This is a genomic window from Planococcus sp. VCh962, from assembly GCF_057748275.1.
This window is the reverse complement of record NZ_JBYLHS010000001.1, coordinates 287281-344951: the sequence shown is the minus strand read 5'-3', so window position 1 is coordinate 344951 and position 57671 is coordinate 287281. Positions and strand designations below refer to the sequence as shown.

Here is a 57671-nt window from a genome sequence, read left to right as displayed (position 1 = left end):
TCGGTTGTTAACGGCCAGCAGATCTTCTGTTCAAATAAGAGGAAGGCTTGAATTTCCCTGAAAACGAAAAAAACCAGCAGGAGCAAGCTCCTGCTGACAAGGCAATTATTCCTGATGTTCAATCGGTACGGATTTGGCGGGCGAAAAAGTGGAAATTGCATGTTTGTAGATCAATTGCTGTTTACCGTCTGTTTCAACCAGCACCGTAAAATTATCATAAGATTTTATGGTCCCTTTCAATTGGAATCCATTAAGTAAAAAGACCGTAACAAAAATATTATTTTTACGCAGCTGATTCAAATAAACGTCTTGAATATTTACTGGCTTCATGAATATCCCCCTCATAACCTCTAATCTAAATTTTGTTCTTCTATAATCCCAATTCGACGCTGCCGGTCTTTTTCCTGCATAAAGACTTCTATTTTCTGAATGTTTTTTTCCAATTCCGTAAGCGCATTAATCCAGAAAATTGGCAGCTTGTTTCTAAAATAGGTAAATTGGCGTTTGGCGTATTTCCGGGAATTTTGCTTGAGAAGACTGATTGCTTCTTCCCACTCTAATTTGCCCTCCAAATAGGCATAAATCTCTCGATAGCCGATTGCCTGAATCGACTGAACATCCTGGATTCCCCGCTTTCGAAGCGATCGGACTTCATCCAGCAAGCCCCTTGCCACCATATCGTCAACGCGCCGGTTGATGCGGTCGTATAAAACATCACGCTGCATATCAAGTCCGACGATCACTTCATTGTACATCGGCGACAGGGCTAGATTCCGGTCAGTTTTTTCATGGTCGCTTTTTATGATTTCAATCGCCCGGATTACACGGCGTGTATTGTTCGGGTGAATCTCCGCTTCCGGATCGAGCGCCATCAGTTTTTTGTGCATATGGAGCGGACCGAATTCTTCCAGTTCCGCATATAATTCAGCACGCAGCTGTTCATCTACTTGTTCTTCTGTAAAGCGGTAGTCGAACAGGACAGCCTGGACATACAAGCCGGAACCTCCAACGATAATCGGCAATTTGCCGCGAGAGTTAATTTCCGCAATTTTTTCCCGCACCATTTTTTGGTACTCCGCAACCGAGAATGGCTCATCCGGTTCTTTGATGTCCAAAAGATGATGCGGAATCCCCCGCATTTCTTCCGGTTCGATTTTCGCAGTCCCAATCGACATACCCTTGTAAACCTGCATCGAGTCCCCATTAATAATTTCACCGTTCAGCCGCAAAGCCAACTCCAGGCTTAAAGCTGTTTTTCCTGAAGCCGTCGGGCCAACGATGGCTAATACATCAATCATCTGCTAACATCCATTCTAAAATTGTTTCAAAATGCTGCTCTTTATCAATTTCATGCAGCAGTTCGTGCCGTGCATCTTCTGCCAAATACACTTTTACATTTGTCATTCCCGCATCTTCATACTGCTTGGCTGCTTTAAAAATCCCTTGTCCATTGCCTCCAACTGGATCATTTGAACCGCTGATCAACAGTACAGGCAAGTCCTTGCGAATTTTCGCGACTTCCCCTTTTTTGTGGATCAAACCCAAGCCGGTGAACAAATCCACATAAAATTGGTTCGTGGACGGAAAGCCGCACATGGGATCCGCTTCATACTTCGCCACTTCAGAAGCGTCCCGGCTCAGCCAGGCAAATGCGGAATCTTCTCCCTTAAACTGTTTCATGAAACTTCCAAACGTCAACTTCCCCAATAAGGCACTTGGCTGATTTTTGCCTATTCGCTTTGAAGCCATCAATGCCGTAACGAGCCCCGCCTTGCCAGCAGCCCCTGGGTCACCGCCGCTTCCCGACAGCACGACGCGGCTGATCTCCCCACTATATAATTGCATATAACGCCGGACGACAAACGATCCCATACTATGACCAAATATAATCACAGGCAAGTCCCCAACCTGCCTTTGGACAGTTTCAATAACTTCGTGAACATCATCAACGACGCGTTCAAAGCCATTATGTTCTCCGAAAAAACCGGGAATGCCATTGCGTTCTGCTGTTTTTCCGTGTCCGCGCTGATCATGCCCGGATACCGCAAAACCGTTGGAAGCAAGGAACCGGGAAAATTCTTCATATCGGGCAATGTGTTCCGCCATGCCATGGACAATGTGGACATGAGCAATCGGCGCTTTCGGTTCGTATTTTTCGTAATACACTTCATGGCCATCTGAAGCACGAATAAAGTCCTTGTCTACGTTCAATGGAATACACCCTTTCCAAACTGGGAGGCTTTGTCTAGTTCCTTCAGCAGCTCTTTGCGGTATTCGTTCTGCTGTATTCCGCTATAATTCAATAGGCGGTTCAAATAGCGGAAAACAGCGTCCTGATAACGAACCACATCATCAATATGAAAATACAAATCACCGGTTCTTCTGATAAAGAAATCCGCCGGGGTCAAAGCCAACTCTTCCTCAACTGTATATTCAATCACAGCCGCCAAGGTTTTAGGGATGCCTTCTGGAATCACATCCGGCAGCTTTTGAAAATGGTCAAATACCTTATAAGCATTGGTACCGAAAAACTGAGCGAACATTCTTCCTTGCTCAGGCGTCAGACCGTATTGCTCAGAAACTTCTGCCGCTTGCCGCACAAATTTCGCGAAATTTTTGGATCCGCCAAAATCTCCGCCAGACAATGGCAAATTTTTCGTGACGCTTTTGCTGAACTTCTTGCCTGTTTCTTTTTTTAAAAGTTTCGCAACGAGGTCGACTATCGTTTCGGCCATGATCCGGTATCCGGTAAGCTTGCCTCCAGCGATGGATACCAAACCGTTTTCCGACTCCCATATTTCATCTTTGCGGGATATTTCAGAAGGATCTTTTCCTTCTTCGAAAATAAGCGGCCGAAGCCCCGCCCATGTCGATTCAATATCTTGCCGGGACAACTTAACACTTGGAAACATCGAGTCCACTGCACGAATCAAATAATCCACGTCTTCTTGTGTCGCTGCAGGTCCACTTGGGTCTTCTTCATAAAAAGTATCCGTTGTGCCGATATATGTTTTCGTGTCCCGGGGAATCGCAAATATCATCCGCTTATCCGGCGCATCAAAATAAACCGCTTGTCGAATTGGGAATTTGCTGCGATCCACTACTATATGAACCCCTTTGGTCAAACGCAACTGCTTTTCTTTGCTTTCAGTATCGAAGCTTCTGACTTCATCTACCCATGGTCCAGTAGCATTGACCACTTTTTCCGCTTGGATCTGGAATGTTTCTCCCGTTACGGCATCCACTGCTTGAACGCCTGAAATGCGCCCTTCTTGATAAAGAAAGCCAGCAGCTCGAACATAATTGAGGCACACCGCTCCAAGCTCTGCCGCTTTTTTCAACACTTCAAGCGTCAGCCTGGCATCGTCGGTCCGATATTCTACATAAGAGCCGCCGCCTCTTAAGCCCTCCTTTTTAATCAAAGGCTCTCTCCGAAGAATTTCTTCTGCAGAAAGCATGACGCGGCGCTCGTTTTTCTTAACACCCGCTAAAAAATCATAAAACCGCAGGCCAAGCGAAGTCATCAACGGGCCGAACGTACCGCCTTCATGGAACGGCAGCAGCATTTGTTGGGGTTCGGTTACATGTACGGCATTTTCATAAACGATTTCACGTTCCTTGCCAACTTCAGCAACCATTTTCACTTCAAATTGCTTTAAATAACGCAATCCGCCGTGGACAAGTTTGGTCGATCGGCTCGAAGTGCCCGCAGCGAAATCCTGCATCTCAATCAAAGCCACGGACATGCCGCGTGAAATCGCATCAAGTGCAATCCCAGCACCCGTAATGCCGCCTCCAATTACAACTAAATCGAAATGGCGGGTTGATAATAAGTTCATTTGCATCGGCCGCTGTTTTGTAGAGAACATTCCGCTTCCCCCTTTTGCAGTTGGAAAACTCCGGTTTTCAATTAATCAGGCTATCTTTCCCCATGCTAATCTCTTTCCCCTGTTACATCACGCGCTTAAACATTTTCTCTACATCATAAGTTTTGAAATGGATGATGACAGGACGTCCATGAGGGCAGGTAAACGGTTGTTCCGCCTGTTTTAAATCCGCCAGCAAACGCTCCATTTCATGCTTCTGCAAATAATGGTTCGCTTTGATCGAACGTTTGCAGCTCATCATGATTGCCGCATCCTCACGCAGCTTTTTCACATCTATTTTGCGCTCATTCAGCACTTGTTCAATCAAATCTTCGACAATTTCCTGTTCAAACCCTGCCGGAAACCACGTTGGATGTTCACGAACGATAAAGGACGTGTCTCCGAATTCCTCCAGAAAAACCCCGCTTTCTGCTAAGACATCGAGAGCTTCTTTTAAACGCATGGCCTCGTCACGGCTGTAGTGAAAAGTCAAAGGCAATAAAAGCGCCTGCCGTTCGCTGACATCGATTTCCCCGACTTTTTCCCGGAAAAATTCATACTTAATGCGTTCCTGAGCTGCATGCTGGTCAATCAAGTAGAAACCGTCGGTGCTCTGTGCCACGATATAAGTGCCATGGATTTGGCCGACTACTTCCAGCTCCGGAAATTGCGGACCATCCTCTTCTTGCGGTTCATCAAATGAAAAATTCACGGTTTGTTGTTCCACATCCCGCTCTTCCTTATCGACGAACTGGCCGACAGGAGGCGCTTCTTCTTTGATGATTGGTTTAAAGGGATCCACAACTGCAGTTGGATGAACTTCTCTTACCTGAAGCGATTCCGCAAAAGAATCAGCCGTTTGCTGCTCTACAGGTTCTTTCATCGTATAAGAAGTTTTCCATATATCAAGCTGCTTGCTTGGCACTTGTTTTGGGGCTTTCGGCTTTTCAATAATCGGTGCCCGCACTGCTGCACTGACGGTCTGCCGAATCGTGTCATGAATCAGTTCCATCAGTTCTTTTTCTTTGCTTAACCGGATTTGCTGTTTGGCCGGATGAACGTTTACATCCGTTAAATATGGATCGCCTTCAATGTTCAAGATGGTGATAGGCTGCCGCTCAAGAGGCAAGAATGTGTGATAGGCCCTATGCACCGTATTGGCTATCGCATAATGTTTCACCCAGCGCCCATTAACGAATAAAGAAATATAGTTCTTATTGGCACGGGTCACTTCAGGAAGGGAAGTAAAACCCGATACTTTATAATCATGCGACTCCGCTTCAAACGGGATCATTTTTTTCGCAATGGAGACACCGTAGATATCCGAAATCACACGCTTGATTTCTCCGCTGCCGGATGTCTGCAAAATAGTTTTGCCGTCATGAACCAGCTTGAAAGATATAGATGGATAACTCAGTGCAAGCCGGTTCATCAGATCTATGGAATGGCCAAGTTCAGTTTGCAAGGTCTTCAAATACTTCAGCCGTGCCGGCGTGTTGAAGAACAACTGGTCGATTTTGATATCGGTGCCTTTTCGCAGCGAACCCGCCCGGTGCTCAATCAGCCGGCCGCCTTCAAGTTGGACAAATGTGCCGCTTTCCCCATTCGATGTGTGGAGTGTCACTTTTGAAACCGAAGCAATACTGGCAAGGGCTTCTCCTCGGAAACCAAGCGTCCGGATCCGGAACAAGTCGTGTTCGTTGGAAATCTTGCTTGTCGCATGCCGTGAAAATGACAACAGCGCATCCTCTGAATCCATGCCTGCTCCGTTATCGACAATCTGAATCGATGTAAGCCCAGCTTCAATCAGCAAGACTTCGATGGCAGTGCTTCCCGCATCAATGGCGTTTTCCACTAATTCCTTGACGACAGAAGTTGGACGTTCGACCACTTCTCCCGCCGCTATTTTATTGGATAACGGTTCATCCATCAATCGAATGACTCCCATAACCTCACTCCTTTTTGCTTAACTTGACTTGCAGATCGTTCAATAATTGCAGTGACTGCAAAGGCGTCATCGCAGCAATATTAATATCTGCGATTGCTTGCAATACTTCTTCACTTTCAGTATCCCGGTCATCAAAAAATGACAATTGCTCTACTTGGCTGACATGTTTTTTATTTTCCGCTTCAAAACTGGTCAGCAATTCACGTGCCCGTTCTAAAATCGGCTGCGGCAGTTCCGCAAGTTCAGCGACATGAATGCCGTAGCTCTTATCAGCCGGCCCTTTTTTCACTTTATGCAAAAATACCACTTTGCCGGATTGCTCCATCGCTGCAACATGGACGTTGCTCAATTTATCAAGCGATTGGTCAAGAGCCGTCAGTTCATGATAATGCGTGGAAAACAGGGTATTTGCGCCGATATGTTCATGAATGTACTCAATCATCGACTGAGCGAGCGCCATGCCGTCGTAAGTTGATGTGCCCCGCCCGATTTCATCGAATAATAACAAACTGCGCTCGGTTGCATGCGTAATGGCGTATTGCGATTCAAGCATTTCCACCATGAATGTACTCTGGCCAGATACGAGGTCATCGGCCGCCCCGATACGCGTAAAGATTTGATCGACTATAGGCAAGTTGGCCGATTCCGCCGGTACATAGCTTCCGATTTGGGCCAGTACGATGGTCAAAGCGACTTGCCTCATATACGTACTTTTACCGGACATATTGGGACCGGTAATCAACAGCATGTTTTGACTGTTTGTTAACACACAGTCATTCGGTACATAAAGCTGTTTATTGAGCATTTTTTCAACGACTGGATGGCGGCCTTCAATTATCGATATTTCACGGGAATCATTAAATGCCGGTTTAACAAAGCGGTATTTCTCTGCGACATTGGCAAAACTCATCAATACATCCAGTTCACTGAGTGTGGACGCAAGCTGTTGGATGCGTCCGATATATTGCTTCACTTCTTCACGGATCTTAACGAATAATTCGTATTCCAGATTCAAGCTTTCTTCTTCTGCAGTCAAAATCAGTGTTTCTTTTTCTTTCAGTTCTGGTGTAATGTAGCGTTCAGCATTGGCAAGCGTCTGTTTTCGCTCATAGCGGTCCAGATCGGCCAAATGCATATTGGCTTTGGATATTTCAATGAAGTAGCCAAAAATGCGGTTATAGCCGATTTTCAACGATTTAATGCCAGTCTTCACACGCTCTTCTTGTTCCAGCTGAGCAATCCAGTCTTTGCCGTTGCGGGAAGCATAACGGTATTCATCTAATTTCTCGTGGAATCCATCCCGGATCACTCCACCTTCTTTTGAAGACAGTGGCGGATTTTCACTGATAGCCTCCAATAGCTCGCATACTTCCCCACAGCGGTCGAGCTTATCGCTGAAATTAGCGAGTGTGCCATGTCCGGAATTTGCCAGCTCCGCAATAATGTTCGGCACTTTTTCAAGCGAGCTTCTCAACTGCGCTAAATCCCGTCCGCTGGCGCTGCCAAACGCGATGCGTCCGCTCAACCGTTCCAAATCATAAACTTCTTTTAATAATTCCTGTAATTCTACCCGAACAAAATACTGATCGATCAGCACTTCAACCATTTGCTGCCGCTTTTCAATCAGATGGCGGTTCGCAAGGGGCTGATGCAGCCATTGTTTCAATTTGCGGCTTCCCATCGCAGTGACGGTTTCATCCAGCAGCCAAAGAAGCGTTCCTTTTGTTTCGCCACCTCGAATCGACTGCAGCAATTCCAGATTGCGCTTTGAATGGAAATCAATCGACAGCAATTGCCCATTTTCATTGAAAATAAAAGGCTGGATATGTTCGAGCGATTGCTTTTGGGTACGTGAAATATACGTTAAAAGGCGTTGGATGCTTAGCTTCAAATCTTCCGGGCAAGCGGACATCAAGCGTTCTTCCGCCTGATAGATAAAGTCCATCGGCTCAATTGACAGCACCAGGTCCTGGGACTCTTCGTTCAGCAATAAGAATAATTGCTCTGAAACAACCAGCTCTTTGATATTCAGCGACTGCAGTTCCTGCAGCAGCGCTTTTTCTGTTCCTGCTATGTACATGGCGCTTGCTTCACCTGTGCTGATGTCGACATACGATAAAGCAAAGCCATCCGCCAGCTGTTCAGCTGCTGCCAAAAACATATTCGACTTGGAATCAATGCTTTTGCCTTCAGTATGGGTGCCTGGTGTAATCAACCGAACCACTTCACGCTTGACCATACCTTTGGTCGTTTTCGGATCTTCCACTTGCTCGCAAAGCGCTACTTTATGGCCTTTTGAGATCAATTGATCGATATAGTTTTGCGCCGCGTGATGCGGAACGCCGCACATCGGAATGCGGTCATCGCCGGTGCCTCCGCGGCTGGTTAATGTAATTTCAAGAATCTGAGATGCTTGTAAGGCATCGTCATAGAACATTTCATAAAAATCGCCCAGGCGGAAAAATAGGAATGCGTCCTGGTAATCTGATTTTACTTGCATATATTGTTGCATCATTGGTGTAGGTGCCATTTTTTTACCTCTTTCGCGAACTTTTCGTTGTCCTTCCATTATAACAAAAACAATGGGAGAAAAGAAAAAACTGAAAGAGCCAGAGCTCTTTCAGTTTTGTAGGCTGTCGATAAACTCTTATTCTCTTTTTCATTTCGCTCCAGGGCGGGCGCTTTTCGCGGGGGGCGGCCTGAGCCTCCTCGCTCGCTGGCGCTCCCTGCGGGGTCTCAGGACTCGCCCTATTCCCGCAGAAGTCGCCGCCTTCCGCTGCATTCAGCGTTGTTTGGTCATCTTTTGTGATTCTCTAAAAGAATGACTTGTTTGAGCAAGTTCTCTCTTATTGCTTCCTGCTCTCCCGATATGGAGCCAACCAGTGGAGACGCCTGCGGGAAAGCGAGACAGCCGAGACCCTGCAGGAGCGAAGCGACGAAGCGGCTTGGCGCTCGCCCGCGGCAAGCGCAGCTGGTTGGCGGAATATCGGAAAAGGAAAGATCACTAATAGAAACTTTAACTTCCTCAACAAGCTGAAAAACTGAAAGAGCCAGAGCTCTTTCAGTTTTAGTTTCATTTATTTTTCTAACTGGATAGCTGCAACGGCCAACTCCTCTGGTCATGAGCCGTCTTGGCTGTGCGGCAAAGAGCACCGCTTCGCCAATCCGTCTAAACCCTTATTGCTCCTGTCTCTGCATTGCTACGCTAGCTTCGAGACATGAAAGTGCGTTGCAGCACTTTGTGCTTCGTCGCAAAGAGATGGACCAAATATGTTTGGTCCATCTCTTGCCTGTCGGAGCTGAACGGCCGTTTTCGCTTTTCTTAAGAGCAGCTGCCTGGTGAATCGTTTCTTACTTTTGATCCCGTTTCGCCGCGCAGCAAGTCGCCGCCAGTGGAGATGATGATTTTGTTTGTCACTTGGTTGGCGATTGCAGTTGAAACCATTTGAAGAAGGGCATTCACGTCGCTCTGTGATTGTTTGAATTCCTGGACAATCGGCACCGCGTCAATTTCTTCTTCGATTTTTTGAATTTTTCCTTCGATCAATCCTAACGCACGTTCTTTTCCGTATGCCTGGAAGTTGACCGCTTGTTTTTGAAGGCTCTTCATGCTGGCAATTTTCTCACGGATTTTTTGGTTTTCATTTATTTGAGCTTCCGCACGTTTGAAGAATTCCACTTCTTCTGTTTCAGCGATCATGTCCGCCACTTCGCGTGCTTTTGCAATAATTTCTTCTTTTGAATACGTCATGTAATTAGACACCCATTTCTTGGCCTGCTCCGGTTTCTACTAGCTCACCGTTTAAAGACCATGTTTTTGTTGTTGTAATCTTTACTTTTACCAATTGGCCGACAATCGACTTGGGACCGACAAAATTGACGAGTTTGTTTTTCGCTGTATAACCGGACAATACATCGGGGTTTTTCTTACTTTCACCTTCAACAAGCACTTCAACAATCTGCCCTTCATATGCAGCCATTGCATTCAAGGCATATTCGTTTACAACAGCATTTAAACGCTGCAAACGCTCTTTTTTCACTTCCATCGGAACGTTGTCGGCCATCTTCGCAGCTGGCGTTCCTTCACGTGGAGAATAAATATACGTAAAGGCCATTTCAAAACCGACTTCTTTGAACAAAGACAAAGTTTCTTCAAACTGTTCGTCTGTTTCATTCGGGAATCCGACAATGATGTCTGTTGTCAGCGATGCAGTTGGAATGGCTTCACGAATTTTTTGGACCAGTTCCAAATAATGTTCACGCGAATACTTACGGGCCATGATTTTCAACATGCTTGTTGAACCTGATTGTACAGGTAAATGGATGTGGTCGACAAGGTTTCCGCCTTTTGCGAGCACTTGGATCAAATGATCATCGAAATCGCGCGGGTGGCTGGTGGTAAAACGGATGCGCGGCAAATCGATCATACGAAGTTCATCCATCAAATCACCAAGCCCATATTTTATATCGGAAAAGTCCTTGCCGTATGCGTTGACGTTCTGCCCGAGCAGGGTGACTTCCTTATATCCTTGTGCCGCCAGATGGCGCACTTCCTGGATTATGTCTTCAGGACGGCGTGAACGCTCTTTTCCGCGTGTATACGGAACGATGCAATACGTACAAAATTTATCGCAGCCATACATGATGTTCACCCAAGCCTTGATTTTGCCTTTGCGGACTTTCGGCAAGTTTTCAATGACATCGCCTTCTTTAGACCAGACGTCGATGACCATTTCTTTCGATAAGTACGCTTCGTTCAAAATTTCAGGCAGCCGGTGGATATTATGCGTGCCAAAAATCATATCTACTTGATCGTAGGTTTTCAGGATTTTATTGACCACGGATTCTTCTTGCGACATACAGCCGCAAACTCCGATCAGCAAATCCGGTTTTTCCAATTTCAAAGGCTTCAAATGTCCCAGTTCCCCGAACACTTTGTTTTCAGCATTTTCACGAATGGCACATGTATTTAATAGGATAACATCTGCATCGTGGACCGAATCCGTGAGGCAAAAGCCCAATTGCATAAATATGCCGGCCATTACTTCGGTGTCATGCTCGTTCATCTGACATCCATAAGTGCGGATATAGAACTTGCGGCCTTCTCCCATCTTTTCAAAGCGGGGATCGATTTTGAAATTATCGAAATAGGAGACTTGTTCTTTTCCTCGTTTTTTTGCTTCCTTTAATGAAGGCGGTGTATAAACACTCTGAAAGTACTGGCTATAGTCCTTTTCGGACTTTTTTTCTGCTGAAGCAGCCGGTACCTGAGTTGTTTGTAAACGCTGTTCCTCATTCATGAAAAAACCCCTTTCAATCATCACTTTATTATACTGAATTCACCTGCTTTACTACAAGGCAGGTGAATCAATTGTCGGAGAATCGACAAGAACAAGGATTAACTTAGTTCTGGAACGGATAATCGTCATTGATGTAAACGCGTTCGAACGAAACAGCTTTTCCAGTGTCGTCATCCACTTCTGTGAAAAAGCCGCTAACGACAGAACGGCCGCGTTTCGGCACTTCAAAACGTGTCGGCATATTCGTTTTGAACCGGTATAGCACCGATTCTTTCGTCATGCCCAGTATTTCATCGTAAGGACCAGTCATCCCGACATCCGAGATATAGGCAGTTCCATTCGGCAAAATGCGTGCATCCGCGGTTTGGACATGGGTATGGGTTCCTACTACAACTGAAGCGCGGCCATCCAAATGCCAGCCCATTGCAATCTTTTCACTGGTTGCTTCTGCATGGAAATCGACAAAGACCAGAGGGGAAATGGCTTTCGCTTCCGCTAACAGCTCATCCGCTTTTTGGAAAGGATCGTCATGCGGCGGCAAAAAGACGCGCCCATGCAAGTTAATCACCGATAGGGTCTTGCCATTTTTCGTGACCGTAGCCATTCCGCGTCCTGGAGCTTCTGGAGAAAAGTTAGCAGGCCGGATCAAGTAATCGACATCATCGATAAAATCGAAAATCTCTTTCTGATCCCACGTATGGTTGCCCATCGTGATGACGTCGACTCCCATGAATAATAAATCTTGATAAATCGATTTGGTGATGCCGCGCCCTGCTGCTGCATTCTCGCCATTAGCGATGACTACATCAGGGGAGTACTTCCGTTTTAGTCTTGGTAAATATGACTCCAATGCTTCCCTGCCGATAGAACCGACAATATCTCCAATAAATAAAATCTTCAACTTAATTCACCTTTTCCCATAAGAAAAAGGCTTCTTTGAATAGACATTCATCGAAGCCTTACTCTTATTATTTTGCATATTCAACTGCTCGTGTTTCTCTTATGACCGTCACTTTGATATGGCCAGGATAATCAAGCTCTTCTTCAATCCGTTTCCGGATATCGCGTGCCAGACGATGCGCTGTCATATCATCAATTTGTTCCGGCCGGACCATGATCCGGATTTCACGCCCCGCTTGAATGGCGAATGATTTCTCAACGCCTTCATACGATTCGGAAATTTCTTCGAGTTTTTCGAGTCTGCGAATATAATTTTCGAGAGTCTCGCTTCGCGCGCCCGGGCGTGCTGCGGATAAAGCATCCGCTGCTGCGACAATCACTGAAATGATCGATGTCGCTTCTGTATCCCCGTGGTGGGAAGCTATACTATTGATAACAACAGGATGTTCTTTATATTTTGTACCAAGTTCTACGCCGATTTCAACGTGGCTGCCTTCAACTTCATGATCGATGGCTTTTCCGATATCATGCAGTAAACCGGCCCGTCTTGCCAAGGTTACGTCTTCGCCAAGTTCCGCGGCCATCAATCCGGATAGGAAAGCGACTTCCACGGAATGCTTTAAGACATTCTGTCCATAGCTTGTGCGGTATCGAAGGCGGCCTAGAATCTTGATCAAATCTGGATGCAGGTTATGGACGCCAACGTCAAATGTGGTTTGCTCACCAATTTCACGGATTTGCTCATCCACTTCCCGTCTTGACTTCTCAACCATTTCTTCGATGCGCGCTGGATGGATTCGGCCATCAGACACCAATTTCTCTAGAGCCAATCTGGCTGTTTCACGTCTAATCGGATCGAATCCAGATAGAATAACCGCTTCCGGTGTATCATCGATAATTAAATCAATTCCGGTCAAGGTTTCCAATGTACGGATGTTGCGTCCTTCACGTCCAATTATACGGCCTTTCATCTCATCATTTGGCAAGTTGACTACTGAGACAGTTGTTTCCGCCACATGGTCTGCTGCAAAACGCTGCATGGCCAAGGATAAGATGTTCTTCGCTTTTTTGTCCGATTCTTCTTTCGCACGAGCTTCTGTTTCTTTGATCATCGCGGCAATGTCAGAGGAAAGTTCATTTTCCACTTGCTGCAAAATAATCGATCTTGCTTCTTCGCGTGTCAAAGATGAAATTCGTTCCATTTCGGCTTGTTGCTGTTGGACTAATTCCTCAGCTTTGCTCTCCATCTGTACAATATGCTGTTGTTTTTCTGCGAGCGCTTCGTCTTTGCGTTCCAGACTAGCTTCTCTTTTGTTTAATGCATCATCCTTGCGATCCAAATTTTCTTCTCTCTGCAACAACCGATTTTCTTGTCTTTGTAGTTCCAATCGGCGTTCCCGAATTTCAGATTCTGTTTCAGTACGCAATTTATGATTTTCGTCTTTCGCTTCCAATAGTGCTTCTTTTTTCAGGGCTTCTGCTTCTCTTTTCGCATCTTCAACTATTTGCTCCGCAGAATTTTTAGCGCCTGCTATATTGGAATCGTTTGCTTTTTTTAACGCATAATACCCAACAACTACACCGACGATGATACCAAGCAAAGCGAAGATGATCTCGTTAATACCCATTCGGACACCTCCTCTTGCTATTCTTTTAACATTTTCAAAAATGAAATAATAAAACCATTGTTCTACATCAATCGTTGTAAAAATAGTAAATTATACAATTTTAATTGTATAGATGGACTTATGTCATGTCAACCCATTGAGAAGCTAGAAAACCTATACAATCAAGCATTGGCGATAGTTCCACAGCTTAAATCTGCTCCTTGCCTTACCGGTTTTCACAAAAATGAATATGCTGAAAAGCCGCTCAGCAAGGGCTGTGCGGCTTTTCATAAGAAGCTTTATCAAATGGCTTCTCTCTTATTCTTCTTCATCAATAAGCAAGCTAAACTCTTCCGGTTCTTCGTCACGCGCAGCAATCGTATATGTGGCTGCTGCCATGCCGAATGATTCCCGGATTTTGTTCGAGATTTCGTTGCGTATTTCCGGATTACTAAGCAAGAATTGCTTAGCATTTTCACGGCCTTGGCCAATTCGTTCCTCGTTATATGAATACCAAGATCCGCTCTTCTGGATAATATCCAGTTCTGAACCGATATCTACGATTTCACCTTCACGGGAAATCCCTTTTCCGTACATGATATCCACTTCAGCTGTACGGAACGGTGGAGCTACCTTGTTTTTAACAATCTTGATTTTTGTTCTGTTCCCGATGATATCCGTACCGGATTTCAATGCTTCCGCACGTCTTACTTCCAAACGGACAGAAGAATAGAATTTCAATGCACGGCCGCCTGGAGTCGTTTCCGGGTTACCGAACATAACGCCGATTTTTTCACGGATTTGGTTGATGAAAATCACGATTGTGTTTGATTTGTTGATTACGCCTGAAAGTTTGCGAAGCGCTTGGGACATCAAACGTGCTTGCAGACCCATATGCGAGTCGCCCATTTCGCCTTCAATTTCCGCTTTTGGCACTAATGCTGCTACCGAGTCGACTACAACGATATCAATAGCACCGCTTCGTACCAAAGCTTCTGCAATTTCAAGTGCCTGCTCGCCTGTATCCGGCTGAGACAGGAGCAATTCATCGATATTAACACCCAGCGCTTTAGCATACATCGGATCTAATGCGTGCTCCGCATCGATAAATGCTGCTGTTCCGCCTATAGCCTGTACTTCGGCAATGGCATGAAGTGAAACAGTCGTTTTACCAGAGCTTTCAGGGCCATATATTTCAATCACCCGGCCGCGTGGATATCCGCCTATTCCTAAAGCTGTATCAAGTGCCAATGAACCACTGGAAACTGATGATACATTTCGGTCGCTTTTTTCTCCTAATTTCATGACCGAACCTTTACCGAACTGCTTTTCTATACTCTTTAACGCCATGTCTAATGCCGCTTTACGATCGCTCAAAAGAAATCCTCCTCTAATTAAAACCAATTTTTCTACCTGTCTCTATTATACTAGGTTATTGAGAAATACACAAGAAAAAAGCGAACGTTTATTCGTGTTCGTATTTTCAAATCTGTGTTTTATCCGCCCTATAAGAGGCAAATTCCCTTTTTGAGAACAAAAAAACACGCAAAATTAAATTTTGCGTGCATTTCCTTCAGTCAGTGTTCGTATGATATAGGAAAGCGCTAATTTTACCGCTCTTAGACGGTTGGTGTTGCGCATTCCTGACAATTGAAGGCGGTAAGCTTTGGTGTCTTCTGCTGTTGCAATGCCGATCCATACCGTTCCAGCTGGCTGATTACCATGGGCATCCGGGCCAGCTGCTCCAGTTAAGCCAACACTGATATCCGTGTTGAACTTCTGACGCACGGCTTCAGCCATCGCGATGGCGATTTCTTCACTCACTACTCCATACTTAGTCAGGAGTTCTGGAGATAAACCGAGCTGAGTGATTTTCATTTCTTCATTATAGGCGATGACTCCACCGGACAGGACAGCACTCGCTCCCGCTACTGCAGCCAGTTCCGATTGGAAAAGGCCTGCTGTTAGACTTTCAGCAGCTGAAATCGTTTTCGATTGCTCTTTCAATAATTCAATCGTTTTGGAAGCAAGGGAATCGTCGTCATAGCCATAAAGATATTCTCCTACATCATCCAAAATCTCTTTTTTCGTTCCCTTGATCAATTCCCAAGCTTCTTCTTCTGTGGCCGTTTTCGCGGTAATGCGAAGCGTCACTTCTCCATCAGAAGCAAGCGGTGCAATGGTCGGATTGGTTTGACGATCCAGCAATTCCTGCAGGCGGTCTTCCAGTTCCGCTTCCCCGATGCCATAAAAGCGCAAGACATGTGATAAAATGACATCCGCTTGATTTAGCAAGCGGGCCAATTTCGGTTTGCCTTCAAACTGGAACATTGGTTCCATTTCTTTTGGAGGTCCTGGCAAAAGGATATAAACACGGCCGTCTTTTTTATACAGCATTCCCGGAGCCATGCCGTGATTATTGACAAGCACTTCACTGTCTTTTAAAACCAGTGCCTGCTTTTTATTGTTTTCTGTCATCACCCGCCCGGCACGTTCAAAAAATGCCACTATAGATTCCAGGGCGTACTCGTCCATTTCAAGTGTGGTATCTAAGTGACGGGCAATCGTTTCTTTCGTTAAGTCATCTTTCGTTGGCCCAAGCCCCCCGGTAAAGATGATCAAATCAGCACGCTCTTCCGCAATCCTAATGACATCCTGCAAACGGCCGGCATTGTCCCCAACTACGGTATGATAATACACATTGATGCCGAGTTCTGCTAAATGGCTGGATAAAAAGCGTGCATTCGTATTTGTAATTTGGCCTAATAATAGCTCCGATCCCACTGCAATAATTTCCGCATTCATCTGACCCCACCCCTTCTTAAATTGCGATTATTATTTAGAAGCCATCAATCCCCGGCGGTTGGCATAGAAATAATCCCAGCCGGACCAAACCGTGAAAATCAGCGCTATGTAAAGCATAATTTCTCCGAACGGAATATTAACCAAAGTAAAAATTGTGTTATGGAGCAATAGGGCCGCAATGGCCAGAATCTGTGCAGTTGTTTTGATTTTCCCTAAGCTGCCAGCCGCTACAACTTCCCCTTCTCCTGCCAATACTAGGCGCAGTCCCGTAACCGCGAATTCCCGGCTGATAATGATGATAACAATCCATGAAGCGGCAAAATCAAGCTCCACCAAAATGATCAAAGCTGCCGAAACAAGCAATTTATCAGCGAGCGGATCTAAAAATTTCCCGAAAGTAGTGACGAGATTGTATTTGCGGGCATAATAACCGTCAACCCAGTCTGTCAGTGAGGCAATGATAAAAATCAACCCGCCAATAAAGTGGGAAACTGGCATTTCCGCTCCAAAAAGCGTCATATCTCCCCAGCCGAAATCGACAAGCATAATCACCATAAAAATTGGAATCAATAAAATTCTGGAAATGGTGATGCGGTTTGGAATATTCATAGTGTTTCTCCTTTCATCCTATCAAGAAAAATAGCCATCAAAAGATGGCTATTCCGCGTCTTTAAATTGAATAACGATATTTTGAGTAATAAGATCCTGTGTGTATGTAACCGGTTCTCCGTTAAGTGTCAATGTGACATTGGGGCTGGCCCCGAGTCGTACACGGATTTGTGAAAGGCCTGATACATCGATGTTTTCAGTATCATCTTTAGCCATCGTGCGTGCCGGCATCAAATCTTTCTGATCTGCTCCGGTCGCCTGAACCCAAGAAGGTCCGCCATTTGCTTTAATGACCAGTTCCCTTTTAGCAGGCCCTGACCATGCATAAGTTGTTGTTTCTCCTTGACTCCCTTGCACTTCGATACTTGCTTTAGGCTCTGCAGGTTCTTCCTCTACCGGTTCTTCTGCTGCCGGCTCTTCTTCAGCAGGCTCTTCTGCCGGCTCGGCTGGAGCTTCTTCTTCAGGAGATTCCTCATACTGTACTCCGCCTTCAGTTTCGGTTCCTTCTTCAATCGGATCATTGGTGTCAAGTTTTGAATAAAAGAAAACGACCACAGCCAATATAACAACGATAAATAAAGCCACAATCACTTTCGGCATTATCTCCCCTGTCCGATTTGATGAATGCTTCGCGAAAGTTTGGCGACGCGATGGCGTTGGCGGCGCAATCGGTGCTCTTGCATCGTCTTTAGCTGCCACCGGCACTTCCGACTTATATTGTTCCAGCAGCTCATCCGGTTGGATTCCTACTGCTTCCGCGTATTGCTTGATAAAAGCCCGCGCATAAAACGGACCAGGCATCATGCTGTAATTTCCTTCTTCGATGCCGGCCAAATAACGTTTTTGAATCTTAGTTACCTCTTGTAAATCCTCTAAACTATACCCTTTTGCGATTCTCGCTTCTTTCAAACGAGTACCTAATTCACTCAATACACTCACCTGCCTGCTTAAAAGTTAAAACCGCCGAACATATCTGCTTGATTTCGATCGTCCATGAAGTTGTTTCTCTCTAAAACTTCATATGTAATCTTTTCATCTGGATGATGGCGCAATTCGATAATATAATCGAAATCTTCAATGTTGTATTCAGATTGCTGGACAAACAGGTCGGGATGTTCCACCACTTTAATCGTAGGCATGCGCATCATTTCCCGTACCAGTTGCTGATGGCGCTCATCAGCGGAACGGCGTGTTACAATGCCATCCAATATAAAGATATTATTGGAATTGTGTTCATCACCCATTAAACTGTTTCGCACTGTTTGTTTGATCATTGTAGAAGATAAGAAAATCCATTTTCTATTGGCACTGACACTGGCGGCAACAACTGATTCTGTCTTGCCTACCCTTGGCATTCCGCGAATCCCCACCAATTTATGGCCTTCCTGCTTAAAGATTTCAGCCATAAAATCAACCAATAGACCAAGTTCATCCCGGACGAATCGGAAAGTCTTCCGGTCATCTGCATCACGCTGTATATATCTTCCATGCCGCACAGCCAGAATATCCCGCAATTTGGGTTCACGGAATTTCTTCACTGCAATCGTTTCAATCGTTGAAACGATTTGCTCAAAACGTTCCAGCTGCACATAGTGTTCAGCACGCAAAAGCATTCCTCGCCGGCCTTGGTCCACGCCGTTAATCGTGACGATATTAACGCGCAACATCCCAAGAAGTGAAGCTATATCCCCTAATAAACCCGGACGATTCACTTGAATTTCGTATTCAAAATACCATTCGATCATTCATCATCCGACCTTTCATATCAATATAAAGCGTTCAAAGTTCCTATCTCTTATGATAGCTGATTTGCCACTGCAAGAAAAGGGGCAATAAAAAAGGAGTTGGCATGAGAACTAAGGCCGGCCAACCCCTTCATTACTATTTACCCACACATTGAACAGAAGAACTTAGACAAAAGACCCTTTTTTGTTATTTTAAAGCTTTCCTACATATGCCATCCTCCATTTATATGCAAGGTTTGCCCTGTAATATAGTCGGCTTTGCCGCTCACCAAAAAATTGACAGCATCTGCTACATCTTGCGAAGTGCCCAGCCCCAGCGGTATTTCTTCTGCTATGGATAAAAGCTCTTCATCACTAAAAGAATTATTCATTTTCGTTTGGATAAAGCCCGGCGCAATTGCATTGACCCGTGTGCCTGATGTCGACATTTCTTTGGCATAGGCTTTGACAAAGGAGATTTGTGCTCCTTTGACCGACGAGTACATCGTCTCAAGTGCCGCTCCGGTTTGTCCCCATATCGATGTGATAAAGACGACGTACGTTTTCTGATAGCGATGAAAATAAGGTGAAATCAATTTGATGGCAGAGACGGGATTGCGGACATGGACGCGCCATAACATGTCCATTTCCTCTTCAGATGTGTCTATGAGCATTTTCATGAGTGCATGGCCGCTTGCCACTACGATGCAGGATGCATCAAAGACATTTTCAGCTAATTTCCGGGCGCCATCGGGTTGAGCAAAATCTGCCTGGATTCCTATGAATTCCTGCAGTGAATATTTCGCTGCTAACTTTTCTGTTAGCTCCGACACCGAATTTGTATTCCAATGAAGATAAAGCGACCAGCCGCTTTCAGCCAGCTGATGAGCAATTGCTTCACCAATTTCTCCTGAAGCGCCTAAAATCACAGCAAAACGTTTCACACAGTTTCCTTCTTCGGAGGCACGATGGTAAAGACCGAGCGTTGGCTGTCCAGACTAACCGTAGCAAAAGCCGCCTGTAAATCAGGCACTTCTAGCGCTTCAAGGAACGGCACAACGTCAAAAAGGTTCATTTGGTTAAATGTGTAGCGTGTAAACTGATTGGCAATATATTCTGGTGAATTCAAAGCTCTTAAGAAAAACCCGATTTTCTTCCGGCGTACCCGGTCCAAATCCGCCTGTCCAAATGGCCATTTTTCCATTGCTTTATCAAGCGTATGTTGGATTTCTTTGGCTAGAACTTCAGGCTCGGACGTATCGGATCCAATCAATGCATAGCCGAATCCGTTTTCCAGAGAGTAGTCAAACGAATATGATTCGTCAATCCAGCCGCTTTCATAAGCAGTATGATAAAAGTCGGAAGTGCGGCCGAATAATAATTCAAACGCCAATTGGGAAGCCAATTCATGTTTCAGCATCTGAGAGCCTGATAAGTTCAGGACTTCCGGTTTAATCCCCACAAAGACTTTCGGTTTTTGGACGCTCATTTCCAAGGTCCGCTCTTTGATTGCTGCTTCCACAGGTTCATCAGGATAAATCCGGACAATCTCTTTTGGTTCTTCGAATGTCTTTTGGCTTTGGTTTGTTCTGATAAAGTCCATCATGCTTTCGGGTTCAACAGCACCGACGATGAACAACACCATATTCGATGGATGATAAAACGTGTTATAGCACGTATATAAATGTTCTGCCGTAATATCCTGGATCGATTCGACAGTTCCGGCAATATCAATTTTCACTGGATGATTTTTATACAAGTTCTCGATAATGCCAAAATACAATCGCCAGTCCGGCTGATCGTCGTACATCGTAATTTCTTGTGCGATAATGCCTTTTTCTTTTTCAACCGTCTTTTCGGTAAAATATGGGCTTTGGACAAAATCCAATAAAGTACCGACATTTTCTGTTATCTGATCGGTTGCGGAGAATAGGTAGGCAGTCCGTGTAAATGAAGTAAAGGCATTCGCTGAAGCCCCTTGTTTACTGAACTGCTGGAATATATCCCCGTCTTCTTTTTCGAACATTTTATGCTCCAGGAAATGAGCGATGCCATCCGGTACTTTGACCGGTTCCTGGCCGCCAAACGGCACAAAATGGTTATCAATTGAACCGTATTTAGTGGTGAATGTTGCAAAGGTTTTCGAGAATCCCTTTTTAGGTAAAATATAAACTTCCAGCCCGTTAGGCAGCTGTTCCTGATAAAGTGTTTCATCCAATTGGTCAAAATGTACTTTATTCAACTGAATCATCCTCCTTGCCTGATAGGAAGTACGTCATTTCCAATGATAATTGCTGTGCAGCCTCTGCAATGTCTTCCTTGGTGATGCTCTTCCATTTGCTGATTAAATAATCCGGTTCAAATGAATCTGTCAATTCCATATACTGGTCATAGATATCAATCTGGCCGCGTGCCGAATCCAGGGCTTCCCGCAATTGATTGATCAACAAAGCTTTTGTCTGTTCCAGTTCCGTATCGGAAATATTGCCTTTTTTCACTTCTTCCAATTGCTCAAGGACAAGCTTTACTGCTTTTTGTTCCAATTTAGAATCAATGCCTGCGAGCACGAACATCAAACCGAACTGGGAAGCGTATGAGCTGGACACATAATAAGCCATACTTTCTTTTTCCCGGATGTTGACGAACAGCTTGGAATGCGCATACCCGCCGAGAACTCCGTTCATCAATTGCATAACGGGAAACTTCTCGTCATAGAATGTGATTGGCGTAAAGAATGCCATATGAAGTTTTCCTTGTTTCATATCTTCATGTTCAACAACCCGTGATTGAGCTGGTTGCACCAATTCTACTGAAGGCGCATCAATCGGCTTTTCCCGGTCTTTAAAATGGAAGTATTCTTTAATGTATGCTGCAATCGTCTCGGACTGAATATCTCCAACTGCATATATTTCAATTTCATTGTCATTGATCATCGTCTGGTATTCTTCGAGAAGCTTTTCGTTTGTCACCCGCTCCACTTCTTCGAGAGTCCCATTTGCAGGAATAGAAGCTGGATGTTCAGGGAGCGCCAGTTCCATCATCCGCTGCTGGGCATAACGTGTTTTTTCATCAAATATTGACTCAATGCGCTGTTTGACCGCTTCTTTTTCCCGATTGAAAATGGTTTCTTTAAACAGTCCATTTTCCAAATTTGGCTTAAATAACACAATGTACATTAAGTTCAATACTTTTTCCAACACGCCTTCTTCAGACAGATACTGGTCATTTACCGTTTCCACATTCAAGGTCACGATATGTTCATTGCCTCTTTTAGAAGAATCTATGTAAAGAGATGTGCCGTATAAATCATCCAGCACCATACGAAGTGCAGTATGAGAAGGGTATACTTCATTGCTGTGCTGCAGGACATTTGCCAAAATCGACCGGGCAGACGCCTTTTCTTTTGTTAATTTATCTTTAAATTTCAACGAAAAATTAATCGTTTTGAATTGTGTTGTTTCATTAACATGCACATTGACACCTTTTGCAATAGTAGTAGTTTGAAACATATGGAAATCCCCTCTCTTTGTTCATAGTCTAACTATACCCAACCTTTTCGGATAAATGCAAACAAAGAAAAGCGGAAGTGGCCATCTAGCCCCGACAAGCGCTGGAGGGCTTGGCATGAATGGCGTACTTTGCCATTCGGAACAAGACCGAAGCGATCTCGAGGGGCTGGCCGCTGGATCTAGACAATAAGAAAAGCGGAAACGGCCGTTCCCTTGCGACAGGCAAGAGATGGACCAAACATATTTGGTCCATCTCTTTGCGACGAAGCACAAAGTGCTGCAACGCACTTTCATGTCTCGAAGCAAGCGTAGCAATGCAACGCTTTTCCATGTCTCGAAGCTAGCGCAGCGATGCAGAGACAGAGACAGGAGCAATAAGGGTTTAGACGGATTGGCGAAGCGGTGCTCTTTGCCGCACAGCCAAGACGGCTTATGACCCGAGGAATTGGCCGTTGCAGCGCTGCGCACTTCATTGCAAAGACTCGCACTTGCCCGCAGCAAAATGAAAGTTCGAACTTCTGATTAAAATAAAAAAGAGCCGTCAACACGGCTCTTTTTCATCTTATTTTGCTTAACCGGTCAGTGGGGGAAAATCCTTCCACTGATTGAGTTTCACTTTATCGCTGTCCTTTGATGTACGGCACTCCGTTTGCTTTAGGTGCATTGGCACGGCCAATGAAGCCAGCTAAAGCCAGGATTGTCAGTACGTATGGCAGAATCAGCAAGAACACATTCGGAATATCTTGGATATAAGGGATGGATGGTCCAACAATACTCAATGATTGGGCAAAACCGAAGAACAAAGCTGCTCCCATTGCGCCTAGCGGATGCCACTTGCCGAAAATCATCGCAGCAAGAGCCATGAATCCTTGTCCATTGATTGTAGCATGACCAAAATCACCAGAAATCGTCTGTGCGTAAATGGCTCCGCCAATACCAGCCAAAGCACCGGAAATCATAACAGCGACATAACGCATTTTTGCTACATTGATCCCCATCGTGTCGGCAGCCATCGGGTGTTCCCCAACAGAACGCAGACGCAAGCCGAAAGGAGTTTTGTAAATGATGAACCAAGCAAAAACGGCTATGGCAATTGCCAGAATTGACGTATTGTAAACTGAGCTGAAGAACATCGGTCCAATGACCGGAATATCCGACAATAATGGAATATCGTAACGTCCAAAACGTTCAGTGATAAAATCTGTCTGGCCTTTGCCGAATATTTTCTTGACCAAGTATAAAGCCAAAGCAATTGCCAATAAGTTTATGGCTACCCCTGATACAGTTTGATCCGCCCGGAAAGAAATAGAAGCGACCGCATGAACCAGCGACAACAATAATGCAGCCACCATAGCCGCTACCAATGCGAGCCACGGAGTCGCATTTCCAAACGTATCTGCATAAAACAAGTTAAACAAAATCCCTACAAAAGCACCGATAACCATCAAACCTTCGAGGCCGATATTGATTACACCCGATCTCTCGGAAAAAACACCACCGATAGCTGTAAGGATAAGCGGGGCTGCATAAAATATCGCTGAAGGAACGATGAAATATAAAACTTCCAAGAAACTCATATTACTTCGCCTCCTTCTTCTTAGCTGCGCGCAGCAGGAATAAGCGAATTACATAACCTGATGCCACAAAGAAAATAATAACGGCAATAACGATTTCAACTATTTCAAGCGGAATGCCGGCAGCATTCGGCATATTCAAAGCACCGTATTTTAACGATCCAAATAGCGTTGCGCCAAAAATAACCCCAAGCGGCGTATTCATGCCCAGCAAGGCAACCGCAATACCGTCAAATCCGATACCTGTAAAGCCTGCTTTTGAGGACACATACTCAAAGGTCCCAAGAGCCTCCATCGCTCCGCCAAGACCGGCAAAAGCACCAGAAATGACCATAGCCAAAATGATATTTTTATTAACATTCATACCGGCATACTTAGAAGCGTTCTGGTTAAATCCTACCGCTTTCAATTCAAAGCCCAATGTCGTTTTTTCTAAAATGAACCACATCACACCGACCATTAACAAAGCAAGGATAATGCCATAATGCAGGCGTGAGAATTCAGTCAGGTTCTCAAAAAACTCCGAACGCAATGACGCACTGGCAAAAATAGACTCTGTACGATCTCCTCCGCCAGAAACAGTTTTAATCAGTGCATTCGTTACATGTAAGGCGATATAGTTCATCATGATTGTGACAATTACTTCGTGTACATGGAATTTCGCTTTCAATAAACCGGGCACAAATCCCCATAAAGCGCCGGCTGCAGCTGCAGCTAAAATTGCTAACGGCAGATGGATGATTTTTGGCAATTCTACTGCTACTCCAACATAGGCAGCGGCGAACCAGCCGACAATCAATTGCCCTTCTACACCAATATTGAATAACCCCGAACGGAAAGCAAACGCCACCGCTAACCCAGCTAATAGATACGGCGTAATTTGCCGTAATGTTTCTCCGATTGTATACATGTCACCAAAAATTCCGTTCCAAAGAGCTGCATAACCAGCTACCGGATTATATCCGCTTATGAGCATGATAATTGCTCCGACAAGCAACCCTAGAATTACTGAAATGACGGGGACCAGAATATTTGTTGCTCTAATCGACATGCTGATCCTCCTTTACGCTATTTTCTATTGATTTATCCTTTGAACGAACGTGATGGCCCGCCATCAATAAACCTAATTCTTGTTCTGTTGTTTCTTCCGGGGTAACGATATCGACAATTTCACCATCATGAATAACCGCAATTCGATCGGATACGTTCATAACTTCATCTAATTCAAATGAAATCAATAGAACTGCTTTTCCATTGTTCCGCTGTTCAATCAGGCGGCTGTGAATGAATTCGATGGCACCGACGTCCAGGCCGCGTGTAGGCAAAGCTGCAATCAATAATTCTGGATTGCGGTCCACTTCTCGGCCGATAATGGCTTTTTGCTGATTTCCTCCGGACAAAGCACGTGCCGGTTCATGCGGCCCTTGTGTGCGGACATCGTAGGTCTCGATGATATCTTTCGCTTTTTGATCGATTTTATCGTAATCAATAATGCCGGATTTCGAGATGGGAGTTCCGTAATATGTTTGTAGAGAGATATTATGGCCAATCGGGAAATCCAGGACCAAGCCATGTTTATGGCGATCTTGCGGAATATGCCCTACTCCTGCTTCAGTAACTTTACGGGGTTTTAAGTTCGTAATATTTTGCCCATGAATGGAGATGGTTCCATTTTTGACTTTACGCAGTCCTGTTATGGCTTCAATTAGTTCTGTTTGGCCATTTCCATCGATTCCCGCAATTCCGACAATTTCACCTTGACGGACAGACAAATTCAGCTTTTTTACTTTATCCACTCCACGGTAATCTTCAACCACCAAATCGTTAATATTCAAAATCACGTCTTTTGGCGTTGCGGCTTTTTTCACTGTTTTAAATTCCACTTGGCGGCCAACCATCAGTGAAGCCAATTCAGCAGGGTTTGTTTCAGAAGTGTTGACCGTTCCAACACCTTTCCCTTTGCGGATCACTGTTACCCGGTCAGAAACATCCATGATTTCCTTTAATTTATGGGTGATTAAAATAATGGATTTGCCTTCTGCAATCAAGCGTTTCATAATTTGAATCAATTCGACGATTTCCTGCGGTGTCAATGAAGCCGTTGGTTCATCAAAAATCAAAATTTCGGCGCCTCTGTATAAGGTCTTCAGGATTTCTACCCGCTGTTGCATACCGACCGAAATATCTTCGATGATTGCATGGGGATCGACATTCAATCCATATTGTTCTGATACTTCCTGAACACGTTTGGCGGCATCTTTTTTATTGGTGATCCCGAATTTTGTCGGTTCGCTTCCCAGGATGATGTTTTCGGTTACTGAGAAGTTTTCGACCAGCATAAAATGCTGGTGCACCATTCCGATACCTAAATCGTTTGCGACGTTTGGATCCGTGATGTCGACTTTTTTTCCGCGCACCCGGATTTCTCCGCCATCCGGCTGATACAAACCGAAAAGAACGTTCATCAATGTTGATTTGCCTGCTCCGTTTTCCCCTAACAAAGCGTGAATTTCACCTTTTTTCAACTGCAGGGTTATATTGTCATTCGCGACAAAATTCCCGAATACTTTACGGATATTGAGCATTTCGATTACATATTCCACTGTTTTCACTCCCTCGAAAACTGCTAACTTCTTTTTTTAATTAATACAGGAAAGATTTTTAGTACTAAAAACCTTTCCTGTATTATTAATTTTCTAAAAATAGGCGAAAAAAAATCATAAAGACCGGAAATTCCGGTCTTTATGATGACCGTATCAACATGTGCTTATCCCGCTTTAACGGGCAGTAGGACTCCCGCTTTTTCAAGCGGAAGATCCACTGACCGTAAAAGTCCGATTGGTTCAACTAGCACTCAGCGGATAAAGCTCCCGCTGAGTGAGTTTCACTTTATCCCGCTTTAACGGGCAGCGGGGATGAAAAATCCCCACTGATTGAATTTCTTTATTCAGACAAAGTTTCTGGTACTTTGATTTCTCCACTAGCAATTTTTTCTTTGTATTCTTCGATTTTAGCCATAACATCCTCAGGGAGTGCTCCGCGGGAATCAGCAAGGCCGACACCGTCTTCAGCTAAACCGTAAGTAACTGTTTCGCCGCCAGGGAAGTTGCCTTCTTTGGCTTTGTTCGAAATATCGATAACTGCTTGGTCAACACCTTTTAGAACTGAAGTCAAAGTAACGTTTGCATCGCCAACTTGGCCTTCGTCGTATTGGTCAGCATCAACACCGATAACCCAGATTTTCGCATTCGGGTCTGCTTCTTTGCGTTCTTTAGCTTCGGTAAACACGCCGTTTCCAGTACCGCCAGCAGCGTGGAATACAATATCCGCTCCTGCAGAGTACATACGGTTAGCAGTTGTTTTACCTAATTCCGCTTTATCAAAAGCACCTGTATATTGAACATCGACTTCAACTGTCGGGTCTACCGCTTTAACGCCTTCTTTGAATCCTGCTTCAAAGCGTTCGATAACTGGAATTTCCATACCGCCTACAAAGCCGATTTTTTTCGTTTCAGTCATCAAAGCTGCAGCTACTCCTGCAAGGTATGCTCCTTCTTGCTCTTTGAACAATACGCTTGCAACGTTTGGTGCATCTACAACTGCGTCAATAATTGCCAGTTGTGCATCCGGCTGTTGTTCAGCAATTTCTTTTACAGCGCCTTCCATCAAGAACCCGATGCCGAAGACTACATCAAAATCGCGGCGGATCAAGTTGTTCAGGTTGGTGTTGTAGTCAGCATCAGATGCTGATTGCAGATAATCAATTCCACCGTCACCTTTTTTAAGGCCGTTTTCTTCACCAAAAGCTTGTAGTCCTTCCCAAGCTGATTGGTTGAAGGATTTGTCATCTACACCGCCAACATCCGTTACCATTGCTACTGAAAAATCGCTTGCTTCTCCGCCGCTTCCAGCATCGCCAGAAGTTGCACCTTCTTCACTGCCACATGCAGCAAGCATAGTGCCTGCAGCAAGCATGACAGATAGACCAAGACCAAATTTACGTTTAATCAATGTAATAACCCCCAAGATTTTTTTCATATTAGCAGGAATTTGCCGTTTTACACACGTTTTCGAACTACATGGAAACTGAATTTATCAGCCCTGAAGTAGTTCTTTGAGTAAAGCACCACTCGATCGTCCTCATCGTAATGGAGCTGCTTTAATTCGAGTAATGCTGTTTCCGGGTCACATTCCAGAATCGGTGATGCTTTTTCATGATAGCCGATTGGATCAATGAATGTGACCGCATAGGAAATGTGTATATTTCCGGTCTCCTCTAATGCAGAGAAGATAGAGCCTTCTTTGCGTCCGAGAAAATCAGCTGGCAAATATGCGGAAGGAACTTTGTCGATGCAGTAGACGACTGGTTCTCCATTTGCCGTCCGGACGCGTTCAATAGTAATGACAGTCTCATCGTTTTCGCAATGAAAGCGTTTTATATCATCTTCAGACGAAGGAGCCTCGGAAGTGCTTAAGTAAATAGCACCTGGCTCCATTCCTGCTTGGCGGATCATATCCGAGACACTGGTCAATTGTTCGATGCCCGATGAAAATACCGGTTTCGCATTGACAAAAGTGCCGACTCCATGCCGTCTTACAATAATATTGTCCTCTTCCAACAGCCGCAGCGCCTCTCGTAAAGTGGCACGGCTGACTCCCAGTGTTTTAGCCAATTCGAATTCGGATGGCAACTTCTCTTTCTCTTTGTACAAACCGGCAGCAATATCCTGCTTCATTCGATCAATCACTTGAAGATACAAAGCACGATGATCCGATTTTATTGTCATACGATTCACCACCAATGACAGAGATCAGACATCTGATGTAAAACATTCCTACTAATCAAAATTACTATAACATTTATTCAAGATGAAATAAATAGTCTTTTGTCGAATTTCGCGAATTTTATTTTCAAAAAAAGTAATTGATGTAATCAAAACGTCATGAAAATCGGCTATTTTTTTAGTAATCCTCCTGCTTTGGAACTAATACCGTGCGTGGTTTGCTCCCTTCGTAAGGACCCACGACCCCTCTCTGTTCCATTTGGTCTATAATGCGGGCTGCCCGGGAATAGCCGACCCGGAAGCGTCTTTGCAGCATCGATACCGAGGCTGTCTGCATTTCAGAAACAAGCTGAACCGCTTCATCGTAAATTTCATCTGTTTCATCATCTACGGCAGTTTCTTCAATTTCCGTAGGAATCATATCTTCCTGGTATTGTGCTTTTTGCTGTTCAATCGCAAAATCAACGATTTTCTCCACTTCGGAATCGGATAAGAAAGCCCCTTGAACCCGGACCGGCTTGGATTTGCCGGCGCCGAGGAACAGCATATCACCACGGCCGAGCAATTTTTCTGCCCCGCCCATATCCAGAATGGTGCGTGAGTCGATGGCAGAGGAAACAGCAAATGCAATTCGTGAAGGAATATTCGCTTTAATGACGCCTGTTATGACGTTAACACTTGGGCGCTGGGTGGCGATGATCAAATGGATGCCCGCAGCACGTGCCATCTGCGCCAAGCGTGTGATGGCATCCTCCACTTCGTTTGAAGCGACCATCATCAAGTCCGCCAATTCATCGACGATGACAACGATAAATGGCAGTTTCGGATGCTTTTCTTCATTTTCTTCATTGAATATCCGTACATAATCGTTATAGCCTTCGATATTCCGTGTTCCGGTATGGGAGAACAATTCATATCTCCGTTCCATTTCCGAAACAATTTTCTTCAAAGCCTGTGCCGCTTTTCTCGGATCTGTCACGACCGGTGCCAATAGATGTGGAATGCCGTTATAGACATTCAGTTCAACCATCTTTGGATCGATCATCATCATTTTCACTTCATGCGGTTTCGCCCGCATGATGATACTGGTAATAATACCGTTTATGCAGACCGATTTCCCGCTGCCTGTTGATCCGGCAACCAGCAAGTGAGGCATTTTGTTAAGTTCCGTCATGACGGCTTGTCCGGTAACATCCCGTCCAAGACCGAACAGCAGTTTCGATTCAGGTTTATTATTTTCTTCGGATTCCAGTACTTCGCGCAGTGATACGATTGCAACTTCCGAGTTCGGCACTTCAATGCCGATGGCCGACTTGCCTGGTATCGGCGCTTCGATCCGGATATCACGAGCCGCAAGTGCCAGCGCCAAATCATCGTGAAGCGCCACTATTTTGCTGACTTTGACGCCTGTATCCGGCAGCACTTCATATTTTGTAACTGCAGGACCCATATGCACTTGGGTTACTTTTGCCCGCACGCCAAAGCTTTGGAATGTTTTCTCCAGCTTTTTAGCATTTTTCTGTATGCCTGCATATTCCCCGCTTTGGTCTGAGTGCGGAGGCAATGTCAGCAAATCAAGCGGCGGCAATTGGTATTCTTCATTTTCCATTTCTTCTCCTGAAGACAAGGTAACTTCTTCAGCAATGTCCGTTTTACTTTCTTCAGCCGGCACTTCAGCTTTTCTGGGACGGACATTTTCAGTGAAGGCCGAGATGATCGGTTCTTCATGCTGCATCACATGAACCGTTTCTTCTTCTTCAGGATCAAGTGCTTCATCCACTTCAATCACTTGCTCTGGCTGCACTTCTTTACGAGGTGCAGATAAGCGCTTAGGTTTCGGTTTGCTTTGCTTCAAGCGTGTCAATGTCGATTCCAATACAGGGCGCATACTTGGTACTTTCTCAGCCAAATAAGGAACCGCCGTTTTCCCAGTAAGAATGATTGCTCCAATAGACAATAAAATCAAGGCAATAATCCATGTCCCTGCCGTATCGAACAATAAATGGAACATGGCGTATAACACTGCCCCCATCATGCCGCCTCCGCTAGCTGTATAAGTCTCCCATACTGATCCGGTAACTTGGGTGGATCGGATAGTCTCTGATACCACATTTCCGGAGGTAATGGGCAAGATGGAACCTGCAGCCCAAATCAAATGGCAAATCAAAAGAATTCCTGTAATCAGAAAGACAGAACTTGCAGCGATTTTGAGCCGCGGTTTTGGCCAACGCCGTTTAACCATGATATGTGCTGCCAACAACAGCAAAAGGATCGGCACAAAAATCGCCAAATACCCCGTTAATAATTCTGCTATATTCAATAATGTTTTTCCTATAATGCCTAATTGAAAAGCCATCAAGACCGCTATGCCGATCATCAGCAATCCGATGACTTCGTATCCAATCATAGACATCGGCTGCTTTTTCTTTTTGGCTACCGGCTTTTTCTTAGCTGGCGTCTTTTTCCTTGCCTGTGCCCGTGGCATATTAATCCCTCGTTTCTTTAAAATTGAAAAAGGATTTCCACCGATTAGTTCGGTATGGAAATCCTTTCACTTTTTTCTTTCTTAATATTCCATAATAATCGGAATGATCATCGGACGGCGTTTTGTTTGTTGGAATAAATAAGAATTCAATGTGTCACGAATTTCCTGTTTGATATTATTCCATTCAAAAGCATCTTTCACCACATACTTCTCGACAATTTTGCGGACCAATTGAGTGGATTCTTCCATAAGCTGCTCAGATTCGCGGACATAGACAAAGCCGCGCGAAATCATTTCAGGTCCGGATGCAATTTTCTTTTCTTTGCGGTTTAATGTCACCACTACGATAAATATACCATCTTGTGAAAGAAGCTTGCGGTCCCGAAGAACAATGTTTCCGACATCTCCAATGCCAATTCCATCAATTAGCACATTGCCAGCAGTGACGCGGCCGCTCATGCGTACTTTTCCACCTTTGTATTCAACGATATCTCCTTTATCGGCAATAAAGATATCCGATTTGTGCATGCCGATTTGCTGAGCCAATTTTGAATGGGCAATCAGCATTTTGTATTCGCCTTGAATCGGGATGAAATATTTTGGCTTCATCATGTTCAACATCATCTTCAAGTCTTCTTGGCTTCCGTGTCCGGATACGTGAACTTTCTTGCTTGATGTCAGTACATTAGCGCCGGCTTTCGCCAATTTGTTCATCGTTTGGAACATTTGGACTTCCATTCCTGGAGACGGTGTAAAGGTAATCATCACAGTATCTGTGTCTTTGATCTTTACATCTTTATGCTGCTTGCGGACCATTTTATCCAAGGCTTCTAGTGGTTCACCTTGATTGCCCGTTACAATAATGACCACTTCTTCATCTCGATGCTGTTCCAAGTCTTTAATCGAAATGACGGTATCTTCATCGACTTCCAAATAGCCGAGGCGCAAGCCGACTTCGTAGCTGCTTTCAAGGCTTTTCCCTACCACTGCCACTTTTTTGCCGGTAGCTTTGGCGATATCGAATACTTGCTGAATCCGGATGAAGTTGGATGAATACAGCGATACTAAAATACGGCCTTCAGCCGCAAGGAAAGCAGATAATAAATGATCTGCAATAACTGTTTCAGATGTGGTATGCCCTGGGCGTTCTGCTTCTGTTGAATCTGATAGCAAGATCAATACGCCATCTTCTCCCAATTTTGCCATTTTAGCAATATCGGGCTTATAGCTCCCTTTTGCTGACTGGTCAAATTTGAATTCTCCGGTATGGACAATCGCCCCTTCAGAAGTATGGAAAACGATGCCTAGTGCGTCCGGTATGCTGTGTGTCGTATGAAAAAACGTAACATGGGTTTTATCAAAATTCATACGGCTTTTGTTTGTCACTTCAAAGAATTTCACATGCTTTAAAGATCCTTGTTCTTTAATATGTTCTTTTGCTAAAGCAATTGTTAATTTCGATCCATATACCGGTGCCTGAATTTTTTTCAGTAAGTAAGCAATCGATCCGATTGCATCTTCATGTCCATGCGTCAGGAAAATCCCTTTCACACGGTCTTTGTTTTCTTCTAGAAATGATACGTCAGGAATAACAATATCGATCCCCAGCATTTCATCTTCTGGGAACATCAAGCCGCTGTCAACGACAAATAAATCTTCATCGATTTCGATGACATACATCGCTTTACCGATTTCTCCAACTCCGCCAAGCGGTATCACTCTAATTAATTCATTTTTTATTTTGCTCAAATTATTTCCTCCTATAATTTACCCGTACACATCCATAGACTTTATTATACGGGAATCTAAGTAAACAGTCCAAAGAAAAAAATAAACCGGACGAGGCGCCGGTTTATTTTAAGGATCTTACTTATTCGGTTCAGCTTCAAACAATTCCTTGTTCAATCATCGATTCAGCGATTTGCACCGAGTTCAGCGCTGCGCCTTTCACTAAATTATCAGCTACCACCCATAAATGGAACCCTTTTGGATTATCCAGATCTTGGCGGATCCGCCCAACAAAAACTTCATCAAGCCCAGTAGCCATCAACGGCATCGGATACACTTGGTTTGCCGGATCATCCATCAATTCGACTCCTGGCGCTGCGGCGATTGCTTGTTTTACTTCTTCGATTGTTGGTGTTCCTTCAAGTTCAACATACACCGATTCTGAATGCCCTGTTACTACCGGCAACCGGACACATGTAGCAGCAACCGATAATCGATCATCGTGCATGATTTTTTTTGTTTCATTAATCATCTTCATCTCTTCATACGTATAGCCGTTTTCCGTAAACTGATCAATTTGCGGAATCGCATTAAAAGCAATAGGATAGTGGCGATCCGCTGATTTTACCGGCAATACGCTTGCTTCTGCATTTTGGGCATTGTCAAAATCCGCTGCTTGGTTCTTCAATTCATTGATGGCATTTATGCCAGCACCTGATACAGCCTGGTAAGTGGAAACCACAATTTTATTTAATCCGAATTGCTCTTTCAGCGGCTGCAGCGCACAAACCATTTGAATTGTGGAGCAATTTGGATTGGCAATGATTCCTTTATGCTCAGCGATATCAGTCTTATTTACTTCCGGCACGACCAACGGCACTTCTTTATCCATACGGAACGCGCTCGTGTTATCGATCACTACAGCGCCGCGTTTTACCGCTTCTGGAGCGAACTTTTCAGAAATGCTGCCTCCAGCGCTAAATAAAGCAATGTCAATGCCTTCAAAAGACTCTGGGACCGCTTCTTGTACTGTATATGTTTTTCCTTTAAATTCAATTTCCTGTCCGGCTGAACGGCTCGATGCCAAGAAAACAATTTCGCTAATTGGAAAGTTTCTTTTTTCCAGCTGTTCTTTCATTTGTTGTCCTACCGCTCCTGTTGCTCCCATAATTGCTACGTTATAAGTTTTCAAATGACTCTCTCCTTCAGTAATGATTGGCGTTATTGTACCATAATTTAACGCACTAAAGGAATGACTTAAGTTTAAATAGTAAGTTTTTTTAGATTTGTGTATATTCTTCATTTAATTGTCAGTCAAAAATTCTACCAAACTTTTTCATAGCTGAAAAATACATGGCCTTTTCGCATTCAATCGCTCACTGAATCACTCAGCCAAATAAAAAAAACCCCCTTTTATTAAGGGAGCTTACTTAGAACGGATAATTGAAATAGCAGGTTCTCCTGCAAGCAAATCCATCATTGAATTCACTTTTTCAATTGAAACTTGGTCAACCAAATGGATTATTTGATCATATGCTTGATGTTTTTCCAGCAGCAATTCATTTTTGCCATTGCGGTTCATCCGGGCACTTGTGCTTTCCAACCCCAGCATGATATTGCCTTTCAGCTGCTCTTTTGAATCAGTCACTTCTTCAAGCGTTGCGCCATTGCGCCGGATTTTCTGCAGCTCAGAAAGGATGACTTCCTGCATGTTGGCCATTTGCTCATTTGAAGTTCCCCCATATATGGCTAACGCGCCGTGATCAGAGTATGCCGAATGATAAGAGTAAATGGAATATGCCAGCCCTCGCTCTTCCCGAATTTCCTGGAACAAGCGCGATGACATGGTTCCGCCAATGATATTATTCAAGACGATAAAATTATAAATGTCTTTATCTTTTACAGATAATCCGGGATACCCGAGGCAAAGGTGCCCTTGCTCCGTTTCCTTGTGCTTTAATGAAAACCCGGAAGTAAATCCTGGAAATTGATAATCCTTATCTTGATTTTCCCGCTGGAACGAACCGAAAAGCTTTTCTATCAAGGCGATAAGCCCAGGCGTAATATTGCCTGCCACTGAAATCACGGTGTTTTTTGGCGTGTAATGCCGGTTCATGAAGCCTTCGATCTTGTCTTTTGTGAATCCTTGCAAAGTAGTTACCGTTCCAAGGATTGGAGCGCCCATGGAATGGTGCGGATACATCACTTTCCATAACTGCTCATGGACATCGTCATCCGGCATATCCTCAGTCATGCTTATCTCCTCAATTACTACTTGGCGTTCTTTTTCAATTTCTGACGTTTCCATCTTTGAATTGAAAAACATATCTGCTAATACGGTCACTGCATGTTCAGCATGGTGATCCAGTACTTTCGCATAGTAACAGGTATATTCTTTTGAAGTGTAAGCGTTCATGTCGCCGCCAATGCGGTCAAATTCCCGGGCAATCTGTTTGGCGCTTCTGGTTTCTGTCCCTTTAAACAGCATATGCTCGATAAAGTGCGTCATGCCGTTTTCTTCCGGCAATTCATCTCTGGAACCAGCTTTTACGAAAACGCCTACGGCTACAGAACGGAAATGGGGAATCGATTCAGAAACAATCCGAAGCCCATTACCACAAATATGTGTAGTAACCAATATTCATTCCTCCTCATACGAAAAAATTGCCAACATAAGCTGGCAATTTCGTTTGCTTTTTATTATTTCGCTTCAATGGAGTTAAAAATCCCTGCTGATTGAAGTTTCTCTTTATCCCGCTATAACGGGCAGTAAGACTCCCGCTTTTCAAGCGAAAGATCTACTGACCGTAAAAGCCCGATTGGATCAACTAATCATTAGCAGGAATAAAAATCCCTGCTAATTGAAGTTTCTCTTTATTGATTGGCTTTTTCGGCAGCTTCTTTTTCTTCCTTCAAAACGATCTTGCGTGAAAGGTTAACACGGCCTTGGCGATCGATTTCAATCACTTTAACTTTAACGACATCGTCAAGTTTCAAGACATCTTCCACTTCTTTCGTCCGTTCTTCCTGAATTTCAGAAATGTGAAGAAGTCCATCTTTTCCAGGGAACAGTTCAACAAAAGCACCGAATTTCTCAATGCGTTTCACTTTGCCCTCGTAGTATTCGCCGACTTTCGCTTCGCGGACGATATTTTCAATCATCGCTTTCGCTTTTTCATTCATTTCCTGGTCAACTGATGAAATGAAGATTGTGCCGTCTTGTTCTGTATCAATTTTAACACCCGTTTCATCAATAATCTTATTGATCACTTTACCGCCAGGTCCGATAACATCACGGATTTTATCCGGGTTAATCTTCACCATGATGATTTTAGGTGCGAATTGCGATAGCTGCTCTCTAGGCTCAGAAATCGTTGCAATCATCGACTCTAGGATATGGATTCTTCCAATTTGAGCTTGTGTCAAGGCTTCATCCAGAATTTCACGTGACAGGCCTTCAATCTTGATGTCCATTTGAAGAGCTGTAATGCCTTTGGCAGTCCCCGCTACTTTAAAGTCCATATCGCCAAGATGGTCTTCCATGCCTTGAATATCTGACAGTACTGTATAGTTTTCGCCTTTTTTAACTAATCCCATTGCAATTCCGGCCACTGGCGCTTTGATTGGCACTCCGGCATCCATCATGGCAAGCGTTGACGCACAAATACTTGCCTGCGAAGTCGAACCATTGGATTCCAATACTTCTGCTACTAGGCGGATTGTATATGGGAAGTCTTTTTCAGACGGAATAACCGCTTCAAGTGCGCGTTCTCCGAGTGCACCGTGACCAATTTCCCGACGTCCAGGCCCACGAAGGAACCCAGTTTCCCCAACTGAGAACAATGGGAAATTATAATGATGCATAAAACGTTTTGTGTCTTCAATGCCCAAGCCGTCAATGATTTGAACGTCTCCAAGAGCACCTAAAGTACAGATGCTCATCGCTTGAGTCTGCCCGCGGGTAAACAAACCTGAACCGTGTGTACGGTTCAAAATACCGACTTCGGAAGATAAAGGACGGATTTCTGAAGGTGTACGGCCATCCGGACGCACTTTTTCATCCGTAATCAATCGGCGCACTTCTTCTTTCACCATTTTGTCCAGAATCTGGCTGACTTGTTTTTTCACATCTTCATCAGCTTCTTCGTAAGACTGCATGACACGTTCTTTTACAGCATCAATCGCTTCATTGCGCGCCTGTTTTTCAGCTGTTTGAACAGCTGCATTCAACTCGTCTTCTGCAAGCGCCTTAATGGCTTCTGTAAGAGTTGCATCGAGCTCATAAAGCTGGATTTCAGTTTTTTCTTTGCCCACTTCCTCGGCAATCTGTTCTTGGAAAGCAATTAATCGTTTAATTTCTTCATGGCCGAACATAATAGCTTCCAGAATCTCTTGTTCTGAAACTTCTTTCGCTCCTGCTTCTACCATATTAATCGCATCTTTTGTACCTGCAACCGTCAAGTTCATAGAACTTTGCTCCAGTTGGTCGTTCGTCGGGTTGATGATATATTCTCCATCAATCATTCCAACAATTACGCCGGCGATAGGACCGCCGAATGGAATATCTGAAATCATCAATGAAAGAGACGATCCGAACATGGCCGCCATTTCTGATGGGCAGTCCTGATCTACAGACATAACCATGGAAATAACCTGAACTTCATTGCGGAAGCCATCCGGGAACAATGGACGGATAGGACGGTCAATCAAACGGCTCGTAAGTGTCGCTTTTTCCGATGGACGGCCTTCACGCTTGATGAAGCCTCCAGGGATTTTGCCGACTGCATATAAACGCTCTTCATAGTTTACTGTGAGCGGGAAGAAATCCGTGTTCTTTGGAGTTTTAGATGCTGTGGCAGTGGACAATACTGCTGTATCGCCATAACGGATCAATGCAGCTCCGTTAGCTTGTTTCGCTAATTGGCCAACTTCAACCTGTAATTCGCGGCCTGCCCAATCAAATGTATAAACTTTTTTCGTTTGCTCCATAATCGAGCTCCTCTCTCTTACACTGTTTCATAATTCTAATTCTCTTTATGTATCCAATAGTAGTGTATCAAAAAAGCATTCACTGTGCGATTGAATGTTTAAATTTTTATCCATAAAGAAAAAGCGGGACGAATCCCGCTTTTACTAATTGCTATTATCGGCGTAGGCCAAGTTTTGCGATTAACTCGCGGTAACGTTGTACATCGTTTTCGCGCAAGTATTTCAACAAGTTACGACGGCGTCCAACCATTTTGAATAGACCACGACGTGAGTGGTGATCTTTTTTATGAGTACGCAAGTGCTCATTCAAGTTGTTGATGTCTTCTGTAAGAATGGCGATTTGAATTTCTGCAGACCCAGTATCTGTGTCATGCACTTTGTATTCATTGATCAATTCATTTTTACGTTCTTGAGTGATTGCCATACTGTTCCACCTCCTAATTTCTGATATCCCCTATTACCGAGCAACCGTTGGTGAATCGATTTGCCAAGCAATGGTTTGTACTTTTAGTACTAATAAATCATAGCATAAGAGCTTTTCAAAATCAACCAGTCAACTTATGTTAAGCTTTTGAAAAACTCAATTGCCGTTTCCTTGTCCCGCTGAATTTGAGCCTTCAGTTCGTCTATCCCTAAAAATTTCTTCTCATCTCGAATTCTTTGGTACCAGTCTACATCCACCATTTCTCCGTAAATCGATTTGTCAAAGTCCAAAATATAAACTTCCACCGTTTGTTTTTTCACGTCCGGATTGTTGAAAGTTGGCTTAAACCCGACATTACAGACGCCGTTGTATCGCTGATCCTGTACCCATATTCTCACCGCATAGACCCCTCGGCCAGGAACGAATGTGCCAATTTCCGGTTCAACATTGGCAGTCGGGAAGCCGATCGTTCTGCCTCGCTTGTCGCCGTTGACTACGGTACCGGAAATTCTGAATGGACGACCTAATAGCCGGCAAACTTCATCAACTTCTCCGCTCTTCAGCAAATTCCGGATGCGTGTAGAACTGATTTTCTCTTCAGCGTCAACTTGTTTTTGAATGGTGGCAACAGAGAAAAAGCCTTCCCCTGCTTCTTCCATCGTCTTCATATTCCCTTCGCCTTTGCAGCCGAATGAAAAGTCAAATCCTGCTGTAACATGAACTACATTCAACTCTTTAATAAATATTTGAATGAATTGTTCCGGAGTCAGCTTTGCAAAATCGGAAGTGAAGCGGACAACAAAACAAACATCAACCCCCATACCCTCCAGGATTTCCAATTTCTTTTGCATGGGCGTAATGTAAAACACGTCTTCTTTTCTTCCTCCTAAAACTACAGAAGGATGCGGATCGAACGTCATGACAGCTGACTTAACCGTATGTTTTTTCGCATAACTGATCGCTTCTCCGATAACCTGCTGGTGCCCTTTATGTACCCCGTCAAAAAAACCGAGCGCCAATGAAATCGGGCCAAGCTCTTCTTCGGGTCTGATGTTGTTTGGATAACTCAAATGTATAATTTTCATGTCACACCTCGTCGATGCTCGGAATTCCGAACATTTTTTCGGGCTTCATTTTATCCGCACGCTCAGGATGCCTCTTATACAGCGCAAGTGGCTGGCCGTTTATGGAAAACACGAGAAAATCCTGCCTTTCCAACAAAGGATGCCGGTCCAGGACTTGACCGTTTTTAATGGCGAAAATATCTTTTTTATCAACCTCAACAAACGGAAAATTGCTTAATCCGTAGCTCAGCGGTTTTAAAATAGAGCCGATATCTTCATTTTGAGCAAGTTCTGCCACTTCGGCAAGTGTTACGCAATCTTTTGCTGCAAATTTTCCGGATTCTGTGCGGGTCAATTTGGACATATGTGCAGGAAAGCCGAGAGCTTCTCCGATTTGAACAGCTAAAGTCCGGATATACGTGCCTTTGCCGCATTTAATCCGAATGGAAAATTTCAATTCTTTGCCGACCCATTCACTTTGGCCATCAAGCAATTCGATTGAATCTATGCGAACGACGCGGCTCGGGCGATCTACTGGAATGCCTTGACGGGCATATTCGTACAGCTTTTTGCCGTTGACTTTCACAGCAGAATACATCGGAGGAATTTGCATAATTTCGCCTGTTAAATTTTCAAGCACTTTCAACAAGTCACTTCTTTTCAAATGTTTCTCGGAATCATCCATATCGACAATTGCGCCGCTGGCATCTTCTGTTTCCGTTGAAAAACCGATCGTCACTTCAGCCTCATAAGTTTTGCCTTGATCCGTAATATATTCGGCCACTTTTGTTGCCGTCCCGATACAAATTGGCAATACGCCATCAACATCGGGATCAAGTGTTCCCGTGTGGCCAACTTTTTTTGTCTTCAAAATTTTTCTCAATTTGAACACGCAATCATGAGAAGTCATACCTCTTTCTTTCCATAAAGGCAGAACACCGTTCATTGCCACTTGGTTCAACTCCTTGCTTATTATGTATATGAAGAGAAACTTCAATCAGCGGGTTCTTCCACTGATTGAGAGTCAGTCTTAGCGAGCTTTTGCGGTCAATAAGATTTCCTCTTAAATAAAGGAAAACCGTATTATCCGTTAAAGCAAGAAAAAAAATAGCCTGCTAATAATTAGCAGGCTCCAGTTTTATCATACTTTAAAGGCCGGTTGAATCGCTGTCGCCTCACGAGAAAGACTCGGGACGGCGCTTTCCTTATTGGCCTTCTTTCGGTTCTTGAATGTCACGGAGTAATGAATCAATCCGATTTCCATATGCTATGGATGAATCGAATTCAAACGACAACTCCGGCGTTTTACGCAAGCGGATCCGCTGTCCGATTTCAGAACGGATAAATCCTTTTGACTTCGATAAGCCGAGCAAAGTTTGTTCCTTCACTTTATCATCACCCAGCACGCTAATATAAACAGTTGCCTGTTGAAGATCACCAGTTACCTCGACATCCGTGACCGTCACGAATCCGATTCTAGGATCTTTCAGCTTGCGGCTAATAATTTCGCTAAGTTCTTTTTTCATCTGCTCGCCTACACGATTTGAGCGCATCGTCATTGTTTATTCACCTCGTTCTTACAAATATTCTTGCTGAACTTCAAGGCATTCCCAGGCGGGATTGCTTTCCAAATATTGCAATACTTGCGCCATTTCTTTATCCGCCATCTCTTTTGAAGAAGAAACGGTAACAAAGGCGATGCGGGTGCGTTGCCATACATTTTGGTGATCAATTTCCGCGGCTGAAACGTTGAACTTCTGTTTCGTGCGGGTCAGCATGCTTTTCAATACTGCCCGCTTTTCTTTTAGTGAATGCGAAACCGGAATGATGAATTCACATTCCATGTATAGGATCATTTGCGTTCGATTTCTTCCATCACGAATGCTTCAATGATGTCCATTTCTTTAACATCGTTGAAGTTTTTGATGGTAATTCCGCATTCGTATCCTTTTGCCACTTCTTTTGCATCGTCTTTAAATCGTTTCAGTGTATCGATTTCGCCTTCGAAAACAACAATGCCTTCACGAATCACTCGGACACCGCTATCTCGGGTAATTTTACCGTCAATAACGTAGCTTCCTGCAATCGTTCCAACTTTGGATACTTTGAACGTACTGCGAACTTCAGCTTGTCCAATAACTTTTTCTTCAAATTCAGGATCAAGTAATCCTTTCATTGCGGATTCAATTTCTTCAATTACTTTGTAGATGATGCGATGCAAACGAATATCAACGCCTTCTGCTTCTGCAGCGCGTTTCGCGTTTACATCCGGGCGCACGTTAAATCCGATAACGATCGCATTTGACGCAGCAGCAAGTGAAATATCTGATTCTGTAATCGCACCAGCTCCAGTATGAATGATTTTCACATTGACGCCTTCCACATCGATTTTCATCAATGAGGCAGCCATTGCTTCAACCGCACCTTGAACGTCAGCTTTAACAATCAGGTTTAGTTCTTTCATTTCCCCTTGTTTTAACTGGTCAAACAAATTATCAAGAGTAACGCGAGTTTTTTCAGAACGTTGCACTTGAAGAGCAGAAGTTGCACGAGTTTCCCCAACTTGACGGGCAGTTTTCTCATCTTCGAATACCACGAAACGGTCGCCGGCTTGTGGCACATCATTTAATCCGGTGATTTCTACCGGAGTAGATGGGCCTGCATCTTTAACGCGGCGTCCAAGGTCGTTAACCATTGCGCGGACGCGGCCAAATGTATTTCCGACCACAATCGGATCGCCGACATTCAATGTACCATCTTGGACTAATAAAGTGGCTACTGATCCGCGGCCTTTATCAAGCTCAGCTTCGATAACAGTCCCAATTGCACGGCGTGCGGGATTTGCTTTCAATTCTCCTACTTCAGATACAAGCAAAATCATTTCCAGCAATGAATCGATGCCTTCTCCTTTTAAAGCAGAAATCGGAACAAAGATCGTTTCGCCGCCCCATGCTTCCGGTACAAGTCCATGTTCTGTCAGTTCTTGCATCACTCGGTCAGGGTTAGCGCTTGGCTTGTCCATTTTATTGACTGCAATAATGATTGGCACTTCCGCAGCTTTTGCATGATTGATCGCTTCCACTGTCTGAGGCATAACACCGTCATCAGCTGCTACAACAATAATAGCCAAATCTGTAACTTTTGCTCCTCGTGCACGCATCGTTGTAAAAGCCGCGTGTCCAGGAGTATCCAAGAATGTTATTTTCTTGCCATTCTCTACAACTTGATAAGCGCCAATATGCTGAGTGATACCGCCAGCTTCGCCTGCAGTCACTTTTGTATTTCTGATTGAATCCAACAATGTCGTTTTACCATGGTCAACGTGGCCCATGATTGTAACAACCGGTGGACGTTCTTCTAAAAGAGCTTCATCTTCCGGTTCAAAATAAACTTCAAGATCCGATTTATCAACTAGAATTTCTTCTTCTACTTCTACCTCGTACTCAGCGCAAATCAATTCGATAGCATCTTTATCCAATTCTTGGTTAATGGTAGCCATTACACCAAGCATAAATAATTTTTTGATGATTTCAGATGGCTCGCGGCCTAATTTTTTTGCTAATTCCGCTACTGTCAATGACTCAGTGAACGTAATTTTAGCCGGTAGCTCTTTTTCTTTTCTAGGCATTGGCGGCATTGTATTCACTGGCTGCTGCTGTTTGCCTTTACGGTTGCGGTTCTGGCCTCCACGGCCTGGTCCGCCGCCCGGACGGTTATTGCGCTGTCCTGGACCTGCAGTCGGTTTCGCAGCTTTTGGTGTGAAATTCGAACCTTTAGCTGCAGCAGGACGAGCCTGCCCTTGTCCGCTTTGAGGGCGTGACTGGCTTTGCCCGCCTTGTGGACGTGATTGCCCTTGTCCACTCTGCGGACGTGACTGGCCTTGCCCTTGAGGACGGTTCTGTCCTTGTTGATGCTGCTGGCGTGTTTGTGTTTGCAAACCTTGTCCAGAAGCAGATTTTTTATAAATGCCATCCAATTTTGAAACAGCATTGTCCTCTAGAGTTGCCATATGGTTGGCCACTTCAATATTTAGCTTTGATAACTGGTCGATAATTTCTTTGCTCGGTTTGTCTACTTTTTTAGCGTATTCATGTACTCGAATTTTGGTCATCTGCTCACCCCCGGTTTTTTTCATCGAACAAGCTTGTAAGTTTTTTTGCAAATCCTGAATCAGTGACTGCAATTACTACCCGCTCTTCTTTGCCGATTGCATGTCCAAGTTCGAAACGCGTTCCGAATACTCGAATATCGACATTGTATGTTTTGCATTTGTCATGCAGTTTCTTCCTCGTATTGTCTGAAGCATCTTCAGACAATATTATTAGTTTCGCATTTTTGTTGCGCACTTCGTTTACTGCCATTTCTTCTCCAGTTATTGTCATGCGTGCACGAGTGGCTAGGCCTAATAACTGAAGGATTTTTTGATCATTCATTATTTTTTCAACTGCTCTCTTAGGACTACGCGAGTTAATTCGTCGTAAATTTCATTTGGAACTTTAACTTCCAATTGATTGTCCAAAACTTTCTTCTTGCGCGCTAATGCAATTGCATCTTCCGATTTGGAGACATATGCGCCACGGCCTGATTTCTTGCCCGTCAAGTCGACGAATACTTCGCCTTCTTTAGTCCGGACTACTCGGATCATTTCTTTTTTAGGATGCATCTCGCCTGTAGCTACACACTTCCGCAATGGGATTTTCTTTTGCAGAGCCAACCGACATCACCTTTTCTACGTTATTCTTTTTCCTCATAAAAATCAAAATCATCGAGTTCTTCTCCGGATTCAACCAGTTCGATTGTTGCATTTTCATTCGGGTAAATGCCAAGTTCCCGGGCATCGGTCTCACTCTTGATATCGATTTTCCAGCCAGTCAATTTAGCAGCAAGACGGGCGTTCTGTCCACGTTTTCCGATAGCCAATGACAATTGATAATCAGGAACAACGACTGTCGTTGATTTGTCCGCTTCATTTACTTGAACGTCCAGAACTTTGGAAGGGCTAAGTGCGTTTGCAACAAAAACCACTGGCTCTTCTGACCACTCAACGATATCGATTTTTTCCCCACTCAATTCATTTACAATGGTTTGGACACGGGCACCTTTAGCGCCTACACATGATCCAACTGGATCGATGTCGTCACGATGGGCGACTACAGAAATTTTAGAGCGGTCTCCGGCTTCACGTGCAATCGATTTGATTTCAACGATTCCTTCGTAAATTTCTGGAACTTCGTTTTCAAATAGACGGCGCAGCAGGCCTGGATGGGTACGCGACACAAAAACCTGAGGTCCGCGAGTAGTGCGTTCTACTTTTGTAATATACACTTTAATGCGGTCGTGCGGCTGGTAAGATTCGTTCGGCATTTGCTCGGTTTGCGGCAGGACCGCTTCCACTTTGCCAAGGCCGACATATAGATTGCGTGCGTCCATGCGCTCAACAATACCATTAACGATATCGTCAGCACGGTCAACGAATTCTTCGAAAATCAATCCGCGTTCAGCTTCACGCACACGCTGAGTTACTACTTGCTTAGCAGTCTGTGCAGCAATTCGCCCGAAATTCCGTGGCGTCACTTCTTCTTCCACAATATCGCCAAGTTCATAAGCCGGATTGATCGCTTTTGCATCTTCCAATGAAATCTGCAAGCGATCGTCCTCTACTTCTTCTACTACATCTTTGCGGGAATAGACAAGCATGGTCCCGGTGTTCAAGTTCAAATCCACCCGGACGTTCTGCGCTTGGTTGAAATTGCGCTTATATGCTGTGACTAGTGCCGCTTCAATAGCTTCTATCAGTACATCTCTCGATATTCCTTTTTGCTTTTCTAAAGCATCTAATGCATCCAATAACTCATTGCCCATTATTTATTCACTCCCATGTTCTTCAATCAGGTTTTACAGAAAAATCAATGGCGAGCCGGATAACTGCAATTTTGTTCCGGGCAATGACGATTGTCTTTCTGCGTGTTTTGATTTTAACTTCAATTTCTACTTCCTCTTCGTTGTAAGACAACAGGTAACCTTCGAACTCTTTTGCATTTTCAACAGGTTCATACGTCTTAATATAGATGTACTTCCCACGCGCATTTTCGAAATCCTTTTCTTTTTTCAATGGGCGTTCTGCACCAGGTGAAGAAACTTCCAGGAAATAATTCTGCTCAATCGGATCAAGTTTATCCAATATCTCGCTTAACTTTTCACTGACAAGTGCACATTGATCAATATCAATTGGCGCTGCCGGATTGTCTACATAAACACGTAAAAACCAGCTGCGTCCTTCTTTTATGAATTCTACATCTACAAGTTCTAAATGCAGTTCTTCCGTGATGGGCAATGCGATTTGTTCAATTTGTTCTGTAATTTTGCTCATATATGCCTCCCGCCGATTTATTCCATAACAACAGAAAAGAGCGGGAGAACCCACTCTTCTGCGACAGAGCTATCAGTAAATGTTATTACAATAATACCATATTTCCTATTGCTGTGCAACTTACTAGAACAGCGACAGCTGATTGGCGTCCGGCATACCCTCTAGGCATCCGTGATCATCCATGTATTCAATAATGGTCTTGGAAACACGTCCGCGCTGCTGCAAGTCTTCTTTCGATAAGAAGGTGCCCTGCTCTCGGGCGGCAACAATGGATTTCGCCGCGTTTGTGCCCAGTCCCGGGATTGCATTGAATGGAGGGATCAGTGTCTTGCCTTCAATGATGAATTGGTCAGCAGACGATTTATACAAATCGACCTTCTGGAATGAAAAGCCTCGTTCAACCATTTCAAGCGCCAATTCCATGACTGTCAATAAGTTCTTTTCCTTGGTTGATGCTTCAAGTCCTTTAGCATTGATTTCATCGATTCTCGCCCGGATCGAATGAGACCCTTTGGCCATTGCATTGACATCGAAATCTTCCGCTCGGACGGTAAAGTACGCTGCGTAATAAAGAATCGGGAAGTGTACTTTGAAATAGGCGATGCGCACTGCCATCAATACATAAGCGGCAGCGTGGGCTTTCGGGAACATGTACTTGATCTTTTTGCATGATTCAATATACCAGTTCGGCACGCCTTCTTTTTTCATCGCTTCTTCCATTTCCGGTGTCAGCCCTTTACCTTTTCGCACCGACTCCATGATTTTGAACGCCAGCGAAGATTCCAATCCCTGATAAATCAAATAAACCATGATATCATCCCGGCAGCCAATTACGTCTGATAGTTGGCAAGTGCCGTTTTGAATCAGTTCTTGTGCATTGCTGAGCCATACGTCTGTTCCATGGGAAAGCCCTGAAATCTGGACAAGCTCGGAAAAAGTCGTCGGTTTTGTTTCTTCAAGCATTTGGCGCACGAAACGCGTTCCGAATTCCGGGATGCCGTACGTTCCTGTTTTACAGCCGATCTGCTGCTCGGTTACACCTAAAGATTCCACTCCTGAAAAGATTTTCATCACTTCAGGATCATCTGTCGGGATTGTTTTCGGATCGATGCCTGACAAATCCTGCAGCATCCGGATAACGGTTGGATCATCATGTCCCAGAATATCAAGTTTCAAGAGGTTATCGTGGATCGAATGGAAATCAAAGTGAGTCGTTTTCCATTCAGAATCCTGTGCATCCGCTGGAAACTGGATCGGCGAGAAATCGTAGATGTCCATATAATCCGGCACAACGATAATTCCGCCCGGGTGCTGGCCAGTGCTCCGTTTGACTCCAGAACAGCCTTGCACCAGCCGGTCTATCTCAGCGCCGCGGATTGTCATGTCTCTGTCGTTGGCATAACCGCGGACATAGCCGTAAGCCGTCTTTTCTGCAACCGTACCGATCGTTCCGGCACGGAAAACATTGTCTTCCCCGAATAACTCTTTTGTATAGTTGTGTGCTCTGGCTTGGTAATCGCCACTGAAGTTCAAGTCGATATCGGGAACTTTATCCCCTTTAAATCCAAGGAATGTCTCAAACGGAATATCTTGTCCTTCTTTTTGATAAGGGATATCGCAATCCGGGCAATTTTTATCCGGCAAATCAAATCCGGAACCGACCGACCCGTCATCGAAAAACTCGGATTTTTTGCATTTGGAACAAATATAATGCGGCGGCAGCGGATTGACTTCTGTAATCTCCGTCAACGTCGCTACCAGTGAAGATCCGACGGAACCTCGTGAACCTACCAAATAACCGTCGTCCAATGATTTTTTTACAAGCTTATGTGAAATCAGGTAAATAACCGCGAAGCCGTGCCCGATAATCGATTTCAATTCTTTTTCAATACGTGCTTCTACAATTTCAGGCAGAGGAGATCCATAGATTTCATGGGCCATATTATAGCTGAGCTCCCGCACTTCTTCATCCGCACCTTCAATTTTTGGTGTATAGAGATCATCTTTGATCGGCTTCACCGTCTCAATCATATCGGCAATTTTATTGGAGTTTTCAACCACTATTTCATGGGCTGTTTCCTCCCCTAAAAATTCAAAGGCATCCAGCATTTCATTTGTCGTTCTGAAATGGACTTTAGGCAGTTTATGGCGGTTCAACGGATTGGCGCCACCTTGGGAACCGATCAGCACCTGTCGGAATATCGCATCATTTTCATCCAGGTAATGGACATTGCCTGTCGCCACTAACGGAATTTCGAGCTTTCGGCTCACCTTCACCAATTTACGGATAATGTCCTCCAAATTCCATTCGTCACGTACCAGTTCACGCTCGATCAAATGGGAATATACTTCTTTTGGATGGACTTCCAGATAATCATAGAACCCTGCTGTCTGTTCAACTTCCTCCATCGATTTTTGCATCACTGCTTCAAACACTTCGCCTTTATCGCAGCCGGAACCGATCAATAAGCCTTTTCGGTGCCGTTGCAATAAAGAACGTGGAATGCGCGGGACACGGTAGAAGTAATCAATATGTGAAGCAGACACGAGCTTGAACAGGTTTTTCAACCCTTCTTCATTTTGCGCCAATATTGTACAATGGGTCGGCCGTGAGCGTTTGTATGCGTCACCTGCACCGACATAATCATTCAACTGGTCGTGATACAGAATCCCTTTTTGATGAGCTTCTTTTAATAAATGCGTCATCAAATACGAAGTTGCTTCGGTGTCGTAGATCGCCCGGTGATGCTGGGTCAATTCAATGCCGAATTTTTTTGCCAGCGTATTCAGCCGGTGGTTTTTCAATTCGGGATGAAGCATACGGGCAAGTTCCAGCGTATCGATTGTCGCATGTTTCTTATCGATGCCGTATTTTTTATAGGCTACATACAAAAAGCCCATATCAAATGATGCATTGTGAGCGACCATGATATGGTCGCCGGCCCATTCGTGGTAATTCCGGATAACCTCTTCCACTTCAGGCGCGTTTTTCACCATATCGTCCGTAATCCCTGTCAAGTCGATCGTCGTTGCAGACAATGCATGATGAGGATTTGCAAAACTCTCGAATTTATCAATTATTTGGCCGCCTTTGATCTTTACCGCAGCAAGTTCGATGATGGTATCGTAAACGGCAGACAAACCGGTTGTCTCCAAGTCGAATACCACAAATGTTTCTTCTTCCAATAAGACATGCCGCTCTTCAAAAGCAATTGGCACACCGTCATCCACTAAATTCGCTTCTAATCCGAAAATCGCTTTGATGCCATATTTTTTACTGGCTGCATATGCATCTGGAAACGACTGAACTCCAGCATGGTCAGTAATCGCAATAGCGGGATGACCCCATTTTGCCGCTTGGCTAACAAGTGAATCAACAGAAGATACCGCGTCCATTGCACTCATTGGCGTATGCAAATGCAGTTCGGCCCGTTTTTGCTCGGCAGTATCCTGCCGGAGCTGTGGATTGATTTCTACCATATCCTGAGCCATCATCACTAAATCCCGGACAAACGTATCCATTTGAATGGAACCGCGTGCCTTTAACCACATTCCTTTTTTGACATTAGCCATATGTTCTGCATCTTCTTTATCACGTGAGAACATTTTCACTAATATCGAGTCCGTGTAATCGGTCATTTTAACGGTTAGCAAAGAACGTCCGCTTCGCAGTTCACGCACTTCCACATCAAATACAAATCCTTCGATCGTCACCCGGCGTTCCTCATCGACAATGGATTTGATTTCCGATATTTTTTCATCCGGCTTGATTGCAATCCCCATTTGGAAAGGACCGGACGGCACGCCATTTTCCTTGCGGTCCGTTTCCCTTTTCTTCATATCGGCTAAAGCTTTTTTCGCCATTTCCTCTTCTTCGATCTGCTTCTGTTCCAAAAAGGCTTTATGGGCTGCTCCTTGGTCTCCTTCAGACAATTGGAAATCGATGGCAAAGCGAGGGAATCCGAACTGCTGGTAAACTTCTGCAAGTTTATCGCTATATTTCGATTTTAAAGCCATCATTTCATGTTCATGGCTGCAGCACAGCAATAATTTCTGACCGTTCCATTCCGGCACTTGCGACTGCAATTGCTGGCGCAGAGGCGGCGCCATATCCGAGAATTCTTCTACTACATAGCGCCAGTAATCCATGACCAACTGTCCTTCAGCTGCTGAGGTCTCGCTTTCTATAGCAATTTGCACCGAGGCAATAGATGAAAAGCTTGTATTTAAACGTTCTTTTAATTGAAGATATAGTTGCAGCGGCAGAATTTGTTTTACTTTGATCAGAAAACGCCAAGTCCGCTCTTTTTTATGGACCGTCATCCGTGTCAGTTCAGCCTCTTCGAAAAAAGGCATATGCACATCGTCTGTTAAGTCCAGATGCTGAAGAAGTAGCTTGAATCGCATCTTTGAATCCTGCTGGTTTGTCATAACTATCCCCTTCGTAACAGATTTATTAATAAGAATAAAGAAAGGAAAGTACAATTGTACTTTCCTTTCATCATATCAGATTTGTTGATTATTTTTTAAAGAATTGCTGCAATTGGTCCAGTAATTCTTCTCGTTTCCATTCAAAAGTTTCTCCAGTGCGGCGATATTTCACTTCTAAAATTCCTTCAGAAGCTTTTTTGCCGACCGTAATGCGCACAGGGATGCCGATCAGGTCTGCATCAGCAAATTTCACTCCTGCACGTTCATTGCGATTATCCAAAAGAACTTCATATCGGTACGATTTCAATAATTCATACAAATCTTCACCCAGTTCACGCTGTGTTTCGTCTTTCATGTTGACAGGCACAACGTGCACATCATAAGGGGCAATGATATCCGGCCAAGTAAAACCGTTGTCGTCTTGGAACTGTTCAGCGACAGCTGCCATGACCCGTGAAACCCCGATGCCGTAGCATCCCATGATATAAGGCATCGCTCTTCCCTGGTCGTTCAGGAACGTCGCTTTCATCGGTTCGCTGTATGTTGTGCCAAGTTTAAAGATATGGCCGACTTCGATTCCTTTAGCGAATTGGATAACGCCTTCACCATCCGGCGATGGGTCGCCTTCCTGGACAAAGCGAAGGTCTGCATACGATTCAACTGTAAAGTCTTTTTCAGGATTGACGTTAATGAAATGGAACCCATCTTCGTTCGCGCCAGTTACACCGTTAACGATTGATTTGACTGCTTTGTCTGCGTAAACCTTGATTGATGAAGGCAGTTTCACCGGTCCTAAAGAACCGATTTCACATCCCAGTAATTCCTGAACTTCTTCAGGCTCGGCAAGGTCGATAATCGATGCTCCCGTTGCATGCTTCACTTTGACGTCATTAATTTCATGGTCGCCGCGAGATAAGACAATCACTAAATCTTCATCTGCTTTGAATACCAATGTCTTAATGCATTTTTCCGGAGTGGTATTCAAAAATTCAGCCACATCCACAATGGTTTTCTGGTCTGGAGTCGATACTTTCTCCATCTCTTTCAATGCTTCATCTGATTTCGGATAATCCACTTTTACTGCAGCCATTTCAATATTGGCCGCATAGGAAGACGTGTCCGAATAGGCGATCGTGTCTTCACCTATCTCAGACAGCACCATAAATTCATGGTTATCTTTTCCGCCGATCGCTCCTGAATCTGCAATAACCGCACGGAAATTTAAGCCAAGACGTGTGAAAATATTAGTATAAGCCTGCATCATATCATTATAAGTATCATCCAAGCTTTCTTTTGTTGCATGGAATGAATAAGCATCTTTCATCAAAAATTCACGGCCGCGGAGCAAGCCGAAACGCGGCCGCTTCTCATCCCGGAATTTTGACTGGATCTGGAATAAATTCAACGGCAATTTCTTATATGATTTGATTTCATCGCGCAGAAGGCTTGTAATGACTTCTTCATGTGTTGCGCCAAGAGCGAACTCACGGTCATTGCGGTCTGTCAACCTCATCAATTCGTCGCCGTATGAATACCAACGGCCCGTTTCCTGCCATAATTCCGCTTGCTGCAATGCTGGAAGGAAAACTTCCACACTGTCCGCAGCTTCCATTTCTTCACGGATCACCGTTTCCACTTTTTGCAGAACCCGTTTTCCTAATGGAAGAAATGAATAAATGCCGCTTGTGTTTTGGCGGATAAATCCAGCCCGCAATAAAAGCTGATGCGATTTAACATCCGCATCAGCCGGTGTTTCTCTTAATGTAGGGATAAAAGTTGCTGATTGTCTCATTCCAAAATGCACCTCAACTGACTATTTAATTTTTTCTTTTTAAACTATGTCTTGATATTCCGCAAAACAGCTACGCTTGCCGCGGGCGAGCGCCAAGCCTCCTCAGTCGCTTCGCGCCCTGCGGGGTCTCGGCTGTCTCGCTTTCCCGCAGGCGTCTCCGCTGTTTTGCTTCATATCTTTAAATTAATTAAAACAACATAAAAGTGTAATTTATTTGCATACTCTGTAATAGATTGATGGATTGTAGTGAAAGGCGGCGACTCCAGCGGGAGCAGCGAAGCGACATGCGCTGAAGGCCCCGCAGGAAAGGCATTGGCCGAAGCCTGCGAGGGCACGTCTTTGCGACGAAGCTAGCGCAGCGATGCAGGAGCATAGCGATGAGGAGACTGAAGCCATGCCCGCGGAAAGCGTCCGCCTGTAACGAAAATCAAGCTTATTAATTAAGTTTAATTAAAAGAAGAATTTCTGTATATCGTTCCAAGTTACAACAATCATCAAGAGCATAAGCAGCATGATGCCGACAAAATGGACCATTCCTTCTTTTTGCCGATCGACCGGCTTGCCACGGATTCCTTCAATGATAAAGAACATCAATCGGCCTCCGTCAAGTGCTGGAAGCGGCAATAAGTTCATGATCCCTAAGTTGATGCTCAGCATACCGGCCCAGCTCATCAAAGTGAAGATGCCGTATTTGGCGACTTCTTCAGTGGTTTTGTAAATTCCGACCGGACCTGACAATGCATCAATTGTAAATTGGCCAGTCACCAGCATGCCCAGCAAACGGAAAATTTCCTTGAACCAGAATACCGTTTGTTCGGCGCCATATGCAAACGAACCAAGAACATCTTTTTCAAGAGGGCTTCGGTATAAAACCCCTATAACCCCTACTTTTTCAGGAGATTGTTCCGATACTTCAGGTGTGATTGTGAAATCTAATGTCTGTCCGTCGCGTTCAACTTTGAATGGCAGCGGGTTCCCGGCATTGTCTTGGACTGCTTCTACCAATTCATTCCATGAGCCGATTGCTTTGCCATCAATTTCAGTGACCAAATCTCCATTTTGCATTCCGGCTTCAGCAGCCGGGCTGTCTTCTGTCACTTCTGTTATCACAGGTTCGTTCGTTGGAATTCCCTGCATCAAACCGATAGCTGTAAAGATAAAGAAAGCCAAAATAAAGTTAAACAGCGGCCCTGCCAAAATTGTCATGAAACGGTGGCCAAGGCTTTTTGAATCGAATTGTCGATCATAAGGAGCCAGTATCGTTTCTTTGCCGTTTTCTTCAACGACAGCATCACGAGCCACTCCAATACGGACAAATTGATCGTCTTCGTCATATCCTTTAATGTATAGCTCTTTCTCCAAATCCGCTTCTTCAACTTCCATAAATAGAATATCCGGATACATCGTCTTCTGATTCATGATGATTTTTTTAGCAAGGCCATCCTTATTCAACAAAACACCGATGCGGTGCCCTGCTTGAAGATGGATGGTATCCATATCTTCCCCCGCCATACGGACATAACCGCCAATCGGCAATAAACGCAATGTGTAAACCGTCTCGCCTTTTGTAATGCCTAGAATCTTCGGTCCCATTCCGATTGCAAACTCACGCACCAAGATCCCTGCACGTTTTGCAAAAAGAAAGTGGCCAAATTCATGAAAAAATACTAAAGCACCGAAAATAATTATAAACGCTAGAACTGTTTCCATTTAAACCCATCCTTATAAACCGTTTTCGGTTTTAATCTTTAGTTATTTTAGCATGTTTTTAACGGTTTTTCTTGTTTCAGCATCTACGTGTAAAATCGTTTCTAAATCCGGCTTTGAGACCACTTGGTGATCATGCATCGCACGTTCGATGAGCTCTTCAATCTGTAAAAATTTAATTTCTTCATTTAAAAACATCGCAACAGCTTGTTCATTTGCTGCATTTAAAACAGTCGTCATCGTGCCGCCCGTTTTTCCAGCCTCAAAGGCCATTTTTAGCGCACGGAATCGTTCGTAATCCATTTCCTGAAAATGCAGCTTGCCGATTTCCGCCAGATTCAGCCGCTTCGCTTCTGCACGAGGAAGCCTTTCCGGATAAGTCAAAGCGTATTGGATGGGCACTCGCATATCCGGTGTGCCAAGTTGGGCCATGACGCTGGTATCGTGGAATTCCACCATCGAGTGGATAATGCTTTCCCGATGCAGCAGCACTTCGATATCTTTATAGTCAAAATCAAACAAAATATGAGCTTCGATCACTTCCAACCCTTTATTGACCATGGTGGCAGAATCGATGGTTATTTTCGCACCCATCGACCAATTCGGATGGTTTAATGCTTCTTTAACCGTAACGTCTTTTAAATCGGCCCGTGCAGAATCGCGGAAACTCCCGCCTGATGCTGTCAAAATCAGCCGGCTTGCCTGTTCTCTTTTTTCACCGTTCAACGCTTGAAATAAGGCTGAATGCTCGCTGTCGACGGGAAGTATTGTAGCCCCATATTCCTTGGCACTCTGCATGACAAGATGTCCAGCAGTAACAAGAGTTTCTTTATTGGCGATTGCTACAGTTCTGCCTAGTTTGATAGCTTCCAAAGTTGGCTTTAGGCCAACACTCCCGATTACGGCATTAACCAGGATGTCTGCGTCATATGTAGCCGCTTCAATCAGCCCTTGATCGCCATGTACGATAGAAACCTCGGGAAATTCTTTGCCAATCTCAATGGCATCTTTTTCATTTTGCACACAAACGATTTCCGGATGGAATTCACGGATAAATTTCCGGGTAACCTCCATGTTCTTTCCTGCAGAAAAACCCTTTAATGAAAAGTCGTTTTCATGCTCCCGTATAATATCAGCTGTTTGCACACCAATGGAACCGGTAGCTCCCAGCAAAATTATGCTCTTGCCCATTCAGACGCTCCCTTTCTCAAATGAAATGTAAAAAATGAAGTAGCGGCATAACAAACAGGATACTGTCAAACCGGTCAAGGATACCTCCATGGCCAGGTAAGATATGTCCTGAATCTTTCACATTGAAATGCCTTTTTAATGCAGATTCAACCAGATCGCCCATTTGGCCGAATATCGATGCAACGATTGTCACTATAATAAGAAGCAGAACAGGCTTATCCAAATCGATGAAATAATTCAAAACCACTCCGATCCCGATGGCCCAAATGATGCCTCCTACAAAGCCTTCTACGGTTTTGTTTGGCGATATCTCTGGCCATAGTTTGCGTTTGCCGATTTTTCGCCCAGTGAAATAAGCCCCTGAATCCGTAAACCAGACGATAAACAATGCATAGATGATAAATGCCAGCCCAGCTTCGCGCGTTTCAATCGTGTAATAAAAGCCCATTCCTAAATACAAGGTACCAAGCACTGCAAACGCCGCATCATCAAATGTAAAACTGTTTTTAACCACGACAGTATGTATAAGAAGTAAAATAACTGCTAAAAATGCAAACTCCACTTTTATATAACCGGTCCATTCGAATATTTGAAGCGCCCATGTATCAGGCAGCATAAGTGCATACAATGCAAAAAGAGCGATAAGCCCTGGAATACTCCATAAATTGCGGCCTTTCATATTAAGCAATTCCTGCAATCCGACTGTTCCCAATGCGTACATCAGAAGTGTAAAAGGTGTTCCTCCGATATAAACAAAAGGAATGAAAAGAGCCGCAGCAATGATTCCAGTTATAATGCGCTGTTTCAATTTGCTTCTTCCCCTTTCAATCCTCCAAATCGGCGATTTCGTTTTTGATAATTCTCAATCGCCTCCAACAAAGATTCTTCTCCAAAATCAGGCCATAAAGTATCGGTAAACCAAAATTCTGTATAAGCCAGTTGCCAAAGCATGAAGTTGCTTAACCGCACTTCTCCACTCGTTCTGATCAATAGATCCGGCTCCGGCAATTTGCTGGTCATCAGTCCTTCGGAGATATGTTCCTCTGTAATAGCAGCGATATCTAATGTTCCTGCTGCCACTTGAGCTGCAATATCTTTAACCGCATCCACAATCTCGGCACGGCTTCCGTAATTTAAAGCAAAGTTCAATACAAGGCCGGTATTATCCTTTGTGGCTTCTTTCGCTTTTCTGATGGCTTCAATGGTGTGTGAAGGCAAGTTCTGATGATACCCCATCATTTCTACCCGTACATTTTCTTCAATCAATTCCGGCAGAAAAGTGGACAGGAATTCTTCAGGAAGCCGCATCAGAAAATCAACTTCCATTTTCGGGCGTTTCCAATTTTCGGTGGAAAAAGCATAAAGAGTTAGGACACTGACTCCTAAATGGCTCGCCAGCTTTGTAATTTTCCGGACTGTCTTCATTCCTTCGTGATGGCCTGCAACTCTAGGAAGCGACCGTTTTTTAGCCCAACGTCCATTGCCATCCATGATAATAGCAATATGCGCCGGAACCCCTTCTTGGGCAACGGCATATGTGCGCTCTTCATATTCCGGGATCGTGTCCGCCATTCGTTTTAATAATTTATTGAACATAGTTTAATCCTCCACCTATTGCAAATCGGCATATCTACTGCTTATCATATCAAAAAAATCGACATTGTGCGCTTTCTTTGATGCAGCAACGCGTATTTCGGCATGAAAAAGCGTCCTGTTAAACAGGACGCCCGGCATTAATGAAAGTTCGAATTATACTTCCATTATTTCTTTTTCTTTGTTTTTTGCCACTTCATCGATTTTTGCAATGTGTGAATCCGTCAATTTTTGCACTTCATCTGAATAACTGCGTAAATCATCTTCTGTTATCTCGCTCTTTTTCTCGAGTTTCTTAAAATCATCGTTAGCGTCCCGGCGAATGTTGCGGATACCGACTTTCGCCTCTTCTGCTTCTTTTTTCACTTGTTTCACAAGGTCTTTCCGGCGTTCTTCAGTTAAAGCTGGAATAGCCAAACGAATTACTGTGCCGTCATTCGAAGGGCTTAGACCTAAATCAGATTTAAGAATCGCTTTCTCGATATCACCCATAATCGTCTTATCATAAGGTTGGATGACGATTAAACGTGCTTCCGGAACAGAAACTCCCGCTACTTGGTTTATCGGTGTAGGAGCTCCGTAATAATCGACTGTCAACTTGTTTAAAATTGAAGGATTTGCACGACCTGCTCGGATCGAAGAAAGTTCACGTGAAAAAGCTTGAATCGCATTTTCCATTTTCGTTTTCGTTTCGTTCATCACATTTTTCGGCATTATAAAGTTCTCCTCACTACTGTCCCGATTTTTTCACCGAGTACAGCCCGTTTTATATTTCCATTTTCCATAATTGAGAATACTACGAGTGGGATATCATTGTCCATACAAAGTGTGGAAGCTGTTGAATCCATGACTTGCAAGCCCTGCTGAATCACATCAAAATAGGATAGCTCTTCATATTTAACTGCTGAATCATCTGTTTTCGGATCAGCTGAATAAACGCCGTCCACATTGTTTTTCGCCATTAAAATGACATCGGCTTCAATTTCAGCAGCGCGAAGTGCAGCAGTCGTATCTGTAGAAAAATAAGGATTGCCTGTGCCGGCAGCAAAAATAACAACCCGTTTTTTCTCTAAGTGGCGAATTGCTCTTCTGCGGATATAAGGCTCAGCCACTTGGCGCATTTCAATGGAAGAAAGGACACGGGTTTCTACCCCTTGTTTTTCCAATGAATCTTGCAATGCCAACGAGTTCATGACTGTTGCCAGCATTCCCATATAATCCGCTGTTGCACGGTCCATTCCCATTTCAGAGCCGATCTTGCCACGCCAGAT

46 protein-coding genes (1 of these 46 running past the window's edge) are annotated in these 57671 nt (G+C 44.2%); all 46 read right to left on the bottom strand.

Annotated elements, in window-relative coordinates:
- Positions 1–105: 105 nt before the first annotated feature.
- Positions 106–330, bottom strand: coding sequence for an RNA chaperone Hfq (hfq, locus tag AC3AQ9_RS01745; protein WP_300981176.1), 225 nt, complete (start codon positions 328–330; stop codon positions 106–108).
- A gap of 20 nt (positions 331–350) precedes the next feature.
- Positions 351–1298 carry a tRNA (adenosine(37)-N6)-dimethylallyltransferase MiaA gene (gene miaA / locus AC3AQ9_RS01740; RefSeq protein WP_488305739.1) on the bottom strand — a complete coding sequence of 316 codons (948 nt, stop codon included), beginning with the start codon at positions 1296–1298 and terminating at the stop codon, positions 351–353.
- The gene (locus AC3AQ9_RS01735) at positions 1291–2211 is read right to left on the bottom strand and encodes an alpha/beta fold hydrolase (protein ID WP_488305738.1); all 921 of its coding nucleotides are present in this window, start codon (positions 2209–2211) and stop codon (positions 1291–1293) included. Before AC3AQ9_RS01735 ends, miaA begins: the two co-directional genes overlap by 8 nt.
- Complete coding sequence (locus tag AC3AQ9_RS01730; RefSeq protein ID WP_488305737.1) at positions 2208–3869, bottom strand: glycerol-3-phosphate dehydrogenase/oxidase; 1662 nt, start codon at positions 3867–3869, stop codon at positions 2208–2210. The genes AC3AQ9_RS01735 and AC3AQ9_RS01730 overlap by 4 nt, the downstream gene beginning before the upstream one ends.
- Before the next feature lie 82 nt (positions 3870–3951).
- A complete protein-coding gene (gene mutL / locus AC3AQ9_RS01725; protein WP_488305736.1) occupies positions 3952–5814 on the bottom strand; it encodes a DNA mismatch repair endonuclease MutL in 1863 nt (620 codons plus the stop codon).
- A 4-nt stretch (positions 5815–5818) separates the two neighbouring features.
- Positions 5819–8344 (bottom strand): DNA mismatch repair protein MutS, encoded by a 2526-nt coding sequence (gene mutS / locus AC3AQ9_RS01720; protein WP_488305735.1) that lies wholly within the window; start codon positions 8342–8344, stop codon positions 5819–5821.
- 792 nt (positions 8345–9136) lie between these two features.
- The gene (locus AC3AQ9_RS01715) at positions 9137–9565 is read right to left on the bottom strand and encodes a YlbF/YmcA family competence regulator (protein ID WP_488305734.1); all 429 of its coding nucleotides are present in this window, start codon (positions 9563–9565) and stop codon (positions 9137–9139) included.
- A 4-nt stretch (positions 9566–9569) separates the two neighbouring features.
- Positions 9570–11114: a tRNA (N6-isopentenyl adenosine(37)-C2)-methylthiotransferase MiaB gene (miaB, locus tag AC3AQ9_RS01710; protein ID WP_488305733.1), complete on the bottom strand. Its 1545-nt coding sequence runs from the start codon at positions 11112–11114 to the stop codon at positions 9570–9572.
- 103 nt (positions 11115–11217) lie between these two features.
- Positions 11218–12015, bottom strand: coding sequence for a TIGR00282 family metallophosphoesterase (locus AC3AQ9_RS01705; RefSeq protein WP_488305732.1), 798 nt, complete (start codon positions 12013–12015; stop codon positions 11218–11220).
- 67 nt (positions 12016–12082) lie between these two features.
- Entirely contained in the window at positions 12083–13642 is a 1560-nt protein-coding gene (gene rny, locus AC3AQ9_RS01700) for a ribonuclease Y (RefSeq protein WP_488305731.1), read from the bottom strand.
- Between the two features lie 297 nt (positions 13643–13939).
- A complete protein-coding gene (recA, locus tag AC3AQ9_RS01695) occupies positions 13940–14998 on the bottom strand; it encodes a recombinase RecA (protein WP_488305730.1) in 1059 nt (352 codons plus the stop codon).
- A gap of 174 nt (positions 14999–15172) precedes the next feature.
- Positions 15173–16426 carry a competence/damage-inducible protein A gene (locus AC3AQ9_RS01690; RefSeq protein WP_488305729.1) on the bottom strand — a complete coding sequence of 418 codons (1254 nt, stop codon included), beginning with the start codon at positions 16424–16426 and terminating at the stop codon, positions 15173–15175.
- Between the two features lie 30 nt (positions 16427–16456).
- Entirely contained in the window at positions 16457–17035 is a 579-nt protein-coding gene (gene pgsA, locus AC3AQ9_RS01685; RefSeq protein WP_488305728.1) for a CDP-diacylglycerol--glycerol-3-phosphate 3-phosphatidyltransferase, read from the bottom strand.
- A gap of 48 nt (positions 17036–17083) precedes the next feature.
- Positions 17084–17974, bottom strand: coding sequence for a helix-turn-helix domain-containing protein (locus tag AC3AQ9_RS01680; protein WP_488305727.1), 891 nt, complete (start codon positions 17972–17974; stop codon positions 17084–17086).
- 8 nt (positions 17975–17982) lie between these two features.
- Positions 17983–18780: a DUF3388 domain-containing protein gene (locus AC3AQ9_RS01675; protein ID WP_488305726.1), complete on the bottom strand. Its 798-nt coding sequence runs from the start codon at positions 18778–18780 to the stop codon at positions 17983–17985.
- 203 nt (positions 18781–18983) lie between these two features.
- A complete protein-coding gene (ymfI, locus tag AC3AQ9_RS01670; protein ID WP_488305725.1) occupies positions 18984–19703 on the bottom strand; it encodes an elongation factor P 5-aminopentanone reductase in 720 nt (239 codons plus the stop codon).
- Complete coding sequence (gene yfmH / locus AC3AQ9_RS01665; RefSeq protein ID WP_488305724.1) at positions 19700–21001, bottom strand: EF-P 5-aminopentanol modification-associated protein YfmH; 1302 nt, start codon at positions 20999–21001, stop codon at positions 19700–19702. The genes ymfI and yfmH overlap by 4 nt, the downstream gene beginning before the upstream one ends.
- Positions 20994–22268, bottom strand: coding sequence for an EF-P 5-aminopentanol modification-associated protein YfmF (gene yfmF, locus AC3AQ9_RS01660; RefSeq protein ID WP_488305723.1), 1275 nt, complete (start codon positions 22266–22268; stop codon positions 20994–20996). The genes yfmH and yfmF overlap by 8 nt, the downstream gene beginning before the upstream one ends.
- A gap of 617 nt (positions 22269–22885) precedes the next feature.
- Positions 22886–23845 carry an ABC transporter permease gene (locus AC3AQ9_RS01655; protein ID WP_488305722.1) on the bottom strand — a complete coding sequence of 320 codons (960 nt, stop codon included), beginning with the start codon at positions 23843–23845 and terminating at the stop codon, positions 22886–22888.
- Between the two features lies 1 nt (position 23846).
- Positions 23847–24893, bottom strand: a complete 1047-nt coding sequence (locus AC3AQ9_RS01650) for an ABC transporter permease (RefSeq protein WP_488305721.1) — start codon at positions 24891–24893, stop codon at positions 23847–23849.
- The gene (locus AC3AQ9_RS01645; protein ID WP_488305720.1) at positions 24883–26445 is read right to left on the bottom strand and encodes an ABC transporter ATP-binding protein; all 1563 of its coding nucleotides are present in this window, start codon (positions 26443–26445) and stop codon (positions 24883–24885) included. The genes AC3AQ9_RS01650 and AC3AQ9_RS01645 overlap by 11 nt, the downstream gene beginning before the upstream one ends.
- 340 nt (positions 26446–26785) lie before the next feature.
- A complete protein-coding gene (locus AC3AQ9_RS01640) occupies positions 26786–27853 on the bottom strand; it encodes a BMP family lipoprotein (RefSeq protein WP_488305719.1) in 1068 nt (355 codons plus the stop codon).
- 47 nt (positions 27854–27900) lie between these two features.
- On the bottom strand, positions 27901–28629 hold the full coding sequence (locus AC3AQ9_RS01635) for a GntR family transcriptional regulator (RefSeq protein WP_488305718.1): 729 nt from the start codon (positions 28627–28629) through the stop codon (positions 27901–27903).
- 175 nt (positions 28630–28804) lie between these two features.
- Positions 28805–31111, bottom strand: coding sequence for an FtsK/SpoIIIE family DNA translocase (locus AC3AQ9_RS01630; RefSeq protein WP_488305717.1), 2307 nt, complete (start codon positions 31109–31111; stop codon positions 28805–28807).
- Between the two features lie 81 nt (positions 31112–31192).
- On the bottom strand, positions 31193–32860 hold the full coding sequence (locus tag AC3AQ9_RS01625) for a ribonuclease J (protein ID WP_488305716.1): 1668 nt from the start codon (positions 32858–32860) through the stop codon (positions 31193–31195).
- A 136-nt stretch (positions 32861–32996) separates the two neighbouring features.
- The gene (locus AC3AQ9_RS01620) at positions 32997–34007 is read right to left on the bottom strand and encodes an aspartate-semialdehyde dehydrogenase (RefSeq protein WP_488306799.1); all 1011 of its coding nucleotides are present in this window, start codon (positions 34005–34007) and stop codon (positions 32997–32999) included.
- 258 nt (positions 34008–34265) lie between these two features.
- Positions 34266–35477, bottom strand: coding sequence for a M16 family metallopeptidase (locus AC3AQ9_RS01615; RefSeq protein WP_488305715.1), 1212 nt, complete (start codon positions 35475–35477; stop codon positions 34266–34268).
- Positions 35478–35713: 236 nt separating this feature from the next.
- The gene (gene pnp / locus AC3AQ9_RS01610; protein ID WP_488305714.1) at positions 35714–37828 is read right to left on the bottom strand and encodes a polyribonucleotide nucleotidyltransferase; all 2115 of its coding nucleotides are present in this window, start codon (positions 37826–37828) and stop codon (positions 35714–35716) included.
- Positions 37829–37982: 154 nt separating this feature from the next.
- The gene (rpsO, locus tag AC3AQ9_RS01605) at positions 37983–38252 is read right to left on the bottom strand and encodes a 30S ribosomal protein S15 (RefSeq protein WP_488305713.1); all 270 of its coding nucleotides are present in this window, start codon (positions 38250–38252) and stop codon (positions 37983–37985) included.
- 134 nt (positions 38253–38386) lie between these two features.
- Positions 38387–39337 carry a bifunctional riboflavin kinase/FAD synthetase gene (locus AC3AQ9_RS01600; protein ID WP_488305712.1) on the bottom strand — a complete coding sequence of 317 codons (951 nt, stop codon included), beginning with the start codon at positions 39335–39337 and terminating at the stop codon, positions 38387–38389.
- Between the two features lies 1 nt (position 39338).
- On the bottom strand, positions 39339–40262 hold the full coding sequence (truB, locus tag AC3AQ9_RS01595; RefSeq protein WP_488306798.1) for a tRNA pseudouridine(55) synthase TruB: 924 nt from the start codon (positions 40260–40262) through the stop codon (positions 39339–39341).
- A 259-nt stretch (positions 40263–40521) separates the two neighbouring features.
- Complete coding sequence (gene rbfA, locus AC3AQ9_RS01590) at positions 40522–40875, bottom strand: 30S ribosome-binding factor RbfA (protein WP_488305711.1); 354 nt, start codon at positions 40873–40875, stop codon at positions 40522–40524.
- 18 nt (positions 40876–40893) lie between these two features.
- Complete coding sequence (locus AC3AQ9_RS01585; RefSeq protein ID WP_488305710.1) at positions 40894–41172, bottom strand: DUF503 domain-containing protein; 279 nt, start codon at positions 41170–41172, stop codon at positions 40894–40896.
- A complete protein-coding gene (gene infB, locus AC3AQ9_RS01580) occupies positions 41169–43427 on the bottom strand; it encodes a translation initiation factor IF-2 (protein WP_488305709.1) in 2259 nt (752 codons plus the stop codon). Before infB ends, AC3AQ9_RS01585 begins: the two co-directional genes overlap by 4 nt.
- Before the next feature lie 4 nt (positions 43428–43431).
- Positions 43432–43749 carry a YlxQ family RNA-binding protein gene (locus AC3AQ9_RS01575; protein WP_488305708.1) on the bottom strand — a complete coding sequence of 106 codons (318 nt, stop codon included), beginning with the start codon at positions 43747–43749 and terminating at the stop codon, positions 43432–43434.
- A complete protein-coding gene (gene rnpM / locus AC3AQ9_RS01570) occupies positions 43749–44030 on the bottom strand; it encodes an RNase P modulator RnpM (protein ID WP_488305707.1) in 282 nt (93 codons plus the stop codon). Before rnpM ends, AC3AQ9_RS01575 begins: the two co-directional genes overlap by 1 nt.
- Positions 44031–44050: 20 nt before the next feature.
- Entirely contained in the window at positions 44051–45178 is a 1128-nt protein-coding gene (gene nusA / locus AC3AQ9_RS01565) for a transcription termination factor NusA (protein ID WP_488305706.1), read from the bottom strand.
- 22 nt (positions 45179–45200) lie between these two features.
- Positions 45201–45686 carry a ribosome maturation factor RimP gene (rimP, locus tag AC3AQ9_RS01560; RefSeq protein ID WP_488305705.1) on the bottom strand — a complete coding sequence of 162 codons (486 nt, stop codon included), beginning with the start codon at positions 45684–45686 and terminating at the stop codon, positions 45201–45203.
- Between the two features lie 123 nt (positions 45687–45809).
- Positions 45810–50117, bottom strand: coding sequence for a PolC-type DNA polymerase III (locus AC3AQ9_RS01555; RefSeq protein WP_488305704.1), 4308 nt, complete (start codon positions 50115–50117; stop codon positions 45810–45812).
- 88 nt (positions 50118–50205) lie between these two features.
- The gene (locus tag AC3AQ9_RS01550) at positions 50206–51909 is read right to left on the bottom strand and encodes a proline--tRNA ligase (protein ID WP_488305703.1); all 1704 of its coding nucleotides are present in this window, start codon (positions 51907–51909) and stop codon (positions 50206–50208) included.
- Between the two features lie 450 nt (positions 51910–52359).
- The gene (gene rseP / locus AC3AQ9_RS01545; RefSeq protein ID WP_488305702.1) at positions 52360–53619 is read right to left on the bottom strand and encodes an RIP metalloprotease RseP; all 1260 of its coding nucleotides are present in this window, start codon (positions 53617–53619) and stop codon (positions 52360–52362) included.
- A gap of 42 nt (positions 53620–53661) precedes the next feature.
- On the bottom strand, positions 53662–54807 hold the full coding sequence (dxr, locus tag AC3AQ9_RS01540) for a 1-deoxy-D-xylulose-5-phosphate reductoisomerase (protein ID WP_488305701.1): 1146 nt from the start codon (positions 54805–54807) through the stop codon (positions 53662–53664).
- 16 nt (positions 54808–54823) lie between these two features.
- Positions 54824–55615: a phosphatidate cytidylyltransferase gene (locus AC3AQ9_RS01535; RefSeq protein ID WP_488305700.1), complete on the bottom strand. Its 792-nt coding sequence runs from the start codon at positions 55613–55615 to the stop codon at positions 54824–54826.
- Positions 55612–56403 carry an undecaprenyl pyrophosphate synthase gene (gene uppS / locus AC3AQ9_RS01530; RefSeq protein WP_488305699.1) on the bottom strand — a complete coding sequence of 264 codons (792 nt, stop codon included), beginning with the start codon at positions 56401–56403 and terminating at the stop codon, positions 55612–55614. The genes AC3AQ9_RS01535 and uppS overlap by 4 nt, the downstream gene beginning before the upstream one ends.
- A 153-nt stretch (positions 56404–56556) precedes the next feature.
- Entirely contained in the window at positions 56557–57114 is a 558-nt protein-coding gene (frr, locus tag AC3AQ9_RS01525; protein WP_488305698.1) for a ribosome recycling factor, read from the bottom strand.
- On the bottom strand, positions 57114–57671 hold the 3' portion of the coding sequence (gene pyrH, locus AC3AQ9_RS01520) for a UMP kinase (protein ID WP_488305697.1). It continues 168 nt past the right edge of the window; 558 of the gene's 726 nt are visible here — the last part of the coding sequence; its start codon lies off the right edge, out of view — the gene reads right to left on this strand; it ends in the stop codon at positions 57114–57116. Before pyrH ends, frr begins: the two co-directional genes overlap by 1 nt.

Bases quoted from the DNA above. Each gene is read 5' to 3' on its own strand.
- AC3AQ9_RS01675 (WP_488305726.1), bottom strand. From the start codon at position 18,780: ATGATCGAATGGTATTTTGAATACGAAATTCAAGTGAATCGTCCGGGT.
- pnp (WP_488305714.1), bottom strand. From the start codon at position 37,828: ATGGAGCAAACGAAAAAAGTTTATACATTTGATTGGGCAGGCCGCGAA.
- rimP (WP_488305705.1), bottom strand. From the start codon at position 45,686: ATGAGCAAAATTACAGAACAAATTGAACAAATCGCATTGCCCATCACG.
- mutL (WP_488305736.1), bottom strand. From the start codon at position 5,814: ATGGGAGTCATTCGATTGATGGATGAACCGTTATCCAATAAAATAGCG.
- frr (WP_488305698.1), bottom strand. From the start codon at position 57,114: ATGCCGAAAAATGTGATGAACGAAACGAAAACGAAAATGGAAAATGCG.
- truB (WP_488306798.1), bottom strand. From the start codon at position 40,262: ATGAACGGTGTTCTGCCTTTATGGAAAGAAAGAGGTATGACTTCTCAT.
- nusA (WP_488305706.1), bottom strand. From the start codon at position 45,178: ATGGGCAATGAGTTATTGGATGCATTAGATGCTTTAGAAAAGCAAAAA.
- yfmF (WP_488305723.1), bottom strand. From the start codon at position 22,268: ATGTTTCAAACTACTACTATTGCAAAAGGTGTCAATGTGCATGTTAAT.
- rseP (WP_488305702.1), bottom strand. From the start codon at position 53,619: ATGGAAACAGTTCTAGCGTTTATAATTATTTTCGGTGCTTTAGTATTT.
- AC3AQ9_RS01585 (WP_488305710.1), bottom strand. From the start codon at position 41,172: ATGATCCTATACATGGAATGTGAATTCATCATTCCGGTTTCGCATTCA.
- AC3AQ9_RS01655 (WP_488305722.1), bottom strand. From the start codon at position 23,845: ATGAGTTTCTTGGAAGTTTTATATTTCATCGTTCCTTCAGCGATATTT.
- rbfA (WP_488305711.1), bottom strand. From the start codon at position 40,875: ATGACGATGCGCTCAAATCGTGTAGGCGAGCAGATGAAAAAAGAACTT.
- AC3AQ9_RS01690 (WP_488305729.1), bottom strand. From the start codon at position 16,426: ATGAATGCGGAAATTATTGCAGTGGGATCGGAGCTATTATTAGGCCAA.
- mutS (WP_488305735.1), bottom strand. From the start codon at position 8,344: ATGGCACCTACACCAATGATGCAACAATATATGCAAGTAAAATCAGAT.
- AC3AQ9_RS01575 (WP_488305708.1), bottom strand. From the start codon at position 43,749: ATGAATGATCAAAAAATCCTTCAGTTATTAGGCCTAGCCACTCGTGCA.
- hfq (WP_300981176.1), bottom strand. From the start codon at position 330: ATGAAGCCAGTAAATATTCAAGACGTTTATTTGAATCAGCTGCGTAAA.
- uppS (WP_488305699.1), bottom strand. From the start codon at position 56,403: ATGTTCAATAAATTATTAAAACGAATGGCGGACACGATCCCGGAATAT.
- AC3AQ9_RS01550 (WP_488305703.1), bottom strand. From the start codon at position 51,909: ATGAGACAATCAGCAACTTTTATCCCTACATTAAGAGAAACACCGGCT.
- AC3AQ9_RS01620 (WP_488306799.1), bottom strand. From the start codon at position 34,007: ATGGGAGCAACAGGAGCGGTAGGACAACAAATGAAAGAACAGCTGGAA.
- rny (WP_488305731.1), bottom strand. From the start codon at position 13,642: ATGGGTATTAACGAGATCATCTTCGCTTTGCTTGGTATCATCGTCGGT.
- AC3AQ9_RS01650 (WP_488305721.1), bottom strand. From the start codon at position 24,893: ATGTCGATTAGAGCAACAAATATTCTGGTCCCCGTCATTTCAGTAATT.
- pgsA (WP_488305728.1), bottom strand. From the start codon at position 17,035: ATGAATATTCCAAACCGCATCACCATTTCCAGAATTTTATTGATTCCA.
- dxr (WP_488305701.1), bottom strand. From the start codon at position 54,807: ATGGGCAAGAGCATAATTTTGCTGGGAGCTACCGGTTCCATTGGTGTG.
- miaA (WP_488305739.1), bottom strand. From the start codon at position 1,298: ATGATTGATGTATTAGCCATCGTTGGCCCGACGGCTTCAGGAAAAACA.
- AC3AQ9_RS01715 (WP_488305734.1), bottom strand. From the start codon at position 9,565: ATGACGTATTCAAAAGAAGAAATTATTGCAAAAGCACGCGAAGTGGCG.
- AC3AQ9_RS01635 (WP_488305718.1), bottom strand. From the start codon at position 28,629: ATGACAATAAAATCGGATCATCGTGCTTTGTATCTTCAAGTGATTGAT.
- miaB (WP_488305733.1), bottom strand. From the start codon at position 11,114: ATGAATGAGGAACAGCGTTTACAAACAACTCAGGTACCGGCTGCTTCA.
- AC3AQ9_RS01600 (WP_488305712.1), bottom strand. From the start codon at position 39,337: ATGAAAATTATACATTTGAGTTATCCAAACAACATCAGACCCGAAGAA.
- AC3AQ9_RS01630 (WP_488305717.1), bottom strand. From the start codon at position 31,111: ATGCCACGGGCACAGGCAAGGAAAAAGACGCCAGCTAAGAAAAAGCCG.
- rpsO (WP_488305713.1), bottom strand. From the start codon at position 38,252: ATGGCAATCACTCAAGAACGTAAAAATGAATTGATCAATGAATACAAA.
- infB (WP_488305709.1), bottom strand. From the start codon at position 43,427: ATGACCAAAATTCGAGTACATGAATACGCTAAAAAAGTAGACAAACCG.
- AC3AQ9_RS01555 (WP_488305704.1), bottom strand. From the start codon at position 50,117: ATGACAAACCAGCAGGATTCAAAGATGCGATTCAAGCTACTTCTTCAG.
- AC3AQ9_RS01730 (WP_488305737.1), bottom strand. From the start codon at position 3,869: ATGTTCTCTACAAAACAGCGGCCGATGCAAATGAACTTATTATCAACC.